Genomic DNA, 43859 nt, shown 5'->3' with positions numbered 1-43859 from the left:
CGTATTCCAACGAATGACTGAACAAATAAAGGCTCGTGAGGAAAAATTAAAACAGCAGGTTGAACAACTCAGAATTGAGATCGAGATCAACCAACGTCTCAACGCTGAAAATAGCTCCATGGCAGCAGGTATCTGAGATTACCAAAACCGATTCTTTCCAGCAATTGAAACAGAAAGTCAAACAGCTTAGAAAGTAGGGCTGTTTGATTAGACCTCTTGCACGAACCAAGAAAACAGAGCAAGTTTATTTCCACGCATTTTGTGGTTTACTGTTCATTGGGGTGTGACAGTTCTGGGTGCGGAAGGTAGGTTGCAATAGTGCTTCACTAATGCGATTTATATTGCGAATACAAAGCTTTCAGAATGTGGGTAAAATAGTACTTCTCTACTATGAAATGGCGATTGCATTGTGCCAGTTGCGTAAGTCCTGTATTTTTTGTAAGTCCCTTACGCCAAGCTGTACTAGCAATTTGGGTTAATACTTTCGCAACAACATAGCCTCTCAATATCGGCCCCTATTAACCTGATTTTAGCCAATATTTTCATACTTACTAGGCTACTTCAGTCTACAAATACCTGATTTTTCCCTATTGCACTATTCAGAAATTAATAGGAACCTAAATTACATAAATAACACGATGTGGGACTTAATATTCTGTAACAAGTTTGTCAAACTTTTATAGGCTCACGATTATGGCGATTACAGCTATTTTCAGGTAAATAGACCACGCGGTGGGGGCACAGCACTGCTGTGCCCCTACGACAGATGTGGTTCAAATACATGATTTCTGCTGTAAGCCAGAAACAATATGAGCTAAAATCTTGCGATTGAGACGACTGGTAAGATGCCACATATCTCTAGTGGTCTGTCAAATTCATTTTAACGGTTAAAGAGACGCGATAAATCGCCGTCTCTACAGGAAATTTATCCATCAATTATTTATTGACAGAGTACTAGTGGTCTGTCCCATAAGTTATGAAGGGTTCGTAGTGAGCGCTTTCTTCGTCAAATCAAGGACTAAAGTCCTTACTACGAACTTTTATAACCCTTTAGAATTAATGGGACAGACTACTAGCAGGAATCTTCTCTATATGAAATCTATCAACAAGTTGACTAATAACTGTTTCAATTTGGTGACGAAAACGTTGCATTAACCGAACTAAAGATTGGTGACGATCAAACACGGAGACCTATGGCTAAAATTGTATCTGTTCACTCGTTTCGGGGTGGAACTGGCAAATCAAATACAACTAGCAACTTAGCTACAACGATTGCCCTAGCAGGCAATCGAGTGGGTATTGTTGATACTGACATTCAGTCACCAGGGGTGCATGCCCTTTTTGGCTTGGATGAGGAAAAGATAGACTACGCCCTGAATGACTACTTGTGGGGTAACTGCGCGATCAAGGAGGCTGCTTACGATGTCAGCCAAATTCTACAGGTAGAACAAGGTCAAGCAGCTGCACCCAACAGCGCTCTTTACCTAGTTCCTTCCAGCATTAAGGCGACTGAAATCGCCCAAATCTTAAATGAAGGGTATGACGTTGAGCTACTCAATGATGGCTTCCAGGATCTGATCCATAGCTTGAAGCTGGACTACCTATTCATTGACACTCATCCCGGCATCAATGAAGAGACTCTCCTCTCAATTGCTATGTCTGAGATACTGGTGCTAATCCTGCGTCCAGATACTCAAGATTACCAGGGTACGGCTGTGGCTATTGACATCGCTCGTGAACTTGAGGTTCCTAATATGCTGTTAGTGGTTAATAAAGTCCTAACGAAATTTGATTTTGAAGCTCTACGGCAAAAAATACAAAAAGCCTACAACGTACCAGTTGCTGGTGTCTTCCCCCTGTGCGAAGAGATGGTTGAACTCGCTAGTAGCGATATTTTTTGCCTGCGATACCCAAACCATCCTTGGACTCAAGAGATCAATAAGGTTGCGGGGCAAATTCTCAGCTAAAGCACAAAGCACAAGTGTTATGCATCTGTTAATTTCTCAAGCCTTTAATAAAGAGGATAAATGCGTTTAATTAATGGGACAGACCACTAGTGGTCTGTCCCATTAATTTTGACGGTTAAAGAGACGCGATAAATCGCCGTCTCTACAGGAAATTTATCCATCAATTATTTATCGTAAATAAAAGGGTTTAAGACCCCAACCATTACACGTAGCGCGGAGTCGGAGCCACTCCGCCTCCGGTCAGTTTCAGTCGGGGTTTAAATCCCCGTCGGAAAATGTCTTTAATTACGAATTACGAATTACGAATTACGAATTATTTAATGACAGACTACTAGTTAGGAGTGCGAAACTCTAAACCCTTACGGCAATTAAGGCAACAGAAGTGCAGAGGAGCACAGGAGCTGGGCTTTTGGGCTTTCTGCATAGATTCGGGAATTAAAACTAATTAGCCGGACTTGATATCAGACATGACTTTGAGGAATTAAATATTCACGGTTATAGTAATGACAATCATTATGAGGGGGAAGTTAGAGGCAGCCGACGGCTACCAGATTTGATAATATTGACGCAAGAATTATTAGAAGCGATCGCAAGCGAACGAGCTACAATAACTCCAGATATGCTCATAACTAACACGTTTCATAACCCTTATATAGCAAGGCTTTGAGCCAAACAAAAAAATGTATTTGTTTCATTCGTTGCTAGCGGCGAAAAACGCGGCTAATCGGGCGCTCACAATTGAATCAACCTGGAGTCACTAAAGCTGAGGCACTTCGTTAAGCTCAGTTGCTCCTGTTGCGATCGCCAAATTATCGTTATCCTTACTACTGGGCACCATTTGTTTTAGTAGGTAATTGGTTGTAGCCCTGGGTTGTAGCCCAATACGCTTGGGTTAAGGCTAAAACTCTTTGTCAAAGTCAACTTTTTTAACGAACCGCAGAGGCGCAGAGGAAACAGAGAGAAGAGAAAAAATGCTTAACCCAACCGTATTGGGTTCTAGCCAGCAATTAGTATACTATTTTTTCGGAATTGAGCATTAGTAATGAGTATCACTTAATTAAAGATAGACTTACCAAAAGATAACCCATGTTAAATAATCAGCAGTTGATTGGTCTAATGACGATCGGGTTGTTTGTGATGGGGATGCAACCAACAATTGCTCAATCAACTGCAAATATTCCAACGCCGACTAACCTCTCAAAACTCCAACGGATAATATTCAAACCACCATCAAATGAGGGTAAGCCAAAATCTACATCATCAGCAGGGTCTCGTAGTAATTGGCAATGTCCTCAAGATGCAACATCAACGGCCACTTCATCTAACCAGACCCCGATGATGTCCCTTGTCCCCCCTGACAGCAACTATGGGTTGACTACAGCAGAACATCCAACATTTTTAGTCTATCTGCCGCAAACATCTGCCAAGCAACTAGTCTTAAGCTTGATCACAGAAAACAATCAGCTTTATTCCCAAACCTTCATTCCCATTAAAGGTGAACCTGGTATTATTAGCATCAAGTCAGCAGATAGCTCACTCCCTCTGGAAGTAGGCAAAAATTATCAGTGGGCTTTAGTGTTGATCTGTGGGGAAAAACCTAGCCCTAACGATCCAGTAATCACCTCGTGGGTACGCCGTGTGCCTTTACCCCAACTCCAGAGTCAACAAAGGACAACTTTAGAACAGGCAGATATTTACAGTGAACAAGGGATTTGGTACAATGCCGTCACTATCTTAGCTCAAATCAGAAATGCTCAACCTAATAATCAACTCATAGCAAATATCTGGACTGACTTTCTTAAATCTGTAGGGCTAGAAGCGATCGCTACTCAACCGCTTCGATTGTAGAAGTAGACATCCCCAGAAATTAAATGTGCGTCACCCAGAATCCTTGTAGAGACGTAGCACTGCTACGTCTCTACATTTTTTTCACTCCTATGTCTAGTGGCTAACTGTTTTTCTCGTAACTGCTGATCAATAAAAGCCTGATTATCCTGGCTTTCTGACTGCTTAAGGTATTCAATAGCAATTGCTCCAGCAAGGGGATGGTCTTGGCACATTTCTAAAAGCAGTGCCAAAGTATGATGGAATTGAAGTCTTTCGAGTTGCTTGTGAGTAACCAACTCGAAGGCGACTGCTGACCCCAAAAGCACTAGCAGTGAGGGAATGATCGGTAACCACCAGCCCAAGCAAAAGGCTAAAAAGCCAATCCCCAAAAGCCCAGCACCAGTAAGGATTATACTGGCAGCGATCGCCATTGAATACCTCAACTGTCGGCTTACTAATGCTCCTAATCCCGCCCAAACTAAAATCCACAGCCATTCTATGGGTTTTTGCCAAACCCGAAGCAAAGGTCTGCCATCAACAACAGCACTAATTATTTGACTGATTATATTGGCATGAATAGTGACCCCAGTCATCGGCTGCGAAGAATTAAATAGACCACGGTTATAGGGCGTATAAAATACATCTTTAATGCTGGCAGCAGTAGTGCCAATCAAAACTAGGCGATCGCGTAAACTATCAGGGGGAATGCGCTTTTCCAAGATATCCCTGAAAGAGAAAGTAGCAAAATTTTCCTGATTCCCTCTAAAGTTCAGCAAAATCTGATAACCTCCAGAATCTGCACGGACATAGCCTCCATCATTGCCCGCAAACCTTTCAAACACTGCTTTCCCCCAACGCAACCTTTGATGTTGGCGATCGCTGTCAACCAATTCTATGGTTATTCCTTCGGACTCTAAATAGTGCTGCGCCAGTTTCATTGCCAAACTGTAGCGTGTTTCATTTTGCGACAGGATTAATAATAATGCACGACGCACCTTGCCATCTGCATCCACCACCTGATCGGCAAAGCCGACTCTTTCCGGGTTGAGACTGGGAGGAGGCGCAATAATGGGATTTACAACTTTTTCAATTCCATATAAGCTAGGAGTTGATTGGAAGATGTTAACTAAGTCCTGATGCCCAGGTTCTACAGGCAAATCTCGATAAATATCTAAACCAATAGCTCTAGGTTTTTGGGCTTTAATATTGGCAATTGCCTTAGCTAAAATTTGATCAGGAATAGGCCACTTTCCTACCTTTTTTATATCTTCTTCATCAATAGTAACAATCGCTATCCGCTTCTCTGGTGACTCTAGCCACAGCCGCCAGCCAAAAAACTGGTCAAGCAGATTCCACTCGCCACCCTCTAAGAGTCCACCAAAGCGCAGCAGCAAAATAGGTGCAGTCACACATATCGCAATCCGTGGGATCCAAAATAAGCCAATTCGCCGTTGCGAAACTTCTGGCTTGGCTTTTTGTCTAGCTTGTGCCAAAAGTTTATTAGCTTGTGCTAGTACTTGCAGTGACATTTGGGCTTGGCGTTTGGCTAATTCCTGACTAGCGGCTAAAAATTGATAATCTAAATCGCCAAGACTTTTACCTAATGCCCAAGCTAAGGTATCCTGTAAAACTTGTCCTCGCAATAGATAAGATTCATCTTGGCAACCTGATGCTGACCAGGCTGCGATCGCTTCTGCATAGGGTCGCAACTCTGCTAATTTACGCTCAACCCAACTGTGGTTGAATACAGCTTCGTAAATGCGATTATATACCTTCAGCTTGCCTTGTTCCTCAACTACTAACCCTGAAAGTCGTAATTCGATTTGTTCAGGAGTACCATCAGCAGAAATTTCTCCAAGACGTAAAATTTGCTGGTATAACTCTAATAATCTACCTGTACGTTTTTCATTTCTGTACAAGATGCGATCGCCAATCGTCCTCAAATGCTCAGGTTCATCTTGAGATTTCCAATTCTCAACAATATGCGACCTTACTACTTGCTCAACCGATGAAAATCTTTGAGCATTTGACTCCAAAACTATAAATTGACACAGCTTTTGCGTCAGAAACGGTTGCCCACCTGTCCATTCTAATATGTGCATGAGAACTTCTTCGGGGTTACTCACTCTCTGGTTCAAACCATCCATTAATGGTTGTACTTCATCAGGCTGAAATCCTTGCAATTCAATCGCCTTGCCAATATTGAATGGTGTCTGGGTCTTATCTTGAATCAGTTCGTTAGGATTTGCAACCCCCAATAGTGCAAAAGTCAAACGCCTATATTCATAATTAACTTCGCGTTGCTCAAAGAAGAATCTAATTAAAGCAAAAAAATCATCTAATGAGAAATTCTGACTCAAAACGCGATCAATTTCATCAATGAAAATAACTATATTTTCTTTGACTTCTACTAACAGTACTTCTTCAATAAACTTGCTCAAACACTGCACTGGTGAAAGCAAATCTCGCCGCTCACGCCACCAACTCCGCCATTGAATTTTGGAGTGCAGTTGACAACTACTCACCAAAGATTGGACAATCCCTGCATACCACTTTTCTGGAGTTACATCCTGTGTTCCCATTCCTGTCAAGTCAATAAACGCACAGATTATTCCTTCTGCTTGTAGCCTTTGCATCATCTGCACTCGCAAGCTGGACTTACCCATCTGCCGCGAGTTCAGCACATAACAAAACTGACCCAACTTTAAGCGCTCATAAAATTCTGTATCAGCATATCGTTTCACATAGCTAGGAGCGCTACTCTCAAGACTTCCTCCTATTTGATATTCAAAGTTTGACTTCGCTCCTGTCATCAAGGCTGTCCTTTACATTTTCCAACATATTTGGTTTTAATTTTATATACAGTCATATCAATAATTTATGCCTCTCTCCTTAAAGAATAGAGGAATGGAAGTGAGGTCAAAATTGTATTTCACGCTTACCGATAACCGCTATATTCTCTAACACTCCTAGACAAGAATTATAGTATTTTCATTCATTAACTGACTTTACCTGACTTTTACCTATTTTTTATTTTTGAGTATTCCTAATTAATTAATAAACATCTGACTTTATCCTCTTGTATGATTCACAACATAGCATAAAGATACTGGTATGGGTTGAAGAGAACTTACGCGTACCATTAACTACTACCAAAGGAGTATAAAATGTCTTTTCCAAGCTTAAAAAAATTTCTTTTATTTGCTTTTTGTATAAATACTAACATTGTATTACATGACTCCATGTCTCCTGAAAATCGTTTTTCAGAAGAGAATAAGTACGCATCTATTGGTGCATCTCACGTAGTGCAATGATCATAAGTTTTTTAATCGAGCATTGTTATCACCATGTACGGAACAAAAAAGTTAGCTCTCAACAAGTTTAGCCTTTTGCAAAAATGGACTAATTTTGGTAAATTTCCCCGCCAAGTTGCTGATGTCAACGGTGATGGACGAACTGATATTGTTGGTTTTGGCTGTGATGCTGTTTATGTATCTTTGGGTAAAAATAATGGAACTTTTAGTCATGCTTTTATAGCCAGAAAGGATAATTTTACTGCCAAGAAAGGAGGATGGACTAGCTTTAACAAATATCCCCGTCAACTCGCTGATGTCAATGGTGATGGTCGCGCAGATATTGTCGGTTTTGCAACTAATGCTGTTTATGTATCTTTAGGTCAAAGCAATGGAACTTTTGGTCAAGCTTTTACAGGCATAAATGATAATTTTACTGTTAATAAAGGACGATGGACTAGCTTTGACAAATATCCGCGTCAACTGGCCGATGTCAATGGTGATGGTCGTGCAGATATTGTTGGCTTTGGATATGATAATGTCTCTGTCTCTCTTGGTCAAAGCAATGGAACTTTTGGCTCGACATCTGTAGCGAAAAATGATGATTTTACTGTTAATAAAGGAGGATGGACTAGCTTTGACAAGTATCCGCGTCAACTCGCTGATGTGAATGGTGATGGTCGTGCAGACATTGTTGGCTTTGGATATGATAATGTCTCTGTCGCTCTTGGTCAAAGCAATGGAACTTTTGGCTCGACATCTGTAGCGAAAAATGATGATTTTACTGTTAATAAAGGAGGATGGAATAGTTTTGACAAGTATCCGCGTCAACTCGCTGATGTGAATGGTGATGGTCGTGCAGACATTGTTGGCTTTGGATATGATAATGTTTCTGTCGCTCTTGGTCAAAGCAATGGAACTTTTGGCTCGACATCTGTAGCGAAAAATGATGATTTTACTGTTAATAAAGGAGGATGGAATAGTTTTGACCAAAAGCCACGCCAGCTTGGTGATGTGAATGGTGATGGCAAAGCTGATATTATTGGTTTTGCTCAAGATGGAACTTATGTAGCTTTAGCTAATAATCAGACAACATCACCTCCAATGAATAATCAGTATATTGTAGCTGGTTACTTACCTTCCTGGGGTATTAGTAGTACCACTAATCCTGCAACTATTCCGGTTAATAAGCTGACACATTTGTTCTATGCCTTTGCAGATGTCGATACACAAGGTAACGTTAAACTGAGTGAAGATGGTCAGGATGGTGACATCAATGTACTAAAATCTCTCCAAGCTCAAAATCCCAAGCTCAAAATCCTTGTTTCTATCGGTGGTGCAGGAGAAAATGATTTTTCCTCAGCAGCTTCTACAGCACAATCTAGGATATTCTTCGCCCAGTCTGCCATCAATTTTATGAAAAGTAATGGTTTCGATGGCATCGATATTAATTGGGAATTTCCTAAGAAAGAGGAGAATAGTAATTACACTCAATTGCTCGGTGAGCTACGTCAACAACTCAATAACGCATCTACTACAGATGGAAAAAAATATCTCTTGACTACCGCCCTTTCTGCTTCTCCCTATCAATTGTCTCCATCAGATTACGCTGATGCTCCTTACGATTTAAACTCAACTGTTTTGAAAACGACTTCTGAATATGTTGACTTTATCAACGTAATGACCTATGACTACCACGGTAGTTGGGAAAACACAACCAATCATCAAGCTCCTTTGTATAAAAGTAGCAGCGATCAATCATATAACAGCGACAAACTCAACGCTGACTGGTCAGTTAAAAAGTATTTGAGTGCTGGTGTTGAAGCTAAGGATATTGTCTTAGGAGTTCCTCTTTATAGTCCCACTTGGACGGGAGTGAAACCTGGTTCTAACAATGATGGATTGTTTCAGAGTGCTACCCCAGTTAATGATCCACTTTTGTATAGAGATCTCCATGATCAAGTTGGGACAAATGGATATAAATATTACTGGGATGATAGTGCCAAAGTTCCCTATATTTATAATTCTGAAAAACAAGAGTTTAGTACCTACGAAGATAAACAATCAGTCCTCGGAAAAGTTAATTATGTTGAAGAACAAGGTCTAGGTGGAGTATTTTTCTGGCAACTATTGGGCGACTTGCCAATTACTCATTCTGATTCATTAGTTAATGTTGCTGCTGCTAATTTGTTGTAGAATTTCTTATGAACCCAAGTTGCGGGTTAGGGACTTTCAATAAATGAAAGGGAACTCTTAAAATAATTCGTAATTCGTAATTCGTAAATTTTGTTTTGTAATGGGGATTTAAACCCCGATACAAAACTTATCGGTTACAGAACCGGGGGACTTAAACCCGCGGAACTTGTTAACAGGGAAATAAGCCACCCACTAGGGGTAGGGTTTCAAACTCGAAGATCCCCCCTAACCCAATACGGTTCACAAAAGGGCTGAAACTCTTTTTTTTTTACGAACCACAGAGGCGCAGAGAACACAGAGAGAAGAGAGAAAGAGAAGGAGGAAATGCTTAACCGAAGTGTATTGCCCCCTTCCCGCATCGGGAAGGGGGTTAGGTTTTTGGTAGACTTTTCCACATAACGTGAAAAGTCAGGTATGTTAATAAAGTCCACTATGTTCGAGATGTTATATCATGTCCGCTTACACACCCATAATAAAACTCACGCAAAGACGCTAAGGCGCAAAGGCTCTAAGATTATTTTATTATGGTTACACTCCCGGACATGATATTACTCAACAAGGAGAGGATCCATCTAGAATGTTTAAACCTCAATTCCAAAGCCTGAAACACTTGCCGCATATATAATTTAGCTTTTTCTGTCTAGCTCTAACCCTCTAATTTTGGCAAAGGTATTGTTGAACTAGAAGATTTAATGCTGAAATTTGCATAAAACATGAGTCAACCTCTGAATATTAATCAAATCATAAATTCCTGATCTCATTCTTAGAGCGTTGCTGCGATACATGGGTTTTATCATGGAGATCTACTAATTTGTCAACTTTAAATTGATGAGTAAGCAAGTTCCTAGTTAGGACTTTAGTCCTTATTTGTTAAGCACGTTTTGCGCTTACTACAAACCTTCAAAATTAGCTTGGCAAAGTACTACTTAACTAACGATGAAATCCCGATTTTTATGTAAACCACAAGCACAGTCTATTGTCATAAGTTTGCTAAGTTTCAGCTTGATGGTTGCTATTGAATTAAATCTGAAAGCCGAGTGGAGTTTTTCAAAGTGGATCAAAATAATTCTTTGGGAAAAAAAATAACTTATATGGACGCTCAAAGTCAAGAGCAATTGCATAGTCAACTGCAACGAGTTCCAATTGCCATTATAGGTATGTCTGCTTTATTTCCCAAAGCTAAAAACTTGCAGGAATATTGGGATAACATTATTGGCAAAGTCGATTGTATTACTGATATTCCTACTTCTCGCTGGAATATAGACGACTACTACGACCCAGATCCCACATCTCCTGATAAAACCTACTGTAAGCGGGGTGGATTCATCCCAGACATGGATTTTAATCCTCTGGAGTTTGGGCTGCCTCCAAATATTTTGGAAGTAACTGATATTGCCCAGTTATTATCATTAGTTGTGGCGAAAGCTGCGATGGAAGATGCCGGTTACGGGGAGTCGAAAAACTTTAGTAGCGATATCCACGATCAGCTTCGCCAACGCACCGGCGTAGTCTTGGGTGTGATTGGGGGATGTATGCAATTAATCGTCCCTTTGACTACTCGATTGCAATATCCTGTTTGGGAAAAAGTTCTCAAAAGCAGTGGAATGTCCGATCAAGATACCCAGAAAGTCATCGAGAAAATGAAGCTGGCTTATGTAGGTTGGGAAGAAAATTCCTTTCCAGGTTGGCTCGCCAATGTAGTTTCTGGACGGATTGCCAACCGTCTAGATTTAGGAGGAATGAACTGCATAGTAGATGCAGCCTGTGCCAGTTCCCTAACCGCCCTGAAGATGTCCATCAGCGAGTTAACTGAGCGTCGATGTGACATGATGATCACCGGTGGGGTAGAGACTGATAACTCTATTTTCAACTATATGTGTTTTAGCAAAACACCAGCCTCATCTAAAAAAGATTATTTGAATCCTTTCGATGCCGAGTCGGATGGGATGATGGTTGGTGAAGGTATTGGGATGTTGGTGCTGAAACGCCTTGAAGATGCAGAGCGAGACGGCGATCGCATTTATGCAGTCATCAAAGGTATGGGTACTGGTAGTGATGGGAAATATAAAAGCATCTACGCCCCTCGTCCAGAAGGGCAAACCAGGACATTACAACGTGCATATGAAGATGCAGGTTTTTCTCCCACGAGTATTGGCCTGATCGAAGCGCATGGTACGGGAACCCCAGTTGGTGACTTATGCGAGTTTACAGCCTTAAATAAAATTTTCAGTGAGAACAACCTTCAAAAAGAGCATATTGCACTAGGGAGTGTCAAATCTCAGATTGGACATACTAAAGCTGCTGCGGGTTCTGCGAGTCTGATTAAAGCGGCGCTGGCTCTCTATCATAAAGTACTACCGCCCACTATTAACATTACTAATCCGAATCCTAAGTTTGGAATCGAAAACTCTCCATTTTACCTAAATACAGAGGTTAGACCCTGGTTCCAACTAGATGCAGACACACCCAGACGAGCCGGAGTGAGTTCATTTGGTTTTGGTGGCACCAATTATCATGTAGTCCTAGAAGAATATAACAGCGAACAAAACTTTGCTCATCGTTTGCACAACGCTCCCCAGTCAGTTCTACTTTGGGCTGATACTCCAGAGCAGTTGTTGGCTAAATGTGAGGATGCAAAGTCACAGTTAGAATCCGCCACTGACAATCAATACTATCAAGAACTAATTAACCTCTGTAAGTTTTCAGATATCCCTTTGGCGACAGCAAGAGTGGGGTTTGTAGCTTTATCCCAACTAGAAGCTAGTGAATTACTACAGATTGCGATTAAGCAGCTCCAAAAACAACCGCAAGCAGAAACTTGGGAACATCCTCGTGGGGTCTACTACCGCAAGGTAGGTATGTCTCTGGAAGGTAAAGTGGTGGCTATGTTTCCAGGACAAGGGTCTCAATATTTAAATATGGGTAGTAAATTAGCCATTAACTTCCCTGCTCTGCGCCAAGCCTACAAATCTCTGGATGACCTCTTTGTTCAAAATGGTTTACAACCAGTTTCTCAAGTTGTTTTCCCTCACCCGACATTTGACAGTAATCAAAAAGCTAGCCAGATTGAAGCTTTGCAACGGACTGAAAATGCTCAACCTGCGATCGGCGCTTTTAGTGTGGGTTTATATAAAATCCTCCAACAGGCCGGATTCAAAGCAGATTTTGTCATGGGGCATAGCTTTGGAGAATTAACGGCTCTCTGGGCTGCTGGGGTTTTGAGTGATCCAGATTACTTCTACCTAGTTAAAGCTAGAGGTCAAGCAATGAGTACCCCAAAAAATGATCCTGATTGTGATGCTGGAAGTATGCTGGCTGTAAATGGAGAGATTCGGCAAATTCCAGAAATAATCAAGGGTTTATCTCATCTTAATGTTGCCAACTTCAATTCTCCAAATCAGGTTGTGCTATCAGGGGCAAAGCCAGAAATTACTACTATCCAACAAATTCTGAGCAAACGCGGTTATTCTGTGACTCCACTACCCGTATCAGCCGCATTTCACACCCGTTTCGTCAGTCATGCTTGCCAACCCTTTGCCGAAGCCATTCAGGCCATCGCCTTCCACAGCCCAAAAATTCCCGTCTATTCCAATACCAGTGGCAAAGCTTACTCAACCGAGCCTGAGAGCATTCAAAAAACCCTTCAAGGGCATCTTCTTCAGTCAGTACTGTTTGAACAAGAAATAGAGAATCTCTATGCTGCTGGTGGTTATTGCTTCGTGGAAATTGGCCCCAGACAAATCCTTACCAATTTTGTGAAAGCTACCCTTGGCGATCGCCCTCATCTAGCGATCGCCCTAAATCCCAGTCGGGAAAAAGATAGCGATCTCCAAATGCGGCAGGCAGTTATACAACTACGTGTAGCTGGTTTATTTTTACAAAATCTTGATCCTTATCAGTTTGAGCCTCTATCTTCTGAAGTTGCAAAAAATAATCGGCTGAATATAACTCTTAAGGGTTGTAACTATGTCAGTGAGAAAACAAAAGCTGCTTTTGAAAAAGCTTTGCAAGATGGTCACAAGATACAGCCAGAGATAGTCAATCAACCGGAAACAGCTACTAAATTAGTTTCACCGACAGCCACAACTGGCAACACAAATGTAAATTTTCTAGAACCTCCAAATGTTCCCATCAATGTTACGCTACCAGAACCAATTGCCAACGCAGATGTTTCTTTCCTAGAACCTATAACTGTTAATACAGATGTGACTCCAACCGAATTTATGTCTGTGCCATCTGCACATAGTTTAATAGACACTGCTAATACTTCAGATTTGTCCTTTATTATTCCTTACATTGAGTCCAAAGAGATGATGCAACCTATTTCCCAATCCGCTCATAATACCTTTCCTGTTGTAGGTACTTATTTAGAAAAGATTTTGCTCCAGTTTTATAACCATCAGTCAGAAATTCTGCGGGTGCATGATCAATATCTCAAGAGTCAAGCACAATCCTCTCAATGCTTTTTCCAACTGATGCAGGAACAATATCGTGTGCTATTAGGAAGTACTAATACCAACCATCAGTGCATGAGTTCAACTGCTGAAAAGACATTAACTGCTGAACTACAGGCTACCTCTGTTGTTACTCAAGCACCAACATTAGAAACTCAACAACAGATTCCGGCAAATACTTTGGCATTTACTACGCCAGTTGTCCAGCCAGAAATTACTTCTGTTGCTCAGACACCTATACTAGAAACTCCTGTCAATACTTTGGTATCTACCACACCAGTTACCCAAACACCAACTAATTCAGTCAATCATCTAACTACTGCATTACCCACTAGACAAGAAAATTCATCTATAGAAGCAGAGCCTAACTATAATGCTTCTATAACCGAGTCTTTGTTGAGTGTGATCAGTGATAAAACAGGTTATCCAACAGAGATGTTAGAGACGGAAATGCACTTAGAAGCAGATTTGGGAATTGACTCAATTAAAAGGGCCGAAATTATCGGTGCAATGCAGGATTTATTCCCTAATTTGCCCAAGTTGAGTCCAGAGGAATTAGGAGAACAGCGAACAATTGGCAAGATTAGTGCCTACTTGGGGACAAAGATCGCAGAGGCTAAAAAAAAATGCCTCAGCTTGGTCTGATAACCAGGAACTTCAAATAAATCACCATATTCGGCGCTGTTTGGTCAAACTCATACCTCTACCTATACCTGATTTCTGGCAATTTCCCCTACCAGAGTTTCATACTTGTCTGCTCACAGATGACGGTTCCCTCACCACCAATAGATTAGCTAAACTATTGAGTGAGGGAGGTTGGCGAGTAGTTGTTCTTAGCTTTCCTAAATCTATTGTGATGGAGCGCCCACCTCTACCGCAAGGAGTGAATCGCATCGTACTTGCGGATTTTAGTGAGCAACACCTGCAACAGCAACTGGCAATCATCTTAGAGACTTATGGTTTGATTGGAGCTTTCATCCATCTAGATCCTGAACATCAGCTATGTGATTCCAAATCTCAAAAGTCCATCCTCAAGAGTGTATTTCTTTTAGCAAAGCACTTAAAGCGATCGCTCAATCAAGTAGCACAAACAGGACGTAGTTGTTTCATAACTGTTGCTCGTCTTGATGGTGAGTTTGGACTAGGGGCAACAATTGACTTCAGCGCCACTAGTGGTGGTCTGTTCGGTCTTACAAAAACTCTCAATCTGGAGTGGGAAGGAGTGTTTTGCCGAGCAATCGACCTGAGTCCCAAATTAAATGCAGAAGCTTCAGCAAACTTGATCATGGCTGAACTGCACGATCCTAATTCCCTAATTTTGGAAGTTGCATATAACTCCCAGCGAAGAGTAACTCTAGCATCCGAAACAGCATCTATTCCTTAGTACAGATGCAGCATAAAATCGTGGCGAATTGAGGGTTGAAATTTAAACGCATAGGCGCCTCGCCTTCCCGCAGGGTAGGAGCGCAAAGGGAAGCGCATAGGCGCTTCGCCTTCCCGCAGGGTAGGTTCGCAGAGAATTCGCTACGAATTTATGAAATATTGTACTTAGATCGGTTTTGATTAAAAGCTGGGTTTCTTGAAGGTTATACATAACACATAACAAAGGTTAAACCACAAAAACCGACTTTTTTAAACTCATTTTAATCCCTGTGTTGGCGCACTAAAAATAAGTAAAATGAACAAAAACACCAAAATTGATTCATCATCCGTTATTCTTGTTAGCGGTGGAGGAAAAGGGGTTACAGCACAATGCACTATCAAATTAGCAAAGCAATATCAGTGTAAATTTATCTTGCTTGGTCGTTCTCAACTTGCTAAAACTGAACCACAATGGGCTAAAGACTGTTATCATGAAGCTGAAATAAAAAAGCGGATTATGCAGGATTTAATTGCCCAAGGCGATAAACCTACACCTGTAAAAGTCCAAAAAGCATTTAATTATTTATCAGCCCAGCGAGAAATTACCACAACACTCTCCACGATTCAGCAAGCTGGAGGACAAGCAGAATACCTCAGTGTAGATATTACCAATTGTTCTGCTTTACAGGCAGGGTTAGCACCAATTGTTCAGCGACTAGGGCAAATTACAGGAATTATTCATGGGGCTGGTAACTTAGCAGATAAGCTAATTGAAAACAAAACAGAGCAGGATTTTGAAACTGTTTATACTGCTAAAGTTGAAGGTTTAGAAAGCTTAATTAACTCTGTAGAACCCAATGAATTAAATTTTATCGTCCTCTTTTCCTCCTTTGTGGCTTTTTATGGTAATCCAGGTCAATCGGATTATGCACTAGCCAACGAAATACTCAATAAAACAGCCTATTTACTCCAACGTAAATATCCTTTTTGTCGCGTAGTTTCTATCGGTTGGGGCCCTTGGGATGGCGGTATGGTTACACCACAATTAAAGAAGTTCTTCGAGCAGTTAAATATGGAACTAATCCCGATGGAAGTTGGGAGCCAGATGTTAGTTAATGAACTGAAGTCTTCTAATCATGGAACTGCACAAACTTTGGTAATCAGCAGCCCAATTGTAGCCCGAAAAAAACAGCTAAATTCTGAATTACAGTCATTTCGTATTCGCCGTCAATTAACATTAGCAGCCAACCCATTTGTCTACGACCACGTAATTGGCGGTAATCCAGTATTGCCAGCGATGTGCAGCATAGCATGGATTGCCAATACTTGTGAGCAACTTTATCCAGCTTACAAATTTTTTAATTGTAACAGTTACAAAGTTCTTAAGGGAATTATTTTCGATGCAACTATTGCAAAAGAATATTTTTTGGATTTAAAGGAAATTAATAAATCTGATTCTGGAGAAATGAATTTTGAAGCGTTGCTGTGGAGCGAAAGTAACAAAGGTATACCTCATTATCATTACAGTACTCAAATAAAGCTGGTACAAGAAATTCTTCCAGTGATTACTTATAAAGCATTTAGTAAAAATCAAGACCCAGAGGTATTCAGTCTTTTACCTTATGAAAATGGAATATTATTTCACAGACCACTTTTTCAGGGTTTGAAACGGATTCTGAATATTACTCCGGAGAAACTGACTGCTCAATGTTTGTTAGACAAAATTGAAAGAGAAAAACAAGGACAATTTACCTTACAAACATTCAATCCCTACACAGCTGATATTTTATTTCAGTGCCTATTAGTTTGGGTTAGACACTTTTATGATTTAGCCAGCTTACCCTTGCAGGTACAAAATCTCAAACAGTTCAGACCGATTCCATTTGAGCAAGAATTTTATGTTTCTGTAGAAGTTTACTCAAAAAGTGAAAGTAATGTGTATGCTAGTGCCACAGCACACGATGCTCAAGGGCAAATATACATCCAGATTTCCCAAATGCAAGTTACCACAAGTGAGCGGCTTAACCTTCTTTTCTTAAACAATTCTTGCTTAGAAATAGAGAACTCAACAGTTGTTATTTAATAACATTTAGTTATATAAGGAAATACAAATGACAGGAAAACTGGCAATTGTAGGCATGGATGCTTTTTTTGGTACAAGCTATGGATTGGATAACTTTGAGCGTAGTATTTACGAAGCAACTCAACATTTCATTCCTATTCCTTCTACAAGATATCAAGGCACACAGGAAAATCAACCAACATTGGAAGGACAGGATTCTCAAAATGATCAAGTATCGCTGGGAGCTTACATTCAAGATTTTGAAATCGATGCCTTTCATTTCAAAATTCCACCCAATGACTTAGATAAATATGACCCTGAGCAGTTATTAATGCTGAAGGTTATTGATAATGCTCTGAGGAATGCAAATTTAGACCAAAAGCAAAAAAAAGTGGCTATTGTTAGTGCCATTAGAGAAAAGCAGAATAGCGAATGTGATCCGAAAATTGATGCATTTAACCAAGCTGCTCAGGTTAGAGAGCATGAAAATAATCCTAGTGAAAAAACAAATACTGTTTTTCAAAAAATATCTGCTTTATGGAATATTTGCGGCCCGATCTTTACTGTAAATGTTGAGGAGAATTCCATTTTTGAAGCGCTAGAGACAGCAAAAATGCTGCTCACCGTTGGGACAGTAGATGCTGTTGTTGTAAGTGCAGTATATTTGGCTGGACTGGACTGCGATCGCACCACTAGCACAAATACTGGTAAACTCACCCTCAGTTATGATTGTAATGCCAATGGCTCGATAGTAGGTGAAGGGGGCGGGGCGATGGTTTTAAAGCGGTATGAACAAGCTCGCCACGATCAAGACCGCATCTATGCAGTGATTGACGCGGTTAGTTTTATACATAAAAGTTCTGCTAACCCAGAGAAATCAGTCAGACAAACCTGCCAAAAGGCTTTTGAGAAAGCAGGAGTGAGTCCCAGAGACATCGGCTATGTCGAAGTTTTTGCTAGTGGGGTTGAACAGCAAGATGAGGCTGAAATCCAGGGTTTAATCGAAGCCTATCGAGTTCCTAACTCTGAATTTATCTGTGCAATTGGCAGTGTCAAAACCAATATCGGATATACGCATATTGCATCTGGAATTGACAGCTTAATTAAAACTGCTCTGTGTCTTTACAACCGCTATATTCCGGCAACACCGCAGTGGTCTAGCCCGAAAAAGCCAGAAATTTGGCAGAACAGTCCTTTTTACGTCCCTACTGAGTCTAGACCTTGGCTTTTGAGTACAGGACTAACGAAAAGAGTAGCGGCTATTAACAGCCTAGCTAATAACTGTACGTTCGCTCATTTAATATTGTCAGAAGACACCAGTCAGCAAGACCGCAGCAACAGATATTTGGAACAAAGCCCTTTTTATCTTTTTCCAATTGCTGCTAACGACGAATCGGCTTTACTTGAGAAACTTGATGCATTAGAGCAATCGGTTAAAAATAGCTCCTCTTTGTCTACCACTGCTAGCCAAACTTTTGCTGCTTTTCAAAGTGATTCCCAGGCTACCTATGCATTGGCAATTGTTGGACATAATCAAGACGAATTACTTCGGGAAATCCAGCGCGGGCGTAAGGGTATTTCTAATGCCTTTGCTCAAGGGAAAGAGTGGAAAAGCCCGTCAGGTAGCTATTTCACTGGTAAACCTCTAGGTAAACAAGGTACTATCGCCTTTGTTTATCCAGGTGCTTTGAATTCCTTTGTTGGCATGGGTCGAAAACTTTTCCACTTATTTCCTAAAATTCATGACCGTGCCTCCAAATTTGTTTCTAATCCCAGCTTATTTTTTCGAGACAAAGAACTTTATCCAAGAAGTTTAAATAAGTTATCAAAAAGGCAATTAGAAGACTTAGAAGCAAAGTTGCTCAATGATCCTCTAGCAATGCAAGTTACTGGAACAGGTTTTTCGGTATTGTTAACACACATATTAAGAGATTATTTTCAAGTGGAACCTCAAGCCGCATTTGGATACAGTATGGGCGAAAGCACCATGCTGTACGCTCTGAATGTTTGGACTAGCGGTGAAGATGTTAGCAACTTTGTCCATTCATCTGAATTATTTAAAACACGCTTAGTCGGCGCTAAAAATACAGTTCGGGATTATTGGGATTTACCGTATAATCCCAATAATGAGGGCGAAACTGTGTGGCATAGCTATGTTCTCATGGCTCCAGTATCCGCAGTGAGTTCTTGCTTAGAAAAAGAAAACCGGGTCTATTTGACAAACATCAACACGCCGACAGAAGTTGTCATTACTGGAGAACCCCAAGCCTGTCTCAGAGTGATTGCAGCTTTGAATTGTGAAGCTTTCCGTTCACCTGCTGATATGGTACTTCATTGCGATCTGATGCTTTCTGAATACGATGATCTGATTAAACTTAATACCTCACCCGTTCAAAATGTATCCGGAATTAATTTCTATTCATCAGCTAATTACAACTTAATTCCCCTTGATCAAGAGTCCCTAGCTCACAACATTAGTCGAGGATTTTGTCAGTGTGTTGATTTTCCTCAACTGATTAACCGAGTCTATGAAGATGGAGCTAAGATATTCATTGAAATAGGCCCTGGTAATACTTGTTCCCGATGGATTGCTGACAACCTCAAACAGAAAGAACACACTACTGTATCCATCAATCGCAGAGGATGTGATGATTTGACTGCCATTGTCAAAGCCTTGGCACAACTTCTCAGCCATCGTGTGTCTGTAGATTTATCACCACTATATTCTTCGGTACAAGAAAGCAGCAATAAAAATAAATCTTTACTGAAGACTATTACCTTAGAGCGTTATCCACTTGTTCCTACAACTAGTGAAAATTTAAATATAGTCAACTTTTCAGCAAGTAATTTACAACCGCAACACAAAGAACTAAGTTTAGTTGGATCTGAAAAACTACAAGCCACCATGAGGATTGCTAACAATGCCTACATAGCAAATAATTCGTCGGAAATAGCGGTAACTGTCGATAAACAGCACGATTTTTCCGATGGGGATAGCTCTAAAAATTATCTTAGCTGTCAGCCGAAAAACGTTGTTTACGATGAAGTGGATGTTTTGGAATTTGCTAAAGGTAAAGTTTCAAAAGTATTGGGTAAGGATTTTGAAGTTATCGACCCCTATTTGAGACGAGTACGGCTACCAAATCCTCCTTATCTCTTTGTCAGTCGCGTCACAAAAATTGCAGGTGAACGAGGTGAATATAATACAGGTTTCATCGAAACCGAATATGATTTTCCTCAAGATGCTTGGTATTCAGTTGATGGCCATATTCCCCTAGGAATATATGAAGAGTCAGCACAGGGTTTTTTACTTTTACTTGGCTACCTTGGGACTGACTTCGAGAATCAAGGACAACGGTCATTTCGCTTACTAGACTTAACTGCTACATTTATCTGCGAGCAACCCGAAGAAATTAAAACCGTTCGTTACACTGTCAAAATCAATTCTTTTGTCAGAACTAATTACAATTTGATCGTATTTTTTACTTGTGAGTGTTTTCTTAACGACAAACTGTTTATGAAAGTATCTGGGGGCTGCGCCGGACTATTTTCAGATGAGGAACTAGAGCAAGGACAAGGTATTATTGTTTCGGCGCGTGACGAGAAACTAAAAAGCCAAATTCAGAAGCAGAATTTTCCGGCTATGCTATTTTGTGAAAAATCTACTTTTGAATGGAAAGACCTGCTTTATTTGAGCCAAGGTAATATTGCTGCTTGCTTTGGCGATCGCTATGAGCAAAATGGCTTGAATCCATCCCTACGCTTACCCCCACAAAAGCTGTTAATGATTGATCAAGTGCTATCTGTTGATCCGAAAGGGGGAGCAGCAGGATTAGGTTTAGTTACGGCTCAAAAATCTGTAGAACCAGATGATTGGTATTTTCTCTGTCACTTTCAAAATGACCCGACTATGCCCGGTAGTCTCATGGTTGAAGGTAGTTCTCAGTTATTACAATTTTATCTCCTCTTCTTGGGACTGCAAACTAGTACTGTCGATGGCAGATTCCAAATCGTGCCTCAGCGTCCCCAAATAGTACGTTTTCGTGGACAAGTCACTCCAACTTCAGGCATCTTGAGCTATCGACTTGAAGTTCTTGAAATTGCCTCATCTCCAAAGCCTTTTATTATAGCCAATGTCGATGTTTTCTTTGGTGGTAAAACAATTGCTTACGTCAAAAATTTGGGCTGGCAATTAACTGAAAGATATCAAGATTCATGATGATAAGTAAGTCGGCGCAATTAAAGCTAACTGGCTAAGGCTGTCATTTGTCCTTTGTCATTGGTCATTAGTAAAAATTTTAAGCCTATTTATGTCAATACGGTTCAGTTAGCATCAAAAATCTTGTATTGCGTAGTTGAGGAACGAAACCCAACCGAAGAGCGGGGTTTGTTGGGTTTCACTAAAGTTCAACCCAACCTACAATTATCCTTAACCCAAGCGTATTGCTATTTATGTTTCGTAACATAGGTTGATTTTTTCGTGCTAACTTACTTAATTCCAAATTAAAAATAAATGGAGATTTTTCAAGATGTTAGAAAATGGCAAAAAACCTCAAGATGCTGATACAATTCTCTTAGCTGAAAACCGCAAAATTACAAGCAATTTTAATAGTACAAATAAAGCTTTAAAAGGAGATTTAGATTTAATTTCTTTTGACGAAATAGAAATCAAGAATCGGTTGCTGAATTTACATCAACCTTGTTATGTCCTCAGAGACCAGGGTCGGATTGGTATGGCCAACCAAAGTAATTTGTACTTCCCTGACAACAGTCGAAGTAAATTGTTAGAGACTTTGATGGTTGCTCCAGCGCTACCGCCTCAACAGTTAGGCGATCGCAGCTTCCTAGATTTTCATGGGGTAAAATATGCCTATGCTGCTGGTGCTATGGCAGGTGGCATTGCTTCAGCAGAATTAGTAATTGCTCTGGGAAAAGCAGGTATGTTGGCTAGCTTTGGTGCGGCTGGTTTAGTTCCTTCCCGAATTGAAGCAGCTATTCACCAAATTCACCAAGCTATGCCTCAAGGGCCTTACGCATTTAACCTAATTCATAGTCCGAGTGAAGAGGCATTGGAACGTAAGGCCATTGATTTGTACCTCAAACACGGTGTTCGGACTGTAGAAGCTTCTGCCTTTCTCGGTTTAACGCCTCATATCGTCTATTATCGGGCTGCGGGATTGAATCTCAATGCACTCGGTCAAATTGAGATAAATAACAAAGTCATTGCCAAGATTTCTCGCTCAGAAGTTGCAACAAAATTTTTACAGCCAGCGCCGACAAAAATTCTCAAGCAGCTTGTTGAACAACAACTGATTACAGAGTTACAAGCGACGCTGGCAGAAAAAGTGCCAATGGCTGATGATATTACCGTAGAAGCAGATTCGGGTGGACATACAGATAATCGTCCCCTTGTCTGTCTTTTACCCTCAATCTTAGCTCTCCGGGACGAGATGCAGCGCCAGTATCGCTACGACAGACAGGTAAGGATCGGTGCTGCGGGAGGTATTGGCACACCTGAGTCAGCACTAGCCGCCTTCATGATGGGGGCGAGTTATGTAGTAACGGGGTCGATTAATCAATCCTGTGTTGAAGCTGGTACTTCTGTTCATACAAAAAATTTGCTAGCTAAAGCTGCTATGGCAGATGTAATTATGGCTCCTTGTGCCGATATGTTTGAAATGGGGGTAAAGGTACAACTGCTCAAACTTGGTAACTTTTTCCCCATGCGGGCGCAGAAATTGTATGACCTTTACAAAAATTACAACTCAATTGACGAAATTCCACTTGAGGAAAGACACAAATTAGAACAGCAAGTATTTGGTAGAAACTTAGAAGCAATTTGGGAAGATACAGTTAAATTTTTCTCGGAACGAGATCCAGAGCAAATTACTAGAGCCAATGATAATCCCAAACGGAAAATGGCTCTCATTTTTCGCTGGTATCTAGGATTATCCTCTCGCTGGTCTTCCTCTGGTGAAAAAGGCCGAGAAATGGATTATCAAATTTGGTGCGGCCCTGCGATCGGTGCTTTTAATGAATGGGTAAAAGGGTCTTACCTAGCTGAACCGAATGGGCGGCGTGTAGTTGATGTTGCCTACCATATTATGAATGGAGCAGCCTACTTGTACCGATTACAAAGCTTGAAATTTCAGGGATTGCAACTACCAGACAACTACCGTTACTATCGTCCAATGCCTTTAATTTCTTAGATTTTCTTAAAATATTGCATAATTTCTGGATTTAGAGATGAAAAGTCTTAGAGGTTAGTAGTTTTGCTTGAGAACATAACCCAAAAATTCCGGGTTCAGTCTCATAAGATGCTAAAAAATTCTACCTGAAGTCCTGAAGCACGGCAATTTATTGATATTAAAGCTTCAGAGAAAGTGAAACTTAATCCCAAATTTATTTTAGTAAAACTTAGTTAATTAATCTATACAGATGAACCAACACATTCCTACTTCAAATGATGTACACCCTCCAACTCTAGAGACTATTCAAGTTTGGTTAGTTACCCAATTTGGCGAGCGGCTGGAAATTGATCCTGAAGACATAGATACTTGTGAGCCTTTCGATAACTACGGTCTAAATTCAGCAGAAACAATGATCCTGTTGGGGAAGCTAGAAAGGTGGCTGGGACGAAATTTGAATCCTACTTTAATTTTTAATTACCCAACTATTGCAGAACTTGCCCAGCGATTAGCTGAGGAAACTAGTATTCTATCCAGGGCTATTTCACTCTCATCTAGCCCGCCTCAGAATGAATTCTGAGTCTAATAGCGAAAGTAGTCTAAAGACTACTGAGAAAAGGTTATAGTCCGTTAAAACGCAATACACTTGGGTTAAGCATTCCCATTAATTCTCAGGTGTAAAGAAGTTCGTAGTCAGGACTTTAGTCCTGGGTTTTTAAGCACTGAAGTGCTTACTACAAACTGATCATATTTTATCAGCTACTAAGTAGGTGGGCGCAATTAAAGAGACGTAGCAGTGCGACGTCAAGACAAGGGTTATGGGTAACGCATATTTAATTTCACTCCTATGTCTATTGCTCATTAGTAAAGATTTTAAGCCTATTTGCGTTTCGTAACATACTTTGATTTTTTCGCGCCAACTTACTTAGTACAGATGCAGCATAAAATCGTGGCGAATTGAGGGTTGAAATTTAAACGCATAGGCGCCTCGCCTTCCCGCAGGGTAGGGGCGCAAAGGAACGCAAAGAGAATTCGCTACGAATTTATGAAATATTGTACTTAGTGTTTCAAAGTAATTTCATTTTTATAAACGTAGTGCAACCCAGGAAGATAGTAAAATGGAACCGATCGCAATTATTGGTATTGGCTGCCGATTTCCTGGCGCAAAAGATCCAAAGGCTTTTTGGCAGCTTTTGTGTAACGGAGTTGATGCCATTACAGAGATCCCTAAAAATCGCTGGGATCTGGATAAATACTATGACCCAAACCCGGAAATTCCTGGCAAAACGAACTCACGCTGCGGCGGCTTTTTGCAGCAAGTAGACCAATTTGACCCCCACTTTTTCGGAATTTCACCCAGAGAAGCCATGTCTATGGATCCCCAGCAACGACTCTTATTAGAGGTAGCTTGGGAAGCATTGGAAGATGCTGGACAGGTGCGAGAACAGCTATCCGGCTCACGCACTGGGGTGTTTGTGGGTATTTCCACAAACGATTACAGCTTGATTCAGGGAGAGGGTTATTCCCAACAGATCCAAGGCTACGATTTGACTGGTAATGTGTTGAGCCTTGCGGCTGGTCGTCTTTCCTATGTATTTAACTTTCGCGGCCCAAGCATGGCAATTGATACGGCTTGTTCCTCGTCACTGGTTGCAGTTCACCTGGCCTGCCAAAGTTTATGGAACAAAGAAGCTAGCACGGCTTTGGCTGGCGGTGTGAATATTATTGTTTCACCGACTGGACACATTGGTCTAACTAACCTCAAGGCTTTGTCTTTCGATGGTCGTTGCAAAACTTTTGATGCCGAAGCTAACGGCTATGTTCGCAGTGAAGGGTCTGGTTTCATTGTCCTCAAACCTTTATCGCAAGCTTTGGCAGATCATGACCAGATATATGCCCTGATTCGCGGCAGTGCCATTAACCATGATGGACGCAGTAAGGGATTGACCGTGCCATTCGGCCCTGCTCAAGAAGCACTGATTCGTCAAGCATTGGACAATGCTGGGGTGACACCAGCCGAAATTAGCTATGTTGAGTTGCACGGTACTGGCACTCCTTTGGGAGATCCCATTGAGGCGATCGCCCTAGGAAGTGTTTTGGCTACTGACCGTCCTCCTGGAAATTACTGTGCCGTCGGTTCAGTAAAAAGCAACATTGGGCATTTAGAAGCAGCCTCTGGCATCGCTGGTTTAATTAAAGTTGCGTTATCCCTTAAGCATCAACAGATACCACAAAATCTGCATTTTAACCAGCCTAACCCCTATATTCCTTTTGACACTCTACCCATCCGAGTGCAGCAGTCTTTAACACCTTGGCCTCAAGGGTCTAGTCCAGCCAAGGCTGGCATTAGTTCTTTCGGGTTTTCGGGAACTAATGCTCATATTGTCTTAGAGGAGGCTCCCCAATCCGCAGATATCTCGCAACAACAACAATCTTACTTACTGCCCCTATCAGCCCAGAGCCAGGAAGGTGTCAAATCATTAGCACAAGCGTATCAGAATTTTCTGGAAACTCAAGAACCCAATGGTGTTTCACTGGCAGACATTTGTTATACAGCAAGTGTGCGACGCACTCACTATGAACACCGTCTGGCTTTGGTGGCTGATTCTCTCACACAACTCCAAGAAAAGTTACAAGATTTTTTACAACCCAAGTTAGAGACTAATCAAGCTTCTAATCGCAAGCATCGCCGTCCGAAACTAGTTTTTGTGTTCTCCGGTCAAGGGCCCCAATGGTGGGCAATGGGACGGGAGTTACTAGAACAGGAACCAGTTTTTCGCGCCACTATAGAAGAGTGTGATGCCTTAATCAAATCTCATACTAATTGGTCTTTATTAGCAGAACTGACAACTGATATCTCTGTGTCTCGTTTGCAAGAGACAGAGATTGCCCAGCCAGCAATTTTTGCACTGCAAGTAGCGCTTGTTCGTCTGTGGCGTGCTTGGGGTATTGAGCCAAAAGCAGTAGTGGGTCATAGTCTGGGTGAAGTCGCAGCAGCCCATATTGCTGGCGTTTTGAGTTTAGCAGATGCCGTGCAGCTAATTTGCGATCGCGGTCGCTTGATGCAACAAGCTACTGGCAATGGCAAAATGGCAGCAGTGGAATTGTCAGCAGCAGAAACAGAACGATGGTTGCGTGGATATGAGGGACAATTAGCGATCGCTGCGATGAATAGTCCCACTTCCACAGTCGTTTCGGGAGAACCTGCTGCCATAGAATCATTTCTAGAGTTACTCCAACGCGAACAACCTACGGTTTTCTGCAAGTTGCTACCTGTGAATTATGCCTTTCACAGCCCGCAAATGTTACCCTTTGCTGAGGAATTGGTAGAAACACTAAATCAACTCCAGCCACAAGCCGCAAAGATTCCCATCTTCTCAACCGTCACAGGTCAATCTAGAAATGGTGCAGATTTCGATGCCGCCTACTGGGGACGCAACCTACAGCAACCCGTTCGCTTTGCACGAGCAATTGAGGAACTGGTAAGTGCAGGTCAAACTATTTTCCTGGAAATTAGCCCCCACCCAGTCCTTTCGGGTTATATTTCCCAGTGCCTCACTCATCTTGATCAAGAAGGAACCGTATTATCTTCTCTGCGGCGCGGTCAGCCAGAACGGGCAACGCTACTTAGTTCTTTAGGCAACCTTTACACTTTAGGATTTACTGTTGACTGGAAGCAACTATATCCATCTGAATGTCAGGTTGTTAGCTTACCTTCCTACCCTTGGCAGCGTGAGCGGTATTGGTTTGAAGCAAAACCCCAAACAAAGCTAACAAATAGCAAGACAAATCTGCATCCGCTATTAGGTCAAAAGGTACGTTCAGCCATCAAGGAGACTTTATTCGAGTCAGAATTGAGCATTAATTTACAGCCCTTTCTAGTTGGTCATCAGGTTTATGGCATAGTGGTTTTGCCAGGAGCCGCTTACTTAGAAATAGCTCTAGCTGCGGCGAAGGTAGCTTTTGGCTCAGGATCTTCTCTTCAGCAGGTATTGATTCAGGAACCATTAATTATCCCCGAAGATGCTAGTCGGGTTGTCCAGTTAATTCTGACACCTGAAGGTGTTGGGCAAGCTTCTTTTCAAATATTCAGCCAAGGAGATGATGCAAGCTCTTGGATCCAGCACGCAACTGGAAAAATTCAGACAGGGGAGACAAAATCAGTGGAAATTGTTTCTCTCAAAGACTTCCAGGCACGCTTTCAAGAAGAATTATCAGCCAAAACATACTATCAACATCTGCGAAATCGGGGATTGGAGTATGGAGAGAGTTTTCAAGGAATTGAGCAACTTTGGCGAGGCGATGGAGAAGCTTTGGGGCGGATTCGGCTGCCATTAAGATTAGTTTCAGAAGCGGCAGCATTTGAGTTGCACCCTGTAATAGTGGATTCTGGTTTCCAGCTTTTATTTGCTACCTTAGCTGATGTTGCCGAAGGAGATACTTATCTCCCAGTCGGGTTGGATAATCTGCGGGTATACCGTCGCCTTGAAAGTCAATTGTGGATTCATGGTCAAATACGTCCCCAAGATAGCTCAAATCAAGAAACCCGCATCGGCGATTTGCGGCTTTTTGACGATGCTGGACAAGTAATAGCAGAAATTGAGGGTTTGCACGTCAAGCGTGCCAAAGGTGAAGTACTGCGGCAATTTGCTCAAAAGAATCTAAATAATTGGCTTTATGAAGTAGAGTGGCAACCTAGAGAGCGTCAATCCAATTTGGCTGAATCTGCGCCAAATCATCCAGGTAGCTGGTTACTCTTCGCTGACCAAGAAGGCGCAGCAGCAGCCCTAGCAAGACTTTTGGAAAGTCAGGGCGAAACTTGCATTATGGTCTTCCCCGGTGAACGATATGAGTTATCGAAGGCGGGAGATTACACAATCAATCCTACCTGTGCAGAGGATTTTCAGCAGTTATTCCGCGAGATTTCACAGACATATGAAGCACCGTTGCGTCGAGTAGTCCACTTATGGGCATTGGATACTCCTTCTTTAGAAGAGATCACCGCAGACTCTCTGAAAAATGCCCAGACATTGGGTTGTCAAAGTGTACTGCATTTGGTGCAAGGGCTGACCCAGGTGGAAAAATCGGTCTCTCCCCGGCTGTGGTTGGTGACACAAAATACTCAACCCGTAGAATCGTCAGCTACTCCCTTGGCAGTGGCACACTCAACCTTGTGGGGATTAGGTAGAGCGATCGCCTTAGAACACCCGCAGATTTGGGGAGGAATGGTAGATTTAGCGGCTGGCATCTCTGGTGATGAAGCTGCCACACTATTTACCGAAATTTCCCAGCCGGATAGAGAAGATCATTTAGCTTTCCGCAGGGGACAACGTTATGTCGCCCGCTTGGTTCAAAGTAGTAGTAAATCAGCAGCGCCTTTATCTTTGCACAGCGATCGCACTTACCTAATTACTGGTGGTCTGGGTGGTTTAGGACTGAAGCTTGCTGAGTGGATGGTAGAACAAGGAGCGCGGCACTTAGTATTAATAGGGCGCAGTGGTGCTACTGATGCTACCCGCAAAGCTGTGAACCAGCTAGAACATTCTGGTGCTAAAGTTTTAGTGGCTAAAGGAGATGTTTCTCAACACAGAGATGTTAGCAATATCTTGGCGAAAATTTCCGAATCAATGCCGCCATTGCGAGGCATCATCCATGCTGCGGGTGTTCTTGATGATGGAATGCTGGGCCAACAAGACTGGGAACGCTTTACGAAAGTCATGGCTCCGAAAATCCAAGGAGCTTGGAATCTGCACATTTTAACGCAGAACTTGCCTTTAGACTTCTTTGTAATGTTTTCATCAGTAGCCTCCTTGCTTGGCTCACCAGGACAAGGAAACTATGCCGCCGCCAATGCTTTTTTAGATGCACTTGCCCATTATCGCTACGCTCAAGGATTACCAGCGTTAGCTATCAACTGGAGTACCTGGGCAAAAGTGGGAATGGCCGCTAACTTGGGTAGTCAAGAGCAACAACGTTTGGCCGCAATGGGGATGGATACCATTGCACCACAGCAAGGATTACAAGTATTGGGACAATTACTTCAACAGTCATCCGCCCAGGTTGGGGTAGTACCTGTGGAGTGGTCGCAATTTATGCAGCAATTTTCTGCGGATACCGTCCCAGCGTTGCTTACCGAGTTAGGCTCACAACCCAAAGCTGAACCACCATCGGTACAACAGCTAGAGTTTGTCCAGCGATTAGAAAAAGTTTCTGTGCGCGATCGCCACGAAATGTTACTTGCTCACGTCCAAGACCAAGTTGCGAAAGTTTTGGGTCGAGGTTCGTCCCATTCCTTAGAGCCACATCAAGGTTTCTTCGACATCGGTATGGACTCCCTAACCTCCGTCGAGTTGCGAAACCGTCTGCAAACTTCTCTAGGGCGCTCTCTGCCTTCAACATTAATCTTTGACTATCCAACTCTCGATACTCTTGCTAAGTATCTGGCTAATGAGATGTTTTTTGTGAAACAGTCTACAGAATTGCCCACAGCGATCGAGAACAATCATCATCAACAGATTATCACCTCGGCAGAACTCAAACAGCTTTCAGAAGAAGATGCAGAAGAATTACTGCTCAGAGAATTAGAAAACATTAGACATCTGATGAAAATGAATGTAGAGACGTAGCAGTGCTACGTCTCTACAAGGGTTCGGGGTAACGCATATTTAATTTCTACCAGATGTCTATTAGTCAACAAGCTCACCTATAAGGCAATACAGTTCAGTCAAGCATTTTTCCTTCTCTCTGCGTTCTCTGCGCCTCCGTGGTTCGTTAAAAATAATTTGCCAATTTTTCACCTCCTAATATAGAAAAACGTATTGATATGACTAACAACTTAGAAAACTCCCAACCTCTATCCCCAACAAAACGCGCTCTTTTGGCCTTGCAAGAAATGCAAGCCAAACTAGAAGCCAACGAACGTGCCAAGACAGAACCAATAGCCATTATTGGTTTAGGTTGCCGATTTCCAGGAGGCAGCAACGATCCAGAATCATACTGGCAGATGTTGCGTAATGGGATAGATACCATTAAAGAAGTACCCGCAGACCGTTGGGATATTGACGCTTACTATGACCCAAATCCTGATGCTACAGGGAAAATGTATGTCCGCAATGCCGGATTTCTAGACCAGGTAGATCAGTTTGACCCACAGTTTTTTGGGATTGCGCCTCGGGAAGCTGTGAATATGGATCCGCAGCAACGGCTACTCTTAGAAGTGAGTTGGGAAGCCCTAGAAAATGCTGGGCTGGCACAGGAGGGGCTAGTTGGTAGTCCAACTGGGGTTTTTGTCGGCATTATGAATTTGGATTATTTCCAGGTAGCAGCCAATGACCCCAGTCTTGCCGATGCCCATACTGCCACAGGTAGCGCTTTTAGCGTTACTTCTGGTAGATTATCTTACACTCTAGGTCTACAAGGGCCAAGCATGGCAATAGATACAGCCTGCTCTTCGTCCTTGGTAACAGTCCATATAGCTTGCCAGAGTTTACGCACAAAAGAGTGTAATTTAGCTCTAGCTGGGGGAGTGAATTTGATTTTGACACCTGTCGTAACTATTAATGAATGCCGAGCGAGGATGCTAGCTGCCGATGGTCGCTGTAAAACCTTTGATGCTGCGGCTGATGGCTATGCACGGGGAGAAGGGTGCGGGATTGTAGTCCTCAAACGCCTCAGTGATGCGATCGCTGATGGTGACAATATTTTAGCCCTAATTCGGGGATCAGCAGTCAACCAAGACGGTCGTAGCGGCGGTTTGACGGTTCCCAATGGCCCATCTCAGCAAGCAGTAATCCGCACAGCTCTAGCTAACGCTGGGGTAGCGCCCAATCAGGTGAGTTACGTCGAAGCCCACGGCACAGGTACATCTCTAGGAGACCCCATCGAATTGCGAGCCTTAGCAGCAGTATTAGGTCAGGGACGCTCTCCAGACCAGCCGTTGATAGTTGGTTCAGCTAAAACCAACATCGGACATTTGGAAGCAGCAGCTGGGGTGGCGGGTTTAATCAAGTTAGTGCTGGCTCTGCAACATCAAGAAATACCACCTCATCTACATTTACATAACCCTAATCCTTATATACCGTGGGCAGAACTACCAATCAAAATTTCTACAGAACTCACTCCCTGGTCTTCGCCCAACGGATCGCGCATCGCGGGTCTGAGTTCCTTCGGTTTTAGTGGCACTAATGCTCATTTGGTGGTTGAAGAAGCGCCAACCCGTCAGCAAAAGCCCAAGGAAGTAGAACGCCCCCTACACCTGCTAACTCTCTCGGCAAAAACGGAAGGCGGATTACAAAAGTTAGCCAGTAAATTTTACACCGCACTCAAAGCCGATCCCGATCTGAACTTAGCTGATGTCTGCTTTAGTGCCAATACAGGTCGCTCTGTATTTGCTAATCGTCTAGCAGTAACAGCTGAAAATTCCGATCAGATATGCCAACAGCTAGCAGCCTTCAGCAGTGGTAATCATCTATCGGGAGTGTTGAGTGGGCAACCTCAAGACAGTCGTCGGCCTAAGATTGCCTTTTTGTTCACCGGACAAGGTTCGCAATATGTAGGCATGGGACGCCAACTCTATGATACCCAGCCGACTTTCCGCCAAGCCCTAGAGCGCTGCGATGCGATCTTGCGTCCTGATCTACCAAAACCCCTATTGTCTGTAATTTATCCCGCCACAGGTGAGAATTCCCCTCTCGACCAAACACTTTACACCCAACCAGCTTTATTTGCCTTGGAATATGCTCTATATGAATTATGGCGCTCTTGGGGAATTGAACCCAATGCCGTGATCGGTCACAGTGTCGGCGAATATGTCGCGGCTTGTGTAGCTGGAGTGTTCAGCTTAGAAGATGGGTTGAAGTTGATTGCCGATCGCTCCCGTTTGATGCAAGCATTACCACCGGGGGGTGAGATGGCGGCGGTATTTGCATCCCAAGAACAGGTAAGGGCAACAATCGCTCCCTATAGTCAGCAAGTGGCGATCGCGGCGGTTAATGGCCCACAAAATATAGTCATTTCCGGTGAAGGGGTGGCTTTACAGGCGGTGTTAAAGGAATTAGAAGCCGAAGGAATAGTGACTCGTCCCTTAACAGTATCTCATGCCTTTCATTCTCCCCTGATGGAGCCGATGCTAGCGGAGTTTGAGCAGAAAGCAGCAGCAGTAACTTATGCGACTCCCCAGATAGACTTGATTTCCAATGGGACTGGAGAAATTGTACAGGGAGCAGAAATAGGTCAAGCTAGCTATTGGTGTCGTCATGTGCGGCAGACGGTGCGATTTGCCGCAGGTATACAAACACTTGTTGCACAAGGGTATGAACTGTTTGTGGAAATCGGCCCAAGTCCCATACTGATCGGTATGGGGCGGCAATGTTTACCAGAAGGAACAGGGGTTTGGTTATCAAGCTTGCGTCGTGGGCAAAAAGATTGGCAGCAGTTGCTTGAGAGTTTAGCGTCGCTGTATGTCCAAGGTGTGAAAGTGGACTGGTCTGGCTTTGACCACGATTATCAACGCGATCGCTTGCCTTTGCCTACCTATCCCTTCCAAAGAAAGCGTTATTGGTTTGAGAGCCAAGTACCCAAGCAGCCAGAAGTACAGATTGGATCAAACAAAAATGTTGAATACCCGATTCACAATCTTTTACAATCTGGAGATACCCAACAACTAGCTCGGAAGTTAGAAATAGTTGAACAACTGCCAGCATCACTTGTGCAATCCATCCTGGAAAGTATGCAGTTAGCTCAACTTTCTCAACGTATTGTCCAGCTTTCTCCAGACAGATATGAGCTACTTAAACAGTTGCTCTTACAAGACCAGCAGCACTTGATTCCAGATTATCTGAGTGATTCATTATACGAGGTGCAGTGGCAACCCCAAGAGCATTTGAGTGTACCGCCTGTTTCCGTTAAGCAACCGGGCAAATGGCTGATATTCGCAGATCGGGCTGGCGTAGGACAGGCCCTTGCAGAACTGCTGCGATCGCGCGGTGAAAAATATGTCATGATTTATCCTGGCGAAGCCTATGAAATTTTAGAAGGCGGACATCGGAAAATCAACCCAGCAAATCCTCAAGACTGTCAACGACTATTGCAGGAAACTCTCGGAAATAATGGTCTATTGTGTCGGGGAATAGTGCATCTGTGGAGTTTAGATGCAGCAATGGACGACCAAATTACACCATCTTCTTTAGAGAAAGCGCAACTACTGGGCTGTGGCAGTGTGCTGCATCTTGTTCAAGAACTGGTCAAACAGAGTAAGTCCGCATTAACTCGGATATGGTTGATAACTTCTGGCACACAAGTAGTGGAAACAAAACCTGTTTCTCTAGCAGTAGCTCAAGCACCTTTGTGGGGAATGGGCCGGGCGATCGCACTGGAGCATTCTGAAGTTTGGGGAGGGTTGATAGATTTAGATCCGAGTATCTCTAGCGATCGGCAAGCTGTTTCTCTCTTAACAGAAATTTGGCAGCCTGATGGCGAAGATCAACTCACCTTACGCGGCGAAAAACGCTATGTTGCTCGTTTGGTGCAAAGCAATAAACCGCCATCTAAACCTGTGCAATTGCAAGCTGATGGTACTTACCTAATTACTGGCGGCTTGGGCAGTTTAGGGCTGAAAGTTGCCCAGTGGCTGGTAGAACAAGGGGCGCGAAACTTGGTGCTAATAGGGAGGCGGGGTCTTCCCGATCGCGCTGCGTGGGCAACCTTGCCAAAGAATAGCGAAATCTGGGAACGGGTGCAAGCTATTCAAGCCTTAGAAAATATGGGTGCTAATGTTGTCGTCGCTCAGGCTGATGTTAGCAACCAGGCTCAAATCTCTGCGGTCTTTGAACAGTTACACAATGGTCAAATTCCTTTAAAAGGAATTGTTCATGCTGCTGGAATAGCTGAGTATAAACCCTTACAAGATATCAGCCTTAAGACCCTTGAATCCACTCTGCAACCGAAAGTAGCGGGTGGGTGGCTTTTACATCAACTTAGTTTGGGGATGAATTTAGATTTCTTCGTTTGCTTCTCCTCAATTGCTTCAGTGTGGGGTTCTAGAGGACAAGCACATTACGCTGCTGGCAATCACTTTCTCGACGCCCTTGCGCATTATCGCCAAGCCCTTGGAGTACCAGCTTTAAGTATAAATTGGGGCCCTTGGGCAGGTGGTGGGATGGCTTCGGAAGAAACCCAAACCTTATTGAAGCGGATGGGGTTAGAACCTTGGCAACCAGAAGAAGGGATTGCAGTCCTAGCAGAACTTTTGGGTACAAACATTGTCCAAGCAACAGTGGCTAAGGTTGACTGGAATATCTTCAAAGCAGTTTATGAAGTCAAGGGAGAGCGATCGCTGCTCAAACAAATGGGCACACAGCCACAAGAACAGGTAGCATCGCGCCCACAGTTTTTAGAGCAATTGGATGCCCTACCAGCCAATAAACGTCAAAGTTTCTTAATTGCTCATCTCCAAAGCCAAGTTGCTGAGGTTTTAGGACTAGAGACATCCCATCTGGCAGACGTACAACAGGGCTTTCTCGAACTAGGCATGGATTCTTTAATGGCTGTGGACTTGAAGAATCGCCTTGAAGTCAGTTTGGGACAATCCTTAAGTTCAACACTAGTTTTTAACTATCCAAATATTGAGGTTCTAGCTAATCACCTGGCTACCCACATTCTTTCCCTAGAGCCATCGACACAACAGGAGTTACAAAAAGATCCCAAAGAATTGTCTCAAGCTTCAGTAGAGCTAGAACAATTTTCGGAAGACGAATTGGCTTCATTACTAGACGCAGAATTAGCCGCCTTGGTTAATTAGGGATGTAGGGAGGGTAATGTTTTAAAGCTGACGTGCCAGTAGTCTATCGCATTAGTTATGAGTGGTGAAAAAGTTCGTAGTAAGGACTTTAGTCCTAAATTTTTAAGCACTGAAGTGCTTACTACAAACTCATCAAAATTAATAATACAGACCACTAGTTAGGTTGCCTTTCGCTCCTCAAGAGATTTTTACTCTACTGCATCAGAAATGCTTAATTTCCCGATAACTCTTTAAACATCCTCAGAAATTATTAAAATGAATAATATTTCCGAAACTATTGACCATCGCGATCGCTTAAAAAATGCACTGCTGGCAGTCAGAGAAATGCGCTCTAAGCTTGAGGCTATGGAGCGTGCCAAGACAGAGCCAATTGCCATTATTGGTATGGGTTGCCGATTTCCTGGTGCTAACAATCTGCAAACATTCTGGTCTCTGCTTCATGACGGAGTGGATGCCATCACTGAGGTTCCAAAAGATCGATGGAACATTGATGAATTCTACGATCCAGACCCTGATGCACCAGGAAAAATGTATGTTAAAAATGCCGGGTTTCTAGACCAAGTAGACCAGTTCGATGCCCAATTCTTTGGCATTACCCCCCGGGAAGTTGAGAACATGGATCCCCAGCAGAGGCTGTTGTTGGAGGTCAGCTGGGAGGCGATTGAGCAGGCTGGCATTGCACCCGATCGCTTGAGGAATAGCCAAACCGGGGTATTTGTCGGCATTACCACCAATGATTATTTGCAACTCCAGATTGGGTCTAGCGATCGCAGCAAAATCGATGCCTACAGTGCTACAGGCAATTGTCTCAACGCTGTAGCTGGTCGCTTATCATATACTTTGGGTCTACAGGGGCCAAGTATGGTGGTGGATACGGCTTGCTCATCTTCACTGGTAGCCATCCATTTAGCCTGCCAAAGTCTGCGTAGCCAAGAGTGCAATCTCGCCTTCGCTGGTGGGGTGAATCTCATTCTGTCACCAATTGCGACCATTGCCACTTGTCGAGCCAGAATGTTAGCCGCCGATGGTCGTTGCAAGACTTTTGATGCTGCGGCCGACGGCTTTGCCAGGGGAGAAGGATGTGGGGTTGTTGTTCTCAAGCGCCTTAGTGATGCGATCGCTGACGGTGACAATATCTTAGCCCTGATTCGGGGATCGGCGGTTAACCAAGATGGCCCCAGTAGTGGTTTGACAGTTCCCAATGGAGTCGCCCAGCAAGCACTAATCCGTAAAGCCTTGGCTAACGCTGGGGTAGAACCTGGACAAATTAGCTATGTCGAAGCCCACGGGACAGGAACATCTTTAGGAGATCCGATTGAAGTCGAGTCTTTGGGGGCAGTGTTGTGCCAAGAGCGATCGCCACAGGAGCCTTTAATCATTGGCTCGGCAAAAACCAACATTGGTCACTTAGAATCAGCAGCAGGGGTGGCGGGACTGATCAAGGTGGTGCTGGCACTGCAACATCAAGAGATACCCCCTCATCTACACCTAAAAAATCCCAATCCTTTGATCCCGTGGGCAAAGCTGCCAGTGCTAGTGCCAACCGAGCGATCGCCTTGGACTTCTGGAGATAAACCCCGGATTGCTGGGTTGAGTGGGTTTGGTGTAACTGGTACTAATGCTCACCTTGTCATCGAAGAAGCCCCTAGCCGCCAGCAGCAGTCCAATGAAGTAGAACGCCCCTTACATCTGCTCAGTCTCTCGGCGAAAACTGAAAGCGGATTACAGGAGTTAGTTGTTAACTTTTACACAGCCTTCAGAGCTAATCTTGACATAAACCTAGCCGATGTCTGTTTTACTGCCAATACAGGCCGCTGTGTATTTGCCCATCGTTTGGCGGTGGTGGCTGAAGACTTAAATCAGATGTGTGAACAGTTAGCAGCCTTCAACCTTGGGCAAAATCCTCGTGGCTTCCTCAAAGGGCAAGTTGATAAATCCCGTCAACCCAAGGTGGCCTTTTTGTTCACCGGACAAGGTTCGCAATATGTAGGCATGGGACGCCAACTCTATGATACCCAGCCGACTTTCCGCCAAGCCCTAGAGCGCTGCGATGCGATCTTGCGCCCTTATCTGCCAAAACCCCTATTGTCTGTAATTTATCCCGCACCAGGTGAGAATTCCCCCCTCGACCAAACACTTTACACCCAACCAGCTTTATTTGCCTTGGAATATGCTCTATATGAATTATGGCGCTCTTGGGGAATTGAACCCAATGCCGTGATCGGTCACAGTGTCGGCGAATATGTCGCGGCTTGTGTGGCTGGAGTGTTCAGTTTAGAAGATGGGTTGAAGTTGATTGCCGATCGCTCCCGTTTGATGCAAATACCGCCGGAGGGTGAGATGGCGGCGGTATTTACATCCCCAGAACAGGTAATCGCACCCATGTCTAATACTCAGGAAGTGGCGTTGGCCAAGCCCGCCATAGGCAGTGAGTTAGTCTATCATGAACCCCAAATAGACTTAATTTCCAATGTGACTGGACAACTAGTGCAGGAAGGAGAAATTGGTCAAGCTAGTTATTGGCGTCGTCATCTAGGGCAGCCAGTACGATTTGCCACAGGGATGGAGACACTTTTTGCCCTTGGGTATAACCTATTTGTGGAAATTGGCCCAAATCCAGTACTTATAGGCATGGGGCAACAGTCTTTACCTGATGGCGTGGGAGTTTGGTTGCCTTCTTTACGTCGCGGACAAAACGATTGGCAGCAGTTGCTTGAGAGTTTAGCCTCGCTGTATGTTCAAGGTGTAAAGGTGGACTGGTCTGGCTTTGACCACGATTATCAGCGTAGCCGGATACCTCTGCCTACTTATCCCTTTCAACGCCAACGTTTCTGGATTGAAACTACAGCAGTCACTAAGCAAGAGTCAGTTCCAGTTCAGAAGCGAGAAATTCCTGCCATCAGCATCTCTGATACAACCCTAGAGGAGCGTATTTTGGCTCTAGCAGCTAAGACAACTGGACTGAAGTTGGAGCAATTAAATTTGGATATTTCCCTAGAGGCAGACCTGGGATTGGATTCAATCATGATGATGCAACTGATGAGCGGTCTCATAAAACTGGTTCCAGCAGAACAACAGACAGCATTTAGTCGCAAGTTCTCTTTGCGAGATTTGATGCAGTTACAGACATTGAGGCAAGTAATTCAGATATTTGAAGAGTGGCAAACCTCGGATGAGCAAAACATCGTCACTGGTGGAGATGCTGTAGTTATTAACCCAGAAAAAGTCACTACACAGCAGGGTGAAATAAATAACGCAAAGCCTCTCTCCCTATGGGGGAGAGGTTCTAATGTGGAAATGCTTCATGGACAGTATTTTCACTTATTAGGTCACTGGGTGGTAAATTCCAACAGCCTGTTTTCTAGTTTGCGTTTACAAGGGCCTTTCGACTTAGATATTGCTTGGCAGAGTTGGAAAGACTTACTATTTCGCCATCCCATGTTGCGATCGCGCTTCCATGTTCCAGAGGGTGCGACTCGCTTTAATGAATACTTAATGGAAGTTATGGAAGATCCAATTCCTCCAGAAATTCCAGTTACAGATCTTAGACATCTTGACAGTGATGCTAAAGAGCAGGCTGTACAGGCAGAAGTTGATCGCTGGTTAAATTATGAATGGCCCCTAACTGCATGGCCATTGCATCAATTTTCTGTATTGCGCTTAGAAGATTCCGTATATCAGCTATTTTTAGGCAACGAACACCTAATTTCTGATGCTCTGGGAAATCATCTTATATTGCGTGAATTTCTCGAAATTTATCGCGCAAATATCTGCAATGAGCAGCCTGATCTGCCTCCAGCTACGACCTTAGAAGATTACAGCCAATTAGTGCAAGCCATGAACGCTTGGCACGATCCCGAAGAAGACCGAGCGCTGGCAGCTTATACTAGTAGCCAAGGTAAGGATTCTTACTTCTGGAACCCCAAAGGCGATATTGTTGACCACCCACGCCCCCAATTCCATACTCAACGGTACATTCTCGGACGCGATCGCACTGCTAAACTGATTGAACGTACTCGTGACTGGCGATTACCTGTAAATTCTTTGCTATTAGGAGCTTTTCTGCGAGCCGTTGTCAAATTGCAGCAGTCTTCACAATCTGTAATCCTTCAAGTCCCCACTAGCGGTAGAGTTTATCCTGGTGCAGATGCTTCATCTGTCGTCAGTAGTTTCGCGCAGAATTTAGCCCTGAGTTTTACACCACCACAACCGGATGAAGATTGGCAAATTCTGTTAAACCGTGTGCATCAAGAAGTTCAAAATGGCATCGCCATCGGTCTAGATCGAGCGCAGACTCGCCAGATGGGGCTGATGTTCCGGGACAATATAGCCTTAGAAGACGGCAAAATCCCTGAGCATAGTTTATCTATGTTTAGGAGCGTCTTGAAATCAAATTTATACTTTCCCTACACAGGGCATACGCATATCAAAACTCAATACGGCCCTGTAGAAGTAATTGATTATCAAGCAGGTGGCATAAATGCTGTTGGAACCATTGATATATTACAAGAGATATTCGACGGCAGTTTGCATCTGTTTGCTAGTTATGACTACAATTTCTTCGACTTGTCGCTTATTGATCAGTTAATGCAGGAATACATTGCTCAGATAGAGGAATTATGCTCACTGACAATTCAACCCCAACAGCCAACAGAACTGGTGTCAGTATCACAAGCAGATGCGAAAATTGAGTCCACAATTCGACAGGTGGCAGAGGAAATTTGTCACTACCAAATTAGTTCTGAGGAAATGGACAAAGATATGGAGGCGGATTTAGGTGTAGATTCCCTGGAACGTATCCGCATTATTACCCGCTTGGAAAAGCTAATTGGGAAAGTCGATCGCCAAGCGTTACTAAGTTGCAGGAGTTTGCAAGAAATGGTAAATACACTCAGCGAATTTTAGATTTTAAATAGGACTTACGCAAGTGTCACAAAGAATAAAAGCTTTTAGTTTGTAGTCAGGGATTCAGCCCTGATGAAAGAGGACTAAAGTCCAATAGGGTTCACAAAAGGGCTGAAACTCTTTTTTTTACGAACCACAGAGGCGCAGAGAACACAGAGCGTAAGAGAAATAGTAGGTTGGGTTGAGTGTAAGCGAAACCCAACAAAGCCTTGATAATGTTGGGTTTCGTTCCTCAACCCAACCTACGCAAATTTATTTTTACGGCTTAACCCAAGGGTATTGAGAATAGATCTAAAATCCAAAATTTAAAACTTTACTAGGAAATTATTGAGATGAGCAATATTACAGAAATTCCTTACCTGAAAATTGTAGAACAGGTTCAGCAAACACCGGAAGCGATCGCAGTTCTACATCAACAAACTAAACTTACTTACGCCCAGTTACATCGCCTTTCTAATCAGCTGGCCAATTATTTGCGGACTCAGGGTGTAGGGCCAAACACTCTTGTTGGCATCATGACACAGCGCAATCCTTTAATGCTAGTGGGAATTTTGGGGATTCTCAAGGCTGGTGGGGCTTATGTTCCTCTTGACCCCTCCTACCCAGGCGATCGCATTCGTTACATTCTCGAACACGCCAAGATTGACACTTTGCTAACTGAGTATCAAGTAACTAACAAACTTGAAGAGTGTTTGAATGCAGCGTCACCATTGCATACTTTGCTGTTTTTAGACGATGGCGACACGTTCAGTCCCAGCAAAAAACTAAACTTACTTAGTAAAGATACTTGGTCTACTTTCTCAGATCAAGATCCGCCCTATACTAATGATGCCGATGATTTGATGACGGTTCTATATACTTCTGGCTCCACCGGACGCCCCAAAGGAGTAATGCTCAACCATCGGGGTTATATGAACCGCCTGCGCTGGATGCAAAATACATTCAGCCTGAAACCTGGAGACAGAGTTGCTCAAAAAACTTCTTTCTGTTTCGATATCTCCGTTTGGGAACTTTTCTGGACGTTGATGGAGGGAGCGACTATTTGCCCAGTAGAAAGGGAAACAGTGATCAATCCTTGGAAATTCGCTCAGTGGATTAAGGATACCCAAATCAATGTTATGCACTTCGTACCTTCATTGTTTGGCGAATTTATCAGTGCTTTAGAAGATGAATCTTGGGAATTTCCTGGCTTGCGCTGGTTAATTTTTAGTGGTGAAGCTTTGCCTTTACCTTTTATCCAACGTTGGATTGACAAGTATGGAACGGATACTGGACTAGCAAATCTCTATGGGCCAACTGAGGCATCCATTGACGTGACTGCTCATATTATTGAGCAACGTCCTAATGAACAGGTGACTAATCAAATTCCCATCGGCAAAGCCATTGATAATGTTTACATCAAGATTCTAGATGAGCAAATGCAGCCAGTGGTACCTGGGCATTTGGGAGAACTTTGGATTGGAGGTGTACAACTTGCCAAAGGTTACTTAAATGATTTGCAACGCACATCAGAAGCTTTTCGCCTCAATCCCTTTCCCCAGATTCCCGGACAGTATCTCTATCGGACTGGGGATTTGGCGAAGGAATTGCCAGACGGTAGTTTTGAATATCACGGACGGATTGACAACCAGGTAAAAATTCGGGGTTTTCGTGTAGAACTAGGAGAAATTGAGAGCGTTCTTAATACTCATCCAGCAGTGCGCGAAGCCGCAGTTTTAGCTGTAGATTATGGGGCTGGGCAGAAGAGATTGATCGCTTGGTTGTCTGGAAACAAGGTGGATAATCGACAAATCAAGGAACATCTCTCCCAACTACTGCCTGATTATATGATTCCCCAACGTGTGGAATGGTTGCCCAGTCTGCCTAAAAATCATAATGGCAAGCTGGATCGTAACGCTCTCCAGGCGCTGCCCAATAAGAGTCAGCCGAAACCAAAACCGGGTGAAACCATTGATGCTGCTCAAGAATACTTACCACTGGGGCCAGCGCAGCAATGGCTGGTGACATACTTCGAGCCTCCCTATCAGTGGACGGGGTATACACGTTTTCGCTACCGCCAAGCTTTGAATCTGGACGTTTTCAACAAAGCTTTCAACTTGATGATGGCACGGCATCCTGCTTTGCGTACTTTGTTTGTACAACGCAATGGAGAATGGCAGCAGCAAATCATGGGTACAGAAAAGCAATTTCCTGTAGATTTCTTTGATGGTAGTCACCTGAGTGCAGCCGGGCGCGATCGCGAAATTCGCTCTCGCATAGAGCAAAGCAGTCAAAAACTGCGTCTTGAAGAGTGGCCGCTATTAGCAACAATCGTAGTCAAAGTTGATGAATCAACCTCCGACATCACCATGATTGCCCACCATATCATCGCTGATATGCTGAGTACAACTGTCCTATTTAAAGAACTTTGGTACGCTTACGACCAGATTTTGGTGGGTGGTGTGCCTAGTTTTGAAAACCCCTCGCCACCTTCCTACGCAGATTTTGTCCGTCTGCTTGTGGAAGAAGACAAAAAAGGAGCTTTGTCCAGCCATGTTGATTATTGGAAATCTCAATTTCCTTCTCGACAATATGCGTTTTATGTTCCCTTTGACCATGTCAAGGGGACTAACATCGAAGCTTCTGCTGCTACTGAACGATTCACTCTCACCAAAGCTCACAGTGACACACTGTTACGCAAAGCTAAACAGCACTATGGTTGCAATCTTTATACACTTTTACTTGCTCCCTTATATCAACTGACGGCTGTTTGGTGTGGCACTTCTTGGGTAGTATTGAGTCATCGTAGCCACGGTAGAGATTTGGGCGATAACCAAATTTTCTGGGAAAGCTTTGGTAACTTCGCAGTAAATTTCCCCGTTGGGGTGATGATAAACTATGAGGAAAAGTGGGAGAAAACCATCAACCATATCAAAGATGGTTTTGATGCACTGCCAATGAACGGCGTCACCTTTGATTGGATATGCGATCGCTTGCCAAATTATATCTATCCTGATGCTAATCTGACATCGATTAGAGCCAATTACCTGGGAAATCGCACCCAACCTGTGTTTGATTTGTTTGAGTTCATTGAGGAAGACCGCGATCGGCGTTTGTCCCCTCCTGAACAAAAACGCACAACCTTGTTAGAGTTCTTCTTTTCCATTATCGATGGCATTTTCCATTTAGAAATCGAATACTCTCGCAATTTTCATCTTCCTGCAACCATCAATCAATTGGGCAAGCAATACTTGGATCTGATAGAGAATATGCTTGCAGTTATATCGCCAATAGAAGAAGGCGTTCGGCAGCGCAAATAACTCTAGGGAGTACTTGTGACGCAAGTCGTCGTTGCTGTTTACTCGAATGCTCAAAATAATTCCTCCATTCCTGGATTCAGCAACGCCAACATATTACTCTGACTGCAAATATATAACTCAATACAGTTGAGTTAAGCATTTCTTTGTTCTCTTTCTTTGCGTTCTTGGCGTCCTTGGCGTCCTTGGCGGTTCGTTAAAAAAATTGACTTTGGCAAAAAGTTTTAGCCTTAACTGAACTGTATTGATATATAACTTTACCAAAACAATGCAGGAAATTTCTTCAAAAGCATCAACTTCTCCGTTTTCCATAGGTTTACCAGCCTTATATATTATCGGTTTTATTTCCGGTATTTCTATGGGGCTGTTTACTCCCTTTATCTCAACGCTCATGGCTCAACATCAAGTTGATGATGTCTGGATTGGAGCTAATTCCACAGTATACTTTATGTCGATAACTCTGGGCGCACCCTTGGTGGCATATATATTGCGTCAATTAGGCTTGCGTAAAA

14 protein-coding genes and 1 pseudogene are annotated in these 43859 nt (G+C 43.1%); 14 read left to right on the top strand and 1 reads right to left on the bottom strand.

Features of this window, described 5'->3' with window-relative positions; all coding sequences use genetic code 11:
• Nucleotides 1-1193: 1193 nt before the first annotated feature.
• On the top strand, nt 1194-1967 hold the full coding sequence (locus tag LC605_RS11695; RefSeq protein ID WP_229547708.1) for a MinD/ParA family protein: 774 nt from the start codon (nt 1194-1196) through the stop codon (nt 1965-1967).
• A gap of 1086 nt (nt 1968-3053) precedes the next feature.
• Nucleotides 3054-3815, top strand: a complete 762-nt coding sequence (locus LC605_RS11690) for a DUF928 domain-containing protein (RefSeq protein ID WP_229547707.1) — start codon at nt 3054-3056, stop codon at nt 3813-3815.
• 62 nt (nt 3816-3877) lie between these two features.
• Here LC605_RS11690 and LC605_RS11685 read toward each other — a convergent pair whose 3' ends face one another.
• On the bottom strand, nt 3878-6607 hold the full coding sequence (locus LC605_RS11685) for a CHASE2 domain-containing protein (RefSeq protein WP_229547706.1): 2730 nt from the start codon (nt 6605-6607) through the stop codon (nt 3878-3880).
• Between the two features lie 534 nt (nt 6608-7141).
• Between LC605_RS11685 and LC605_RS11680 the strand changes: the two genes are divergently transcribed.
• From LC605_RS11680 to LC605_RS11625, 12 genes and pseudogenes are all read left to right on the top strand, one after another.
• Entirely contained in the window at nt 7142-9283 is a 2142-nt protein-coding gene (locus tag LC605_RS11680) for a glycosyl hydrolase family 18 protein (protein ID WP_229547705.1), read from the top strand.
• Between the two features lie 1052 nt (nt 9284-10335).
• Nucleotides 10336-14382, top strand: a complete 4047-nt coding sequence (locus LC605_RS11675) for a type I polyketide synthase (RefSeq protein WP_229547704.1) — start codon at nt 10336-10338, stop codon at nt 14380-14382.
• Nucleotides 14312-15121, top strand: a complete 810-nt coding sequence (locus tag LC605_RS11670) for a hypothetical protein (protein ID WP_229547703.1) — start codon at nt 14312-14314, stop codon at nt 15119-15121. Before LC605_RS11675 ends, LC605_RS11670 begins: the two co-directional genes overlap by 71 nt.
• Nucleotides 15122-15415: 294 nt before the next feature.
• Nucleotides 15416-17182 (top strand): SDR family NAD(P)-dependent oxidoreductase, encoded by a 1767-nt coding sequence (locus LC605_RS11665; RefSeq protein ID WP_229547702.1) that lies wholly within the window; start codon nt 15416-15418, stop codon nt 17180-17182.
• A gap of 28 nt (nt 17183-17210) precedes the next feature.
• A complete protein-coding gene (locus tag LC605_RS11660) occupies nt 17211-21380 on the top strand; it encodes a PfaB family protein (protein ID WP_229547701.1) in 4170 nt (1389 codons plus the stop codon).
• Nucleotides 21381-21690: 310 nt separating this feature from the next.
• Nucleotides 21691-23370 carry a PfaD family polyunsaturated fatty acid/polyketide biosynthesis protein gene (locus tag LC605_RS11655; RefSeq protein ID WP_229547700.1) on the top strand — a complete coding sequence of 560 codons (1680 nt, stop codon included), beginning with the start codon at nt 21691-21693 and terminating at the stop codon, nt 23368-23370.
• A gap of 229 nt (nt 23371-23599) precedes the next feature.
• Nucleotides 23600-23929 carry an acyl carrier protein gene (locus LC605_RS11650; protein ID WP_229547699.1) on the top strand — a complete coding sequence of 110 codons (330 nt, stop codon included), beginning with the start codon at nt 23600-23602 and terminating at the stop codon, nt 23927-23929.
• 538 nt (nt 23930-24467) lie between these two features.
• Nucleotides 24468-29975: a type I polyketide synthase gene (locus LC605_RS11645; protein ID WP_229547698.1), complete on the top strand. Its 5508-nt coding sequence runs from the start codon at nt 24468-24470 to the stop codon at nt 29973-29975.
• 197 nt (nt 29976-30172) lie between these two features.
• Entirely contained in the window at nt 30173-35146 is a 4974-nt protein-coding gene (locus LC605_RS11640) for a type I polyketide synthase (RefSeq protein ID WP_229547697.1), read from the top strand.
• 255 nt (nt 35147-35401) lie between these two features.
• Nucleotides 35402-40051: a type I polyketide synthase gene (locus LC605_RS11635; protein WP_229547696.1), complete on the top strand. Its 4650-nt coding sequence runs from the start codon at nt 35402-35404 to the stop codon at nt 40049-40051.
• Nucleotides 40052-40383: 332 nt separating this feature from the next.
• Nucleotides 40384-43350 carry an amino acid adenylation domain-containing protein gene (locus tag LC605_RS11630; protein ID WP_229547695.1) on the top strand — a complete coding sequence of 989 codons (2967 nt, stop codon included), beginning with the start codon at nt 40384-40386 and terminating at the stop codon, nt 43348-43350.
• Between the two features lie 265 nt (nt 43351-43615).
• Nucleotides 43616-43859, top strand: a pseudogene (locus LC605_RS11625) (MFS transporter); the annotation flags it as partial.

The organism is Nostoc sp. CHAB 5836, assembly GCF_020829445.1.
Taxonomy (GTDB): domain Bacteria; phylum Cyanobacteriota; class Cyanobacteriia; order Cyanobacteriales; family Nostocaceae; genus Nostoc.
This window is presented reverse-complemented; position numbering and strand designations above follow the sequence as displayed.

What these genes read in the sequence shown, in the direction of transcription:
- LC605_RS11695 (WP_229547708.1), top strand. Translation starts at nt 1,194, where the DNA reads ATGGCTAAAATTGTATCTGTTCACTCGTTTCGGGGTGGAACTGGCAAA.
- LC605_RS11690 (WP_229547707.1), top strand. Translation starts at nt 3,054, where the DNA reads ATGTTAAATAATCAGCAGTTGATTGGTCTAATGACGATCGGGTTGTTT.
- LC605_RS11685 (WP_229547706.1), bottom strand. Translation starts at nt 6,607, where the DNA reads ATGACAGGAGCGAAGTCAAACTTTGAATATCAAATAGGAGGAAGTCTT.
- LC605_RS11680 (WP_229547705.1), top strand. Translation starts at nt 7,142, where the DNA reads ATGTACGGAACAAAAAAGTTAGCTCTCAACAAGTTTAGCCTTTTGCAA.
- LC605_RS11665 (WP_229547702.1), top strand. Translation starts at nt 15,416, where the DNA reads ATGAACAAAAACACCAAAATTGATTCATCATCCGTTATTCTTGTTAGC.
- LC605_RS11660 (WP_229547701.1), top strand. Translation starts at nt 17,211, where the DNA reads ATGACAGGAAAACTGGCAATTGTAGGCATGGATGCTTTTTTTGGTACA.
- LC605_RS11655 (WP_229547700.1), top strand. Translation starts at nt 21,691, where the DNA reads ATGTTAGAAAATGGCAAAAAACCTCAAGATGCTGATACAATTCTCTTA.
- LC605_RS11650 (WP_229547699.1), top strand. Translation starts at nt 23,600, where the DNA reads ATGAACCAACACATTCCTACTTCAAATGATGTACACCCTCCAACTCTA.
- LC605_RS11645 (WP_229547698.1), top strand. Translation starts at nt 24,468, where the DNA reads ATGGAACCGATCGCAATTATTGGTATTGGCTGCCGATTTCCTGGCGCA.
- LC605_RS11640 (WP_229547697.1), top strand. Translation starts at nt 30,173, where the DNA reads ATGACTAACAACTTAGAAAACTCCCAACCTCTATCCCCAACAAAACGC.
- LC605_RS11635 (WP_229547696.1), top strand. Translation starts at nt 35,402, where the DNA reads ATGAATAATATTTCCGAAACTATTGACCATCGCGATCGCTTAAAAAAT.
- LC605_RS11630 (WP_229547695.1), top strand. Translation starts at nt 40,384, where the DNA reads ATGAGCAATATTACAGAAATTCCTTACCTGAAAATTGTAGAACAGGTT.